The following is a 57671-nucleotide window of genomic DNA, read 5'->3' on the forward strand; positions in this document are numbered from 1 at the left end:
GTCCTGGCGCAAAACACAGCAATTACAGGTAAAGTAACTGATGCCAAGACCAGGGAACCGCTGATCGGCGTATCTGTAGGCGCGGCAGGTGGTATCGGAACATTAACCAGTGTTGATGGTACTTTCAGGCTTTCGGTACCGGCAGGAACTACTGCTTTAACTTTTACCTACATTGGGTATAAAAGCTTAACAGTTCCGCTTAACGGCCAAACATCCTTATCTGTTTCGCTCGAATCTTCAAGCACCTCTTTAAACGAGGTAGTTGTAATAGGTTACGGCAGCCAGCGTGTTAAAGATGCAACCGGTTCTGTAGCCTCGTTAAGCCCTAAAGATTTTAACAAGGGTGTTATCGCTACTCCCGAGCAGTTATTGCAGGGCCGTATAGCCGGCGTGCAGGTAACACCGGCAAGCGGCGAGCCGGGCGCAGGCGCTACCATAAACATACGTGGTGCCAGTTCTATCCGTTCGGGTAGCAGCCCGTTATATGTAGTTGACGGCGTTCCGTTAGACAATGGCGGTACCTCCGGCGGTTTTGATAGTGGTGCAGGTAGCTCATCTGCACGTAACCCGCTGGCGTTTATCAACCCTGCGGATATCGAAAATGTATCAATATTGAAAGATGCGTCGGCTTCTGCTATTTATGGTTCGCGTGGTGCAAACGGCGTTATATTAATTACTACCCGTAAAGGCCGCAAAGGGCAGGGCGTACAGTTTGGCGCAAGCACAAGCATTTCTAATGCCGCAAAAACTTACGATCTGCTTAATCGTCAGCAATTTTTAGCTGGCGTAAAAAGTGTTGGTTCAAACCCCGGCACTGTTGCTAAGGGTGGTGTAGATTATGGTGCCAATACCGATTGGCAAAAAGAAATACTTCGTACCGCAATATCTCAAAACTATAACTTAGCTTTTGGCGGTGCAAGCAATACCGGTAACTATCGCGCTTCAATAGGTTATGATAACCAGCAAGGTATCATAAAAAGAACCGACCTTAAACGTTTAACCGGCCGCTTAAACGCGTCGCAATCATTTTTTGGCGAGCGCTTAAAATTTGATCTGCAATCAACTATCTCTAATGTTAAAGACAGGTTTGCGCCTATCACCAACAACGCAGGCTTTAATGGTAGCTTAATTGGTGCTGCAATTCAAACTAACCCAACCATCCCTGTGTTTGACAGCGAGGGCAGGTACTTCTCATTAAACGGCTACGAAAATGGCTTCCCTAAAGGTAACACCTTCAGAAACCCGGTTTCGTTATTAAACCAGATAGATGATACCGATAACGTTAACCGTTACCTGAATAACCTTACCATGACGATAAGATTATTTGAAGGTTTATCGTACAAAGGCAATGCCGGCGCGGATATAGCGAGGGGACAGCGGGAAACGTATTACGATCCTACAATTGTTGGTTTTACCGATGAATCGAACATAGGCGATTTTAAAGTTCCGTCGGCAACCGGCAACGGCCGCGGCATATTGGTACACAACGAAGTTACCAACTTAACAACTGAGCATACCTTAAACTATGATAAAAAATGGACCGACAACAGCTCAATTACAGCTTTAGTTGGTTATTCATATCAAACCTTTAAAAACTTTAACCGTGGTAACCTGGCCTGGGGCACTGCAACACCCGGCGAATTTGTGAAAGATTTTGACAAGTTTAAAAACCACATGCCATACGATTTTAGTAACAGGAACGGTCTGGACAGCAGCAGCTATAAATTACAATCGTATTTTGCACGTGTAAATTACTCTTATAAAGACCGCTACATTGTAACCGCTACTGTAAGGCGCGATGGGTCGTCTCGTTTTGGTACAAACAATCAATATGCAACTTTCCCGGCCCTGGCAGCTAAATGGCGCATAAGCAATGAAAGCTTTGCTCCAAAAAGCATATTTGATGATCTGAGCCTTCGTTTAAACTACGGTAAAACCGGTAACCAGGACTACCCTTCATATGCTTCAAAAAAATTAAGACAGAGCAATTACCTGGGTACGTCAAGCGCCACAATAGGTGCCGATAACCCCGACCTGAAATGGGAAACCCAAACCGCTTATGGTGCCGGTATCGATTTCAGCGTACTTAAAGGCCGTTTAAACGGTACCGTAGATTATTTCAACAAATCGCAGTCTGACCTTTTATTCTTAGACATACTTGCACAACCGGCTTCTTCTACAACCATCTGGAGAAACTTGGATGGTAATGTTAGAAATACCGGTGTTGAGGTAGGCTTAAACTTTGCCGCAGTACAGGGTAAGGATTTTACCTGGGATATTGCCTATAACATGACGTTTATAAAAAACAGGGTAGAAGATTTTGGTGCACGTAACGTAATAACCGGTAACATTGATGGCCAGGGCTTATCTGGTGCATACGCGCAGTTTATTGGTAACGGTTACCCGCTTTATAGCTTTAACGTTCCAAACTACTCTGGCTTAGGCCCTGATGGTTTCGGTATATACCCTCAAGGTATCGACGTATCGAGCATCCAAGGCAGCCCGCTGCCAACATTTACCGCTGGTTTAACAAACAGTTTCGGATATAAAAACTTTAACTTTAGCTTCTTCATGAACGGAGCTACCGGATTTTATATCTACAATAACACAGCTAACGCTTTCTTTTACAAAGGCAACCTTGTTAGTGGTCGTAACGTAACAAAAGCAGTAGCCATGACAAACGAAAATGCACTTAACTCTGGCGAGGTATCAACCCGTTTCTTAGAAAAAGGTGATTTCTTAAGGTTAAGCAACGCTACTGTTGGCTATACAGTGCCTGTAAATGGTAAGGTATTTAAAACACTCAGGTTCTCATTAACAGGCCAAAACCTGTTCCTGATTACTAACTACAGCGGCCTTGACCCAGAAATTAATACAAATAAAGAAAGAAATGGCGTGCCATCAAGGGGTATAGATTACACTTCTTATCCAAGCGCACGTACATTCACATTAGGTTTAAATGCAGGTTTCTAAAAAAAATATTAGTATGAAAAAAATAACATTAAGAGCGACGATTTGCAGTTTTGTTCTGTTAGCCACTGCAGGTTGCGCAAAATTAGATGAAAAAACATACGGCTCGGTAATTATAGATCCAAACAACGCATCGTCTACAGCGGATCTTAACGGGGTGTATTCTCAATTAAACGGTCAAACAGATCAGGCTAACACATATGCCCTGCAAGAGCACTCAACTGACGAAATGATGGGCCCGACACGTGGAACTGACTGGGGAGATTTTGGTACCTGGCGTAAGTTACACACACACACCTGGACACCGTCGCACAACCAGGTAAGCGATACCTGGGATCAGTTAAACATTGGGGTGTTCCGTGCAAGCCAGGTGATAGCCCGCGCTACTGATAACCAGATAAAAGCCGAAGCAAGCTTTTTACGGGCTTACTTTATGTTCCAGGTAGTAGATTTGTACGGACAGCAACCCTTCCGCGATCCTGATGCTCCGAACTCTGCCATACCGGTTGTATTCAACAGGGCCGACGCTACAGCGTTCATCATCAAAGATCTTGAGTTTGCCGAAGCAAATTTAGGCGCTGCACCAAACATTGGTAAAGCAAGTAAAGCAGCAGCACAGGCATTATTAGCAAAAGTTTACTTGAACAAAGCGGTTTATACTGCAGCAACTGTGGGCGGGCCTTTCACTTTCCCTAAAGAGGATATGGATAAGGTTATAGAATATGCCAATAAAATTACAGCCGCAGGCTACACGTTAGAGCCGGCTGGTAAATACTTCCAGGATTTTGCATGGGATAACTCAGAAAAATCTCACGGCAACATCTTCGGTATCTACAATACCCCATCAAACGTTCCGGGGTCGGCTAAAAACCGTTGGAAAATGGGCTTGCACTATAACCAAACACCCGATGGATGGAATGGCTTTACAACGCTTGCAGAGTTCTACAACTCGTTCCAGTCGTCAGATGAGCGCCGCGGTGTTGCTTATCCGGGCTTAACAGATAAAGTTGGTTTAAGGGCGGGTTTTGCTGTTGGTCAGCAATATGGCCCGGGTGGTAAAAAGTTAACACAACGTAGCGGTACGCCACTGGTGTTCACTCCCGAAGTTAACCTAAACTATTCAACCGAAGCTCAGGGTATCAGGGTGTTTAAATACTTTCCACACCCAAATGCTGACGGAACTGTTACCGATAGCGGAGAAGATAACGACTACGTAATACTGCGTTACGCTGATGTGTTGTTAGAAAAAGCGGAGGCAATCATGCGCGGTGGTACCGATCCTAATGGCCAAACACCGGTGGCTATTGTTAACGCTATACGCACACCTCGCGGTGCCACAGCCTTAGGCAGTGTGACCGAAGCAGACCTGCTTGCAGAACGCGGCCGTGAGCTTTACTGGGAAGGCTGGAGAAGAAATGACCTTATCCGTTTTGGTAAATTTAACGATCCGGTTGATCAGCGCCCGAATGCTTCTGACAAAACACGCACTTTGTACCCTATACCACAACGTGCTGTTGATACCAACCCTAACTTGAAGCAAAACCCAGGTTACTAACAGTTGAAACCAGTTTCCAATTAGTTATATTTGATTTTAAACGTAGCGAAGAGATTCGCTACGTTTGTTTTTTTGTATACTCTGCAATGTTAAAAAAAGCCAGCCTTTACCCCTTTGTCGCTATTTTTATAGTGCTGTCGGCCTGCCACAATAACGATGTAAAAAACCCGCTTTTTACGCTGCAGGATAATGCAGATTTGGGTGTGAATTTTATAAACCAATTAGTCGAAAAAGACCAAACCAACGTGTTCACATTCCGTAATTATTATAATGGCGGCGGTGTAGCCATTGGCGATGTGAATAACGACGGGTTGAATGATATTTACCTTACCTCAAATCAGGGTGGCAATAAGCTATACCTGAACCGGGGAAACTGGAAATTTGACGATGTAACCGATAAGGCCGGGGTTAAAGGCACTAAATACTGGAGCACCGGCGTTACCATGGTTGACATTAACGGCGACGGGTGGCTGGATATATACGTTTGCCATAGCGGTAACGTAATTGATAGAAAAGGGAATGAGCTTTTCATAAATCAGCATAACGGTACGTTCAAAGAAGAAGCTGAAAAATACGGTTTGGTGGATAACGGACTGTCAACCCAGGCAATATTTTTTGATTTGGACAACGACGGCGATCTGGACTGTTTCGTTTTAAATAATTCGTTCAGGCCTATCGGATCGTTTGATTTCAGCCAGGACCTGCGGGCGCGGGTTGATGAACTTGGCGGGGCACATTTGTATCGTAACGATGGCGGGCACTTTACAAACATTACCAAACAGGCCGGTATATTTTCAAGTGATATAGGTTTTGGTTTGGGCGTATCTGTTGCCGATGTTAACCAGGACGGTTACCCCGATATTTACGTTTCAAACGACTTTTTTGAGCGCGATTACCTCTACATTAATCAACACAACGGTACTTTTAAGGAAGATATCCAATCTGAAATGGGGCACTTGAGCCTTGCATCGATGGGGTCTGATATTGCCGATATCAATAACGATGGCCACCCGGATATTTTTACTACCGAGATGTTACCCGAAGGCGACAAGCGCCTGAAACAAATGACCTCCTTCGAATCATTTGATGTAATTAAGCTTAAACAGCACGATGGGTACTACAACCAGTTTATGCAAAACTGTCTGCAATTGAACAATGGCGATGGCACGTTCTCTGAAATTGCGTTCAAGGCAGGGGTTAGTGCTACCGACTGGAGTTGGGGCGCACTTTTTTTTGATATGGATAACGATGGCTGGAAAGACATTTTTGTATCAAACGGGATATTTAAAGACCTTACCGACCAGGATTATATCGAGTTTTTGGGTAATCGCGAAAGCATGGATAAAATTGCCGAAAAGCGGAAGTTTAACTATAAAGACTTCGCTGATAAAATGGTATCAACTCCGCTGGTAAACTACGCCTATGCGAATAACCGCGACCTTACTTTTACCAACAAAGTAAAGGAATACGGGCTGGATAAAGCTGCTTTTAGCAACGGCGCCGCATACGGCGACCTTGATAACGATGGTGATAACGACCTTATAGTAAACAACGTAAACTCGCCGCTTTTTATTTATAAAAATAATGCCGAAAAGCTGCATAATAATTACATACAGCTAAAATTACAGGGAGAGGGGCTTAACCGCTTTGGGGTGGGCGCCACCATAAAGGTGTTTGCCAAAAATGCGTCAGTGATGTATTATCAGCAGCCAACCCGGGGTTTCGAGAGCAGCACATCGCCCAACCTGATTACCATAGGCATAGGTAAAATTACAAAGGCCGATTCAGTACAAGTGATATGGCCGGGCGGTAAGTGCCAGGTTGTAAAAAACATACCGGCAAACAAAGCCTACACGTTTAAAATTGGCGATGCTACACTACAATACAATTTTGAGAAACCGGCTGTAAAAACCTTGTTTACCGAAACTGCCACAACCCTGTTCGATACCGTCCCAAAGCACACCGAAGATAGCTTTATTGATTTTGATAACGAGCGACTGATGCTGCAAATGCTATCAACCGAAAACCCGTATATGGCAAAGGGCGATATCAATAAAGACGGCCTCACCGATTTTTATTTCGGCAGTTCAAAAGATAGTCCGGCTGCTATATATGTTCAGCAAAAGAACGGCAGGTTTAAGCAGTACATTCCGCCTGATCTGGAAAAACAGGTGTATCTTGAAAACGCCGGAGCCGCATTTGGCGATTTCGACGGCGATGGCGATGAAGACCTGATAATTGGAGTGGGTGGCAATGCCGAAGAGGCGGGCACAAATATCTATTTTCCGCGGTTTTACGAAAACGACGGTAAAGGCAACTTGCATCGTAATCCGCAAAAAGCCATTCCTGTGTCGGTGAACGCATCGGTTATAGCAGCCTGCGATTATGATAAGGATGGGCACCCCGATCTGTTTATTGGTGGGCGCAGCGTACCCGGCACCTACGCGGTATCGCCAAACTCCTACGTAATGCACAACGATGGTAAAGGCAACTTTACCGATGTAACCAAACAAGTGTTGGGTGACGTAAAACCCGGGATGGTTACAGCGGCCCAGTGGGCAGATATTGACGGCAACGGCTACCCCGATCTGGTAATTGCAGGCAATTGGATGGGTATTAAAATTTACCGCAATAATAATGGCAAATTTACGCCGGATAATCAGCTCGACGGTTACAAAGGATGGTGGAGCAGCCTTGCAATTGCCGATATCAACAACGATGGGAAATTAGATATTATAGCGGGCAACCTGGGCCTTAACTCCAAATTTAGGGCAACTCAGGCCGAACCTATGAAGATATATATAAAGGATTTTGACGGCAACGGAACCAAGGAGTGCATCACATCAATATATCGCCAGCATAAACCTTATGTGTTTCACATGAAGCCCGACCTTACCGGCCAAATACCCATGTTGAAAAAGAAGTATCTGAAATATGCAGATTACGCAGGGAAGCCCTTTGACGAAGTTTTCACTGACGAGATGTTATCAGGAGCTGAAATGCATGAAATAAATTATCTGGCCTCGGCGGTGTTTATCAACAATGGCAATAACAGATTTATAGATAATCCGCTGCCATACCACGCGCAGCTCTCAAACGTGGGCACTATTTTATGCGATGATATCGACCATAGCGGCACGCCGTCTATTATGCTTGGCGGTAACTTTTATGGCTTTAAGCCCGAGGTGGGCCGCCTTGATGCAAGTTACGGGCAAATTTATAAGTATACTAAAAAGGGATTTGTTTATATTCCGCCTGCAATAAGTGGCGTTAAACTTAACGGTCAGGTAAGGTCATCATTGATGATAAAGAACAGCCGGGGAGATAAGTACTACTTATTTGGGATGAATGATGATAAGCTTAAAGCTTACAAACTACGTTAAGCATATATGCTAAAGGCTAAACTATTCAAAAAACAGATCGTAATAATTTGCTGTGTTGCGCTTGCAGGCGCTATTGTTTGGATTTCGTGCAAAACAAAAAAAAGCGGCAATGGCATTTTTAAGCTCCTTACAGCGGAACAGACCCACGTTGATTTTGTAAACAAAAACACCGTTACCGACTCGGTGAACATACTCGATTACCTGTACTTTTATAACGGTGCCGGGGTAGCAACAGCCGATTTTAACAACGATGGGCTCGAGGATATTTACTTTGTATCAAACCAGGGCCCTAATAAGCTTTATCTGAATAAAGGCGGTCTAAAGTTTGAAGATATAACGGCAAAAGCAGGCGTGGCCGGTACGGGTAACTGGAAAACCGGCGTAACCGTTGTTGATATAAATGGTGATGGTTTAAAAGATATTTATGTTTGCGTAGTGGCCAACTTCAAAGGTTTTAAGGGGCATAACCAGTTATACATAAATAACGGCGACCTTACTTTTACCGAGAGCGCCGCTAAGTACGGGCTCGATTTTTCGGGCTTTTCTACCCAGGCTTCATTTACAGATTACGATAAGGATGGCGATCTGGACATGTTTTTGTTAACATCATCCGTACATAGTAACGATACCTATGGCGACTCTACCCTGCGTTTTAAAACCAGCCATGATGCGGGCGACCACCTGTTTCGTAACGACGGCAACAAGTTTACAGATGTGACCGCAGGGTCGGGCATATACTCCGCACCGATAGGTTACGGGCTTGGCGTTAGCGTGGGCGACCTGAACAACGATGGATGGGATGATATTTATGTAAGTAACGATTTTTTTGAGCAGGATTATTACTATATCAACCAAAAAAACGGCACGTTTAAAGAGGAAATGAAAAATGCCTTTGGGCATACCAGCTTATTTTCAATGGGCAACACCTTAAGTGATGTTAATAAGGACGGCCACCTTGATGTGATTAGCACCGATATGCTGCCCGAGGAAATGAGGGCGCTAAAATCAACCATAAACGATGAGCCTCTTGATATTTATAACCAGGAGGTTAACGCGGGGTATTACTATCAGTATTCTAAAAACAGCTTACAGTTGAATGTGGGCAACGGTAAAAAATTTGTTGACCTGGCCCTGTACTCGGGCGTGTCGGCAACCGACTGGACATGGTCGCCGCTGGTGCAGGACTTTGACATGGACGGCCGTAAGGACATGTTTTTTTCGAACGGAATAAAAAAACGGTTGAACGATATGGACTACCTGAAGTATCTGGGCGACCCTAACGTTATTAAAGACTTTAAAACCAGCCGGTTTTTTGATAAGGAGAAAATAAATTTAATGCCTGATGGTGATGTGCACAACTACCTGTACCATGGCGAGGATAAGCTGAAATTTGAGGATGTATCTGCAGGCAACGATATGAAGGACCCGTCTATATCTGCAGGCGCGGTAGCGGTTGACCTGGATAACGACGGCGACCTTGAACTGGTAACCAATAATATGGACGCTCCGGCTTACATTTATCAAAACATGACGATGGAAAACAGCAAGGATACCAAACCATCGTTTATGAAATTAAGCGTTAAATACACCAAAGCCAACCCCGATGGTATTGGCGCCAAGCTATTTATGCGGTCGGTAAAACAGGTAGACCACCAAGAGATACAAACCAGTACCGCTTACGAAAGTACACAGGGCAATAACCTGCTCTTCACCTTTTTGCCCGGCGACAAACCGGTAGAACTGATGGTGCTTTGGCCTGATAACTCGTATCAGCTGATCAGGGATTTTGCCCTAAACAAAAAAACCGTTATAACTTACGTAAAAGAAAAAACGCAGACCGTGGCGGATGTAGGGCAATTTATTACCGGCTACATACAAGGCCATAGTGAGTTTACCTACACGGATGTAAAGGCAAATGTTTTAGCTACGTTACAACCGTTTGAAACGCCCGACTTTAATTACTATAATCTTTTACCACACACCTATTTGCCACATACGCCGGCCATAGCGGTTGCCGATGCCAATAACGATGGTATGGATGATATTTATGTTGGCGGAATAGCGGGAGAAGAAAAATATATTTTAGCGGGCAACAAGGGCGGTACATTTAAAAAGATAACTGTTGAAGCATTTAACCAGTTTAAAGGTCATGGTGATACCGAAGCCCAGTGGGCCGATATAAATAACGACGGCTTGCCCGACCTGATAGTGCTGACTGCCAATCACCCGTTTATCGAGTTTGAAAAAACGACACCTCCGCGGCTTTTCATCAACAAGGGTAATTTTAAATTTGAATACCAGGCTTTGCCCAAAGTAAATGCGCTGGTATCAAAAATACTGGTTTACGATTTTGACGGTAACGGGCAAAAAGATCTGTTTTTTAGCAGCACCATACCTTTTCGCGACTATACCATGGCCGCAACATCGGTAGTGTTATTAAATAAGGGGGGGGGCGATTTCAGTGTAGCTCCTGCAAAGCAATTCGCTGATTTAACCGGTATACGCTTTATAAGCAATATTTCTACCGCTGATATCGATCATAATGGCGCCGACGATATTATCATCAGTTCGGAATGGCAGCCTGTGCAGATATTCCTGAACAAGAATAAAAAGTTGGTCAAGTTCTCTTCGGCACTGCTTGACGGCCAAACCGGCTGGTGGCAATCGGCAATTGTGACCGATATAGACGGAGATGGTAAGGCCGATCTGTTGGCTGGTAACTGGGGGGCCAATAACAAATATAACGTAAACCCCGATCAGCCGTTATACGCCTACAATAATGATGTAGATAAGGATGGTAAGAATGACCTGATACTATCCTACTTTTATAAAGGTGAGTATTACCCTTTCCGCCCGAAGAATGATTTGGAGCAGGAACTCCCCTACCTGAAAAAAGAATTTCTGAGCTATCAGAAAATGGCGGATAAAACTACTTCCGAGATTTTTAAAGATAACCTTACCGATAGCGGCCGATTAACTGCTAATCAGTTCAGTACTATTTTTATAAGCGATGTTTTAAACGCTAAAGAAATTACTGCGCTCCCTTATTTGTACCAGCAGGCGCCTGTACGGTCAATTCTTCCGATAAATAACAAGCAAGGCGACGTTTTGCTGAGTGGTAACTTTTGGGGAGTTGTGCCATACGAAGGGAAGTATGACGCTTTGGGGTTGGTAACCGCCCATTATGACAGGCGCGCAAAACAGTTTGCAATGCCCGAATATTGGTTGAATGATATGTTCAACTCGCAGGAAATAACACACCTGTACCCTTACAAAAACAACAACGGCAGCAGCTACATTATTACTACCTACGATGGCAAGTTAATGCTCATAACTAAATAAGCGCATTTAAAAAATAGGCCAGTAAATTCTGGTTGTCCATTTAGTGGTATCTTTTTCGGCAAGCCTGTTGGTTATCAATAATTCATATGGCATTGCCGGCGATATTAGCCCGTGGTCTTTTTGATAGCGCTTAACCTGTCTAAAAGCATTGGCAACCGTATTTTTACCGCCTGTAACCTCGGCTTCCAAAACGTTTCCACCTTTAACCAACCTGTTTATTACGGTATTAGTCCCCGGTGTTATTTGCCTGTTAATAGGGATAGCCACCATCACCGCGAACCCATTTTTTTCGTCCTTATGAACGTTCATCATGGGCGAATCTACGGCGAGGGCGCCCTGTGTTATTATTTGCTTTTTAAGGTCGCTTACCAAACTGTAAATAATCGTAGGGGTAGGGTAACTTGCGGTGTGCGTGGTCGACGCCAGTACAATAGGGTTTTTGATTTTGGCGAGTTTTATGTTCATGCCATAAACGTTCTTTTCTGTTTGCATGAATCTTTTAAAAGCAGTTAATAAAGTGTCGATGTTTTTTGTCACGCGTTTAATTTTTATGTATTGGGCAATACGTAAAAAAGGATTAGTGCTGCTCTGCATCTCGGTAAACCAGGTAACCTCGCACATGCCTTCGCCTGTTGTAGCGTAAATAACCTGGCTGTTAAGTTCAATATTGCCGCGCCTGATGGTTAGCCTCATCTCGCTGTTGGTGCTTTCAAGCAAGTGATAGCTGGCGCCCTGGTACATAAACATACTGCTGTCGCTTGTATTATGCTGGCCCGGCCACCACTTACTCCACGGCTTTTTATTAACCAGGAACCTTGCCACATTTATGTCGGTAGCATCTATTTCAATAACACGCGCCGTTTTTATTTTTTGAGGGATGATGTAGTAAACGCTTATAAAGGCTAAAAGCAGTAAGCCTATTGTTATCAGGGCTGGTTTTTTCATATAAAATACACAAACAATAAAACGGCGCCAAAAGCCGTGTCGGGTGGCTAATTTGCGCCGTAAAAGTAATTATTTAAGCGGGTTAATATCAAACAATTTATGTGCTTATCAATTGGCGAAAAAACTCTATATTAGCCTGTAATCCAAGAAAACCGATGTGTTTTGATGGGTGGCACCATCATTTTTTTAAACTAAGATTTTATATGAACCGTTTCCTGTTTTTGATTGCGGGTGTGATTTTAATATTCGCATCCTGTAAGAGGCCCGACTACCAAAAGGTTACCCACGATCCCGAACTTTACCGCGTTACCGTAAAAAAATTAAATGATATAGTGCTCGAAAATAATTTCCCGCCGGTTATCGCATCCCGCAATTATGTGTATGCCAATATTGCCGCTTACGAGGTTATTGCCGCCGGCGACCCGCAGCATTACCGGTCGCTGGCCGGGCAAATAAAACATTTACCGGCCGTTCCGCAGCCCGAAAAGGGTAAGGAAATAGACTTCCAGTTTGCATCACTGTTAGCGTTTTGTTTTGTAGGCAATGCTGTAACCTTCCCTGAGGGCAGCATGTTTGTTTATATTGATGAACTAAAGCAGAAAGTTAAGAATGCCGGCATGCCATCGGACGTGTTTGAAAATTCTGTGGCCTATTCAGACGTTGTTGCAAAACATATCATGGCGTGGAGTAAAAATGATAATTACGCGCAAACCCGGTCGGCAAGTAAATACACCGTTACACGTAAAGATGGCCGCTGGGTGCCTACGCCGCCCATGTATGCGCAGGCGCTTGAACCGCACTGGGGCGAAATACGCACCATGGTTTTAGATTCGGCATCGCAGATACCCGCGCCCGAGCCACCGCCTTATAATATGACCGATAAAAACAGCCCCTTTTATAAAGCTGTAATGGAAGTGAAAACCTTAGGCGACAGCTTAACAACTGATCAAAAACACATGGCTGATTTTTGGGATGATAACGCCTTTAAAATGAATGTTGTAGGCCACGCCATGTTCGCTACAAAAAAGTTTGGGCCGGCGGGGCATTGGATGAATATTGCCGGTATCGGTTCACAAATAAAGAACTCTGATTTCGGGACGACTGTTGCGGCATACACGCAATCGTCTATAGCGTTGTTTGATGCCTTTATAAACTGCTGGTATGTAAAATTTAAAGCCAATAGTGTTCGCCCCGAAACGGTGATTAATAAATTGATTGACCCCGACTGGAAACCGCATATTCAAACCCCGCCATTTCCGGAATACATAAGTGGGCACGCCGTAATATCTGCCGCCGCCGCTGAAGTGCTGACACATTGCTTTGGCGACAACCTGGCCTATACCGACGCTTCAGAATCGGAGTTTGGCATACCCGCGCGTACCTTTACATCGTTCAGGGCCGCGGCGCAGGAAGCCTCTATGTCGCGGGTGTATGGCGGTATCCATTACAAGAATGCCTGTATCATCGGCAATATGTCAGGTCGTAAAATAGGCGAACTGGTGAACCAAAAACTGCACCTGAAGATAAAATAAAACGGATGAGAAGAATATTTGCCTTGCTGGCCGCGCTGTTTTTAACATGGTCGTTATCGGCACAAAATATAAGCCCATGGGTTATTACGGCTAATAAAATAGACCCGAACAACTATTACGGCATAACGGTAGCCAATGGCATGATCGGCATAGTATCGTCGCCCGAGCCATTTAAGGTAAAGAACGTGGTGCTTGCCGGCGCTTACGATCTATATGGCCGGGGCCGTGTAAGCAATTTTTTAAACAGCTTTAACCTGTTGAACATGTACCTGGAGATTGATGGCAGGCGCCTGGACGCTAAAATGGTAAGCAACATGACGCAGGAACTGGATATGCAGCATGCGGCTATGACCACCACCTTTGATTATGGCGATAAGGCAAGTATTAAATACACATATTACTCGTTAAGGCAATTACCATTTACAGTGTTGATGGATGTTGCCATTACCGCAAAAAAGGCCATTAATATTACCGCTGCCAGCGTTATGGAAGCGCCCGATGCATTAAAGGATGTACAGAATTATTATAACGAGATCGATCGTCCGCATGTAACTATCAGCCTGTTAACCTCAACGGCAAAAAGCCCCACGGGTAAGCTGCAGTTATGTGCCTCTACTTCCTTTTTATTTAACGAGGAGCATGGTAAAGAACCGCGCGTTATCCACGAGATGTGGGACAATAACATGCATCTGATGAAGTTTAGCCGTGCAATAGCCGCCGGGAAAACCTATAAATACGGTGTTACGGGTTCATCAATAACATCGGCCCACCATGCCGATCCGCTAAATGAGGCCGAACGCCTAACCATTTTTGCCAAACTGGAAGGCCGCGACAGGCTGATACAATTTCATAATAAAGCGTGGGACGAACTTTGGAAAAGCGATATACAGATAGAAGGTGATGCACAGGCTCAGCAGGATGTGCATAGTATGCTGTATCACCTTTATTCGTTCTCGCGTGCAGGTACTGCTTTGTCGCCATCGCCAATGGGCTTATCAGGCCTGGGATATAATGGCCATGTATTTTGGGATACCGACCTGTGGATGTTCCCGGCCATGCTGGTGATGCACCCGGAAATAGCAAGATCAATGGTAGAATACCGCTTTGAACGTTTAGAGAACGCACGCAAGAATGCCTTTTCGCATGGCTATAAAGGCGCCATGTACCCCTGGGAAAGTGCCGATAGCGGCGTAGAGGAAACGCCCGTTTGGGCCTTAAGCGGCCCGTTCGAGCACCATATAAGTGCTGATGTAGCCAATGCCGCATGGGCCTATTATTACGTAACACAGGATAGGCAATGGCTGCACGATAAGGGCTGGCCGATATTGCAGGCAACCGCCGATTTTTGGGCAAGCCGGGTAGAGCGTAACGGCCCCGGGCATTATGATATCAAAAATGTAGTTGCTGCGGACGAGTGGGCCGAAAATATTGATAATAACGCCTTTACCAATGCTGCCGCGCAGGCTAACCTGATGAACGCTGCAGCCGCCGCAAAAATTTTGGGTATGCAGGCCGATACCGATTGGGTACACGTTGCCAATAATATCCCCATTTTAAAGATGGCTAACGGCGTAACGCAGGAACACGCCCAATACAAAGGCGAGGGCATCAAACAAGCGGACGTGAACCTGCTGGCCTATCCACTTAAAACCATAACCGACCCGGCGCAGATCAGGAAAGACCTTGAGTATTATGAGACACGCGTACCTAACGAAGGTACCCCTGCCATGACACAGGGCGTGTTCGCGCTGCTTTATGCCCGTTTAGGTGATGGCCAAAAGGCCTACAAATGGTTTAAGGAGGCATACGAGCCTAACCTTAACCCGCCGTTTAGGGTAATTGCCGAAACCAAGGGTGGTACCAACCCTTATTTCGCCACAGGCGCGGGCGGTATTATTCAGGCTATGCTGATGGGCTTTGGCGGTTTGGATATTACACCAACAGGAATAATTCAGTTAAAGAGCACGCTGCCGCCTAACTGGAGATCCTTAAAAATTACCGGCGTTGGTGTTAATAAGGCAACTTATACCGTAAAGTAAATAATGTAGGGGCGCGGTACTTCGTATCTCTACCGGTTATCCCACACGTGTCCCTTTCTCCACGCGTCATGGCGAGGTACGAAGCAATCTCCAGATTTCGCATCCCGCTTTGTATGTGAAGAGATTGCTTCGTACCTCGCACTGACGTTTAGGCAGTTATTTGTAACAATATCAACTCACTTATCCTGTACAAAACTCATTTTTATAAATTGCTTTATGAAACGTATCAGCCTGTTCATCATCTCCCTTATCACCATTTCGGCTTCGGCGCAAACCACGATAAGGCAGGATCCTGCTATCAAACAAATGGTCGACGAGGTATCCTCCAAAAACATTGAATCCATTGTACGCAAACTGGTGAGCTTTAAAACACGCCACACCTTAAGCGATACGGTTAGCAAAACCGAAGGCGTTGGCGCTGCCCGCAACTGGATAAAGGCCGAATACGAACGTTACGCGGCAGCATCAAACGGCCGGATGAAAGTGCAGTTTGACGAATTTGTACAGCCCAAAGGCAACCGCATAGATAAGCCAACGCCCATGAAAAATGTGCTGGCGATATTAAAGGGCACTGATACGGCCGACAAGCGTATTTACATTGTATCCGGTCATTACGATTCGCGGGTAAGCGATGTAATGGATGTAAAATCGTTTGCGCCGGGCGCGGTAGACGATGCATCGGGTACAGCTGTTTCCATGGAACTGGCCAGGGTAATGGCTAAGCGGCGTTTCCCGGCTACCATTATATTTATGGCGGTAGTGGGCGAGGAGCAGGGGCTTTACGGCTCAACTAACGTGGCCAAACGCGCTAAGGCCGAAGGCTGGCAGATAGATGCCATGCTGAACAACGATATTGTGGGCAATACTTATGGCATGGAAACCGGCTTGAAGGACAACCGCAGCGTGCGTGTGTTCAGCGAGGGGGTACCGGCTGTTGAAACCGAAAAACAGGCAGCGGTACGCAACTCCGTAGGCGGTGAAAATGACAGTCCTGCCCGCGAACTGGCCCGTTATACCAAAGAGATTGCCGAACGTTATGTAGAGCAGCTGGATGTAAAGCTGATCTACCGGCGCGACCGTTACCTGCGCGGCGGCGACCACATCCCGTTTTCGCAGCAAGGTTTCGCGGCCATACGTATAACCGAAATGAACGAGGATTTTAATCGCCAGCACCAGGATATCCGCCAGGAAAACGGTGTAGATTACGGCGACCTGCCCGATTTTGCCGATTACGATTATATACAAAAAGTTGCCCGCATGAACCTGTCAACGCTTGCTAACCTCGCGCTTGCCCCGTCCTCGCCGCAAAACGTGGGTGTTATAACCAGCGGCCTTACCAATAAAACACAGCTTAAGTGGGATGCCCCCAAAGGCAAAGCCCCCGCAGGCTACTACGTGCTGATGCGCGAAACCATTAGCCCCTATTGGGAAAAGAAATTTTTTGTAACCGGCACCACCGCTAACATAGGCTACTCAAAAGATAACTACCTGTTTGCCGTACAGGCAGTTGATGCCGAGGGGCACGAAAGTTTGCCGGTATTCCCAAAACCGGTGCGGTAACAAACGTTTTTATCCCTCAGATCTTTTCTTTCTTTTCCGCCGCTTCTTCTACGTCAGATGAGTCGGCGTGCAAAGGCTGTTGTTCGTTGTAAGCCTCATCCTCTAATTGGACATTCAAGAAAATGGGAAAGTGGTCTGACTTGCAGTTATTAAGCCGTTTTATTTTAATAAGCTTAAAATGCCTGGACACAAAAGCATGATCTAAAGGGAAACGAATAAAAAAGTAATGGGCGTGGAAAGAATTAAAAAAGCCGCGGCCCCTGCGCGGGTCTAATAAACCACTCATTTTTAAAAACAGCTCGGTAGTGTGGCTCCATGCTACGTCGTTCAGGTCGCCTGCCACTATTACCGGCAGCTCACTGGCTTTAGCCAGGTCGGCGATCAGCAATAGTTCTTTGTCCCGCTCGGTCGATCTTATATTTTCGGCAGGTATCGGCGGCGTAGGGTGTACCGCATAAAATTGCACCAATTGCCCGCCCCTTAATTTTATTTTGGTGTGGATGGATGGTATATCCTTTTCAACAAGGTATTTTACCGTTGTATCTGTCAACTCGAGTTTAGAATATAACAGCAAGCCGTAAGTGTTCTCTAACGGTACCCGTTTAAAATGGGGGTAAGTGCTTTCAAGGCTGCGTGTCTGAATATCCCAGCGCTCGTTGGTCTCCAGTAATAAAACCACGTCTGGGTTGGCTCTGGCAATTTCCTTTAAACAACCCGCTGAATTGGTATTATCCTGAAAAACGTTGGCTATCATTATACTTAAACCCATGTTGCCATTATGTGGGCCTGCCCTTAATACTTGTTTTTTTGCCAGCCTGGTAAAAGGTAAAATAAGCGACAATAGGTATGCTATATTAAGCGCCAGCAGCAAAAGAAAGATATACAGTGTTAATGCCGGGCCTGTATACATCAGCAACATCAGCACAAATGCCGCGCAATTTAAAACCAGCTTTTGCAGGCGGGGGTAATCAAATATCCTGAAGATCCAATACTCATTTCTGACCAATGGCAACAGCGTAAAACAAAACAGTAGACAAGAAAAAATAATTATGGTCAGGTTCATTAAAGTAAGTATGGCGCAATTTAACAAATACCATTTACCAATCAGGCATTTGTGGGGGCTGAGGTTTTAATCCTCGTGATTTTTTAGCTTATCCAGTTTCAGCAAACGGCGTGTTAAAACAAATATCATGTACACAATAACCGGGGCGGCCACAACATCAATGGTGTAATGTATGTGCTGCACCAGTAAAAGCGCCATTACCGCAACTATTGATATAAAACCCAGTATTTTGTCCGTACGTTTTTCCAGGCATAAAAATATCAGCACAAGGGTTGAAGTATGCCCCGAAAAAAACAGATCGCGGGTAATTACATTATTACCATAAAACACGCCTGTTAAGGGGTCAACCAGGTGTATTAAGCCTTTCGGCGGGTCGAGCGCTACCAGGTAAATGGTCAACATGCGGGCGATATTAATAAATATAAGCGTCCAAACGTAGTTGATATAAATAACTGGGTTATAAAGCGCCCTTATAAGTATCAGCAGGGCCATCCCCCAAATGATAGTGAATATAACTACCGATACATCATAAGCCGGTATGTGTGCCAGTACCCAATCGTTCAGCACTGTGCCCTTCCGTTTTTGTATGAAACTAAAGAATAGCGGCAACGAGGAAAGTATAATGGCGACGATGAAAGACCCTATCAGTAACTTATCTCGTTTTTTGGGCGATTGAAGGGCTGCAGTCCAGGCTTGCTTTATAGATGGTGTACCTAATTCCGTCACTATTACAAATCAATTAAGGACTGCAAATTTACTAAAACCGCCAATATTAAATAAGGGTTAGTTAATTATTACACTTTTGTTAGAATCAACGCCAGCGCCTACCATCCCCTGTTTGAAATTATCGTGCTATCAATCAGTTGCTTAAACCTTGCCCAGGTAAACATTTCGCATTGAAGCAACCATCAATCAAATGTGCCCGTAACCTTATTAAACACTAAAACTATTTAACATGAAAAAGTACCTTTTAGGCATATCGTTTATGATAGCTGTTACGATCATCGCAGTTGCTGCCTGTTCAAAATCAGATAGCGGCAATACACCTACGCGCCCGGGTAACAACCAGCAAAATCCTCCCCCAACAACGGCCGATGCCACCGTCACCATAAAAGACTTTGCCTTTGGTTCTGGCTCGGTAACGATAAAGCCGGGGCAAACGGTTCAATGGAAAAATTCAGATGCCACGCCGCATACCGTAACTGATAACAACGGTGGTTTTGATAGCGGCACCATAAATGCCGGCGGCAAATTTTCGCATACATTTGCTACCGCCGGCACTTATACTTACCACTGCACTTTTCATAGTACTATGGCAACTGCAACGGTCATAGTTGCACCTTAACCGGCTAAACATAGCTATCGGGCGGGGTTCTGTTAAACAGAGCTCCGCTTTTTTTTTAAAACTATGGGGAATAACCGGAAATTTTTGGAATAATTTTTACTAATTACACACCAATAACGTAATTAGTACCGATCTAAATTTATCTATGCAGAAGCAACCTATTCCCAAAAACGAAATGGAGAGGGTCATCAGCCTTGCCGATTATGACCTTGATTACACCAGTTTCCAGGAAAATTTTAAGGACCTGGCTAAATTAGCCGCAAAAGTTGCGGGTACCGAAATATCACTTATTAACCTTATAGATTCGTACACCCAGTGGACCATTACCAATCACGGGTTGGATATTGAGCAAATGCCGCGCGAAGACTCGGTTTGCCAGTACACTATAGCAGGAAATGGCGGGCACTTTGAGGTGCCGGACCTTAGAGCCGACGACCGGTTTAAAGACAAGTTTTACGTGGCGGATGATCCAAGCCTGCGTTATTATTATGGTATACCATTAACAACCGACGATGGGCATAACCTGGGCGCGCTTTGCATGCTTGATAAAAGCGTTAAAACACTCTCGCCCGAAAAGGAGGAGCTACTGAAAATTATTGCCGGCGAAATTGTAAACCGCTTGAACGTACACCGGGTAATTACGGGTTTAAAAACCAAGTTGCACGAAGCCAACGAAACAAAAAAGAAAGTAGCGCACGATATACGCGGCCCTTTAGGGGGCATTATCGGCCTGGCGCAGGTGATCAGCGAACAGGGGAAAGAGAATGAAATTGACGAGGTGCTTGAATTTATTGAGCTGATACAGCGCAGCGGCCGGTCGTTACTTGAACTTGCCGATGAGATATTAACTTCAGATAAACCCGCGCCAGACCTTAAAGCCGACGAGTTCAACCTAATTGTGTTTAAAGACAAACTGCAAAAGTTGTATACTCCGCAGGCTATCAATAAAAAGATAATGTTTATCGTAAACACCTCGGCAAATTCTGCAACCGTACCATTCTCAAAAAATAAGCTGTTGCAGATAACAGGTAACCTGATATCAAACGCCATGAAATTTACCCCGGTTAACGGTAAGGTATTGGTTGATCTAAGCCTGGAGATTGAGGAAAGCCACAACCTGTTGAAAATAAGGGTAACCGACACAGGTATTGGCCTTAACCAGGATGCAATAGATACGATACTGCAAGGTAGGGCCGGGTCTACAAGCGGCACACTTGGCGAGCAGGGTTATGGCTTTGGCCTTGCTTTGGTTAAACACCTGGTAGATACCTTGCATGGCAGCATGTATATTCATTCGCAGCCGGGCCATGGTGCCAGCTTTGAGGTGATATTGCCGCAGGTGTGGAATTAAGCAACCGGTGAGAATTTTTAAACCGGCAGTGCAAACTGCCCGACAACAAGTAAAACTTTTTTAAAACAACGTTTGATGCATGTGATAATTTGATAACTTTACTATCAACCAACACATCAAACCGGTTACCATGAAAAAGCAAACCATTAGCAGGCGCCAGTTTATTGGCACCGGAGCCTTAGCGGCAACAAGTATACTTTTCCTTTCAAAAGCCTCATTGGCAAAAGCGGCCGTAAGCGGCGCAGTAAAACCGAATTCTGTAATAAATGGGGTGCAGATAGGGGTGATCACCTACTCGTTCCGCAGCATGCCGGGTACTGCTGAGGACCTGCTAAAGTATTGTATAGATTGTAACATTAACGCGATTGAGCTGATGGGCGATGCCGCCGAGGCTTATGCAGGTGCGCCAAAACGCGGGCAAGGCCAAAGCTGGACAGATTTTGCCCCCCAAATGGCCGAATGGCGAGCAGGCGTAACTATGGATAAGTTTAAAGAGTTACGTAAGATGTATAACGATGCCGGGGTTGCTATTTACGCGTGGAAACCAAACGCGCTTGGCGCTAAAAATACCGATGCCGAAATTGAGTACGCTTTTAATGCCGGCAAGGCGCTTGGCTGCAACCACGTTACCGTTGAGCTGCCCGACGAGGCGCAGACCAAACGCCTGGGCGACCTGGCCGCTAAACATAAAATGCTGGTAGGCTACCATGCCCATACACAGGCTACGCCAACTCTTTGGGATGCCGCGCTCGCGCAATCAAAATACAATGCTATAAACCTGGATATTGGCCATTATACTGCGGGTACCAGCAGCAGCCCTATACCTTTTATTGAAAAGTATCATGATCGTATCACCAGCATGCACATTAAAGACCGCAAGTTTAACAATGGCCCGAACGCGCCGTGGGGCCAGGGCGATACACCCATTAACGAGGTGCTGCAGCTGATGAAAAAAAACAAGTATAAGTTCCCGGCCACTATCGAGTTGGAGTATAATATACCTGCCGGCTCTGATGCAGTAGCAGAGGTAAAAAAATGCCGTGCGTATGCAGCCGATGCATTAAAATAATTGACATTTTTTGACACCTTTTAACGGATCGGTTCGTCTTGTACACGGATACATCGATCCGTTTAATAATGAAGCGCTAATTATATATGAAAAAACACCTGTACCTTTTTGTTATTGCTATACTGGCTGCCAGCTGTAGTTACAATGTATATGACATGAATCGAGGAGAGCTTAACCTCGCTAAAAAAGACACTTACCAGGTTGAGTACATGACCGATATTCCCCAGGGAACTACTGCAACCATTAGCTATACCGATAAGGATAACACCCAGCATATCGAAAAACTTTATACCGGCAGGTTAGATTACACGGTAGAGCTGCCATCGGGCAAAAGCTGTTATTTTACCGTGGATGTTGAGTTGCCCAAAACAACGCCGACAAGCAGTTTACATACCTTTGTAAAGGTAAACGGCGAAACCATTACCGACCAAACCCAAACCAATAGAAATGCGAAGTTCAGGTTTGCTTTTAAACTGCCATAAACCGTAATTAAATGTTATGCCGCGGTAATACCGGTAATAAATAAACCCAAATTATTATTTTAGCGGGATGTATCCGCAACTGCTTGCCCATGTAAAGCGCCAGGTGCAGCTAACCCCTGCCGAAGAACACCTGCTGTGCGAGACGATGGAATTGCTGAAATTTAATAAAAAGCAAATTATCCTGGAGTCCGGCCGCCATTGTAAAGGGGAATATTTTGTACTGAGCGGTTTGCTAAGGCAATACTATGTAAATGCTAAACTGAACGAGCAAATAGTGCAGTTTGCGTTAGAGAACTGGTGGATTGCCGATCATGATAGCATTGTTAACCATGTGCCTGCCGGTACTTATATCCAAACCATCGAAGCATCAGAGGTACTGCTGCTGCATAATAAAGACAAAGGCCCCTTGCTTGAAAAGATACCTAAACTGGAAACTTACTTCAGGCTAACAATGCAGCGGGCATTTATAGCGTCGCAAAGGCGTATCGGTTTTTTGTTTAACCAAACCGACGAAGAGCGGTACCGGTATTTCATTGGGCTCTTTCCTGATTTTGTGCAGCGCGTGCCTCAATACATGCTGGCATCATACCTGGGTTTTACCCCGCAGTTTTTAAGCCGGATAAGGGCTAAGCGATAGTGATTAAGTAATTAGAGATTGGGGCCTCACCAGATATACCAATCACTGATCTTTCATCACTGATCTCTAACCTCTATTTCTTAACCTCAGTTCATTTTTTGACGGGTCGTTTGTCTGCAACTTTGTGTTAACAAAAAACAAAAGACAATGAAAAGGACAAATTTATTACAGACCCTGCCTGACGCTTACAAAGCCATGAGCGCTTTAGAAAATTACGTTAACGGCACCGAACTTGACCCCATACATAAAGAATTGATAAAATTGCGCGCATCGCAGATAAATGGCTGCGCTTATTGCCTTGATATGCATAGCCGGGACGCACGCAAAATGGGCGAGACCGAGCAACGCATTTATACGCTGCGTGCATGGCGCGACACCCCATTTTTTAATGAAAAGGAGCAAGCTATACTTGCTTTAACAGAAGAGGTAACTTTGATAAACAAAGGCGGCGTATCTGATGATACGTATAACAAAGCCGCAGAGGTTTTAGGCGACAAGTATGTAAACCAGGTAATAATGGCCGCGATAACCATAAACGCGTGGAACCGCATCGCCATCAGCACGCACCTGCAGCCTGCTTTGCAAAAATAAGCCTGCAGTTATGTAAAAAAGCCATCAGCTAAATAGTTGATGGCTTTTTATTGGGATAATACGGCCTATTTAAATGCTGATATGTGTGTGGTTTTTATGCTTAATACAAACGATTTACCTACGCTTATTTTAAGATTTTTATCCCGCATCATCTCGTTGATGGCGTCGTCGGCTTTTAAGGCTTCGTACAGATCGCGCGCCACAGCCGAGCCGCTGATGTTGTTAGTTACCTTACCGTTTTCTATAGCGAGGCTAAAGGTATAACCAGATTTCCCCCTGTCGCCCGCCGATTCAAAATCGGTGATGTTCAGCTTAAAACTTTGATCTTCGTTGAGGCTTCTTTTCAGGTGCAGGCGTATAACCGGGATGTATTTTCTCCAGGTTGTCAGATATTTTCGTTCTTCCATGTGTACGGGTAAAGGTAGAACATTAAATCGGTTACCCTAATGTATCTACCTTTTCTCGATAAGCGGGAACTGCGAAATGCGTAAGCGTGTGCAGCCGTAGGGTATCAGCGTTAGCTCTTCTTCCTCTTTTGCGGTCTCAAAGTTCCAGATGGTGCTAAAAGGCAGCGGCCCGGCCATATTATTATATAATTGCCACGACGGTATACGCCTGCCCTTGGTTTTAAGCTGAATTGGGGCGTTTGCCTGGCTCCAGGGATAAGTGCTAACTGCTTTTACATCTACAATCTTATAGTTCTCATCCAATTTATTATCGGCAATTTTGATCAGGCCATAGTTCCAGGGGGTAGTAGGGCGTATTTCGGTATAGCTATCGCCATATACATCGGCATCAACGGTGTTTTTTACCTGTTTTACCTCTTCGCCAATTTTTAAGGCATAAACAATGGGCCCCCGCTGTATCGAAACAGAGTTTTCATATCCGGTGTTTTTAAATACATGCATGGGCAAGGTAAGTTCAACCACATCGCCGGGTTTCCACTCGCGGCTAAGTTTTATAATCTGGCCGGCACTGGCCAGCTGCTGTACTTTACCGTTTATTTTTACCGTAGCCTTGGTGCACCATGCCGGTACCCGCATGCTAAGCGGGAACGCCACCGCTTTTTTACTGCCAAAGGTGAATTTAATAGTTTCATCAAAAGGATAATTTGTTTCCTCTTTAAAGGTTACCGGGGTGTTATCAGCTACAAAAGCCTTTACTTCGCTGGCCGAGTAAACCAGCGCGGCCAAACCTTTGTCAGGTGTAGCATACCAAAGGTTCTGGGCGAATTTTGGCCAGCCCTGGTGCATGTTTGATGTACAGCAGGCATAACCCGTAAGTATGCCGTAACAAAGGTCGGTGCCATCGTGGTTAATGTCGAAATTACGGACACCTCTTGTGATCATCACCTGGTTAGCTTGCTGGAAATACTGGCGGCCAATAAAATTTTCGTCTATTTGTGTGGGCAATACGTTAAAGGCAACTTTTTCGAGATGGTCGGCATAATTTACATCGCCGGTGATGGATAGCGTATTTTCAAGCGTGTACATCATTTCTACCGCGCTGCACAGTTCCGAGCCCTGGGTAGGGTTATTGCCATGCAGCGATTCATCTCCGCCAAACATGCCCGGCACCGATTCGTTGTATTTACGCATATCGGCAAATCCTTTCATCATAGCGTCGGCATATTTCGCTGCCGGGTGTCGCTGATAATAAATTATAGGCTCTTTCATGCCTTCGGCAAGGTTAACGCCGTGGATGCTTCCATCGGTCAGCATCATTTCGGTGTTCAGGAAGGCATTTGTATAGTCAAATGTCTGTTTATGCAGCAGTTCGCCCAGGTCGAGCAGGAATTTATCACCGGTTTTGTTGTACAACCAGTAAACCATGGCCAGGTTATCCCCGCCGCGGTAACGTGCCCAAAACGTCCAGTGGTCCAGATGATTTTTTGGCAGTTCCTGTAACTGGTACTTAAAATATTTGGTCATGAACGGGATGATCCGCTTATCGCCCGTAGCCGAGTAATATTGCTGCATTACTTTCAGCATCACCATTTTGGGCCACCAATCCTGCGCGTTATCGCGCTGTATGCCGGCCTCCGGCCCCAGGTCTTTCGATGGGCCGAAGTATCCATCTGCCCGTTGGCTTTTCAGGCTCCATTCTATCCATGGTTGCACCTTGGCTATCAGTTCTTTATCTTGTAAAAGGTAAGCCAGCGGAACTAAACCGTCAATCCAGTAGGGGCCGCGTTCCCAAAGGTCGCCGTCGCCGCCAAGCCAGCCGTTACGTTTACCCATTACCAGCGGGTAAAGTTTATCCAGGTTACCTGTGGCGCCGGTCTTTTGGCGTACCAGCATTTCTCTTAGCCATCCCTGGGGTTTTATCGCGCCAAGGGGCAGTTCAATGTAAGGGTTTTGGCGCAAAGGTGCTTTAGCCTGCGTGTAGGCGGCGATCGAAGTATTGTTATTTTGTGCTATTGCATTTATACTAAAGGCTATCAACACGGCAAGGGCAGATCTGGTCTTCATAAAGAGTTTAGCGTTTGGTTAACTGAATTCGACTTTACAATAATAGTCAGTAATACAGTTAAAACAAAAATCGCTTCTCATATCATTTTAAATCAGGTAGTTGGTAAGCATAATAGAGGATTTTGAGTTTACGACAATAAAGTATCAGCATTATCGTTCAATATGTTCAACCCCGGCACGCATGAAGCCCGCACAATTGGCATCGCATATATCAAAAGCTGTTCCTGCAATTATTTTGCAGACAAGCAATGCCATGCCCGCTGCTGTACTCACCGGCTTTAAGCTCAGTTACGCTTTCTTAAAAACAAGTAAGGACTTTATTAAGTAAGCCCCAGCCATTTTTGGTTTTGGGGCCGTTTGTCAAAGCGAACGTTTTTATTTCCTTTTTAAAACTTACTTATGAATTTTGCTGCACCCCGTACCTGGGCAGGTATAGGTTTTATCCTGCTTTTTTTAATAAATGTCGGCCTTGTTATCGCAGGCCTTATTTTCGATAATCTTTGGTGTACCCTTTCGGGTATGTTGATGGCAATTACCCAGTTTTGGCTGCACGAGCGGTTGCTTCAAAAGCAAAACGCTTTAGCCTGCTATCCCCTTTTTTCTGATGCTGACCTGCGCATGGTTATCGGGCGGTCGCAAACACGTGTGCCGTTAAGTAATACCGGCGGCGAGGAAAGCGTTTTTGATTTCGGCTATCGATCCGTGCAATGCGGCGAAACTACCCTGCAGATAGCCGGCAATATGCTTTTTACCGAGATAGGCATGGGCAATTGCCGCATGCCCTATCGTATGAACCTGTTAAACATTGGCTTATCGAACGTTGATGTGCCCAACAAAGGCTCATTGCTGGCGCTGTCGCGCAGCGCAAAAACGAACGATTGTGCCATAAATACAGGTGTTGTGGGTATTGTGCCCGAATTGCTCAGGGGCGGGAGCGACCTGGTATGGCGGATAGACCGCCTGGAAGCGCTTTACAGAAACCCCGACGGATCGTTCAATGAAGCAGTATTCGGGAAGGCGGCAACCCGGCCATATATCAAAATGATAGAGGTTAAGTTAAAAGCGGCGCACTTTTCAGCCGATATTTCAGAAAGCTCTTTGAACTGCCTTATCACTTTCCTGGAGCGGATCAAAGTGCTGTCGGGTGGTAAGCCTACAGGGGTATGCCTGGCCGTGGCAGATCATGAGTTGGTTGCAAGGCTTTGCCATGTAATGGCATCAAACGTGGTTTACCTTGATTTTGTGACCATAGAAAGCACCCCTGGTGATGGTGATGTAGACGCGTTATTCGCCGCTATAAACGCCGCACGGCTTGCAATTGATGCGCAAGCCTTACCAACCAAGGTTATTGCCTCGGGCGATCTGGCAAAAGAACGGGATATATTGCGGGCAATTGGGTATGGCGCCCATGCCTGCTATAGCGTACGTCCTTTTCAGGTGTCGCTTGCTGCTGCCCGCGGGCTTATCAGGTCAACAACAAACAGTAAGGTGGCTTCGGTAACAGCTTTTCACCAAAATACGCTGGCGGCTACTATGCAGTTGATAACAGCCTGCGCAACACAACCGCAACAGGCGGTTGAGCAGGAGCCGATAAGCGCCGCCAACTAACTACTAATCACTAATCCATCCAGATATGAAAGCGCAATATTTAATCATGCCTGCAAAAGAGCATGAACTGTTAAAGAAGCATTGTAATCATGGCAACCTTTCTGATTACAATCTAAAAAAGCTTACGGACGAACTTGCCTCGGCCAGTATAATACCCAAGGATCAGTTACCCGAGGATGTGGTATGCCTTAGCGCGGCCATTCAATTTAAAGAAGTGCTTAGCGGTAAGCATTATGCTTTCAGTATTGTAGAGCCGCATGAGGCAGATATCAGGCAGCATAAAATGTCGGCGCTGGCGCCCTTGTCAATCGCTTTGCTGGGCTATCGTAAGGGAGCATTGGTTGACTGGCAGATGCCCGGTGGCATCATGACGTTTGAAATACTGGACGTGGTACAAAATGCCTGAATATTAAAATGAATTGTACACTTAATTTTTAACGTATGAAACAAATCATAGAAAACAGCCTGGTAGTAAGCGCCTTATTAGCACTAACGGTATTGCCGTTTATCGCTATCAACAGGCGAATAAAGAAGAAAAAGGAAGCCGAAATGATAGACAGGCTAAAAGAAGCTGCCCGTATACATGGCCGCAACTTGTCACGCTACGGAATGATAAACAGTATTTTGCTGGGTTGGGACGAAGAAAACCGGGTGCTTTTAGTTGCTGCGGAGGAGGATACGCCCGTACAAATAAGCCTCGACGAGGTTTCGCGGTGCTATACGCTAAAAAAAATGAATGGCCGCGATGTGCGTTCCGTAAGCCTTGAATTACTGGATGGCAGGGGCAGGGCGATTTACAGTATCCCTTTTTACAGGCAATTTGCTGATAGCGAAATCACCCTGAACAAAGCGCTTAAATATTCCGGTGAATGGGAATCGCTTATCACCGGCAGTATCAAACGCCAGGTTAAAAATGCTTTTAAAAGGCAGGAGTTGGAATGCTTGTAAAATGAGTAACTGATTCCTGCCTTGTAATCAGATAAAAAAACCGCCTTAAATAATTAAGGCGGTTTTTGTGTTCTCGATGAGATTCGAACTCATATCGACGGCTTCGGAGGCCATAATTCTATCCATTGAACTACGAGAACAATATTTGCGCAAATATAGAATATTTTGATGCTACTGTTTCCCAATTCCTAAAATTTGTAGGGTTTTGTAGTCTTTTAAGCCATTGAAAAGTTTGCAGCATCGCTTCATTTAAGTAAGTCGTGTACGATAAAATTCCTTTTCACAGTTAAAGCAAATATCAAAGCGGTATGATTTACAAATTGGAACGACGTTTGCATATAACTATACAGATAAAACATCAAACAATGGATAGCGTGAACACAACAAAGACAATAGAGCGATTGAAGGAACAAACATTCCGCTATCAAATAATCTTAAATGCTTTTAAGGCCAATTGTATTATCATGCAAAATAATTTGCAAAGGCTGGAGGCCGCGATAATTCGTTCTAAAGAAAAAGCTGCAGCTTTAGCCGACAAAAAACTTACCGAACAGTCTGTATTAAATTAAATCCACCAGTTTAAAAGCCAGACATCCTAATTTAAAAAATCTGTGTTACCATTTTATCCGGTGCATCAAGGCGGGTGCTTTTGCGGGTGCCGTTAACCGTCATGTGCACAATGTTCAGCTGATCGGCATACAGGCTCTGCAGCAGGGTTACCTGCGCGTCAATTTTTTTAGGAGTAGCGATCTTGCCCGATTCCAGGTATACGTTTACTGCCTCCCGGTTTATCTCGAACCCAAGGTATGACAGGGGTAACGCCGCGGGGCTTGTTTTTAATTGCAGGTGGCTGTTAATGTAATTTTTCACCAGGGCATCCATCGCGGCGTGCATATCGGGTTTGGACAGGTCGGCTTTGGTGTGGAATTGCTTTTCGAGCGCCAGCTCAAAATCGTCTGTAAAAATGGTGCATATCACTTCCAGCTGACTGTCTTTAGCGTTAAAGTTCACATCGGTAGTGCTTACATGCAGCGGGTGAAATTTGGCGCCGGCAGGCGTTTTAGTAAAAAACAATCCCGTTAAAATGTAACAATATAATAGAGGTTTACCTAAAAAAGCCGTCATAACGCCAGTGAAATTCATTTATGTTTAAAAGCTGTAAATTTACGCTTTCGTTAAAGAAATATTATGTCTGATCTTGGTTTTTATTTCGGGCTTGGATGGAAACACATTATCAGTACCGATGCGCTTGATCACCAACTGTTTATATTGGCGCTGGCATCGGTTTACACCTTTAAAAATATAAAACAGGTACTGATACTGGTTACTGCCTTTACCATAGGCCACTCGTTAACCCTGGCGTTGAGCGTGCTCGATGTGATCCGTTTCCCGGGCAAGTGGGTGGAGTTTTTGATACCTTGTACCATTTTTATTACCGCAATAAACAACCTGTGGCGGGTAAATAAAAAAAATGGCAGCGTTAACGTAAATTATTGGCTGGCCTTGTTCTTCGGGCTGATACACGGAATGGGGTTCGCAAACACCATTCGTATTATGCTGGCGCGCGACCAAACCATAGGTTGGGGGCTTTTTGGCTTTAACCTGGGGTTAGAAGCCGGGCAGATAGTGGTGGTTGCCGTAATATTGGTACTGGCCTTGCTTTGCATCAATTTTATGAAGGTAACCCGGCGCGACTGGGTGTTTTTTATATCAGCAGGTGTTTTTGCGCTATCGGTACAGATGGCGTTTGAAAGATTGCCATTTTAATTTAAATTTGATTTTTAAACGATAAACTATGAAGCGAATTTTTACGAGCTTTTTTCTTTCGGTAACTATTGCGGGTGCGGCCCTTGCCCAGGATATACAAAACAACCCCGGCAGCAACCACGGCAATAAGTTTGAGCAGTTAGGCACTATTTTAAGCACGCCTAATGAACAACGGACGGCCAGCGGCGCACCCGGCGCAAAGTACTGGCAGCAGCGTGCCGATTATAACATTAAGTGTGAACTTGATGAGAAAAACTTAAAGCTAACCGGCAGCGAAACGGTTACTTATTACAATAACTCGCCGGATCCGCTTACTTATATCTGGCTGCAGTTAGATGAAAACGAACACAATAGCCTCAGAAACGCCGGCTATCAAAACAGCTCGGGCATGCCAAGGGCCACCACTACCCAAAACGTAGATAAAAACGACGCCCGCAACAGCGATGCCGATAACGGCCTTGGTGATATGATCACCAAATTAACCGATGCCACAGGCAAAAACTTAAAATACACCATCAATAAAACCATGATGCGCATTGACCTGCCAACACCTTTAAAACCGGGAACGCAGTTTATTTTTAACGTTGACTGGACTTACAAAATTACCGACCGTATGACTGTTGGCGGACGCGGAGGCTACGAATACTTTCCCGAAGATGGCAACTACTTGTTTACCATGACACAGTGGTACCCGCGCCTTTGCGTTTACAGCGATTTTCAGGGCTGGCAAAACCACCAGTTTACCGGCCGTGGCGAGTTCGCGCTTACCTTTGGTAACTTTCGTGTACAAATGACTGTACCTGCCGACCATGTAGTTGGCGGTACCGGCGAATGTATCAATTACAGCGCTGTATTAAGTCCTGCAAGGCTGGCACGCTATAATAAAGCAAAAACATCGGCAACACCGGTTGAAATAGTGAACCTGGCAGAAGCAAAGGCAGCAGAAAAAGCGCCTTCGACCGCGAAAAAAACATGGGTATTTGTTGCCAATAACGTTCGCGATTTTGCCTGGGGATCGTCGCGGAAGTTTATATGGGATGGTATGGGTGCAAAAGTTGGTGGTAAAAATGTAATGTGCATGAGCTATTATGGCAAAGAGGCTTACAACCTGTACAGCAAATACTCCACCCGTTTGGTAGCTCATACGGTTAAAACCTATTCTGATTTTACCATCCCGTACCCATATCCGGTAGCGCAATCTGTTGAAGCTTCAAACGGTATGGAGTACCCCATGATATGCTTTAACTATGGCCGTACCGAAAAAGACGGCACCTACAGCGAAAGTACCAAAAATGGCATGATCGGCGTTATCATTCACGAGGTTGGGCACAACTTTTTCCCGATGATCGTGAATAGCGATGAGCGCCAGTGGACCTGGATGGACGAGGGCTTGAACTCCTTTGTAGAATATCTTACCGAGGAGCTTTGGGATAACAAGTTCCCGAGTAAAAAGGGTGCTGCGTACACCATTGTTGATTACATGAAGTTACCAAAGAACGAACTGGAGCCGGTTATGACCAACTCTGAGAATATTGTTCGTTTTGGCCCTAACGCATATTCTAAACCTGCTACCGCGCTAAACATCCTGCGCGAAACCATAATGGGGCGTAAGCTTTTTGATTACGCGTTTAAAGAATACGCGCGCCGCTGGGCGTTTAAACACCCAACGCCAGCCGATTTGTTCCGCACCATGGAAGATGCCAGCGGCGAAGACCTGGATTGGTTTTGGAGAGGATGGTTTTACGGTACCGAGCCGGTTGATATCTCTTTAGATTCGGTTAAATACGCCAAAGCCGACCTGGATGCCAAGCTGCCTGCCATGAGGCAGCGTGGTGGTTCGCCAAGGGTTGCTGCACCGGCGGTAAATACCTTCGAAGATATTTCCAAGGTGCGTAACCGTACTGATAAGAATATCAGGTTTCAAACAGACCGGGATACTGCTACGCAGGATTTTTACTGGAAATATGATAGAGGTATGGTAACCGTTGATACGGTTAAGTTTGCTGCTATGGTTAAAGCACAGCCTGCGCCGCAGCCCTTTGCTATTGATCAGTTAACTGATGCTGATAAAGCTAAATACAACAGCAAATACTTTTATGAACTAAACTTTAGTAATAAAGGTGGATTGGTAATGCCTATTATAGTTGAGTTTACCTTTAAGGATGGTACTAAATGGACCGACCGTATCCCCGTACAAATTTGGAGGCTTAACGAAAAGACAGCATCTAAATTTTACATCCATGATAAAGAGGTTGCCTCTATAAAGCTTGACCCTATGCGCGAAACCGCTGATATTGATGAAAGCAATAACTATTGGGGTAAAATGCCGGAACCATCAAAGTTTCAGTTGTTTAAACAAAAAGTAGGTGGGCCGGTGCGCGGCCAGTCTGTGGGTACCAACCCAATGCAGGTATCATCATCAAAATAATCAGATAAAACATAAATAAGAAAGCGCCCGTTAGCTAACAGGCGATTTTCTTGTTTATAATATCGAACAACGAATGTTTAATGTCGAATGATGAAGGTAAAATTCGGAGTGGATATCCGACGTTCATAATTCGACATTGATTTTCTCTGCTTTATCCGTTGCCAACCCGTTCCATTTCATCTGTCGCGCTGCTGGCGGCCCGCTTGGTGGTTTTATATGATTTGCCAAAACGGTAAGTAAACGACAGGGTAACCACCCGCGTATCTCTATGCAATAAAAAGTATTCAGTTGCATTAGGGAACGAAGTGAATCCTTCCATAGCGTTGGTAAAAAACAGGTCTCGGGCGTTGAGTCTTAACGTGCCCTTTTTACCAAGTATTGGCCGCGATAAACCCACAGATACCTGCCCGGTAGGATAAAGAAGTTCCTGCACATCATTACGCGCTTTGGTAGTATAAAAGCCTGTCAGTTCTGCGGTGTATTTGCCTATGGTAAATTGGTTGTTTACGTTTACGTTCAGCTGGTCTATCTCGGTTGTAAAGCTATTACCATTAAAACCGCGCAGCTGCTTATGGTTATAAAGCGCCTGCGCAGTAACCGACCACCATTTAACCGGCGAAGTAACCACCGTAGCCGATAGGCCGAGATTATATGTACTGCCTACGTTGCCCTGCGTGTATAAAAGTATGGCATCGTCATTTGGCGCTGATAAGAATATCTGCGAAAAATAATTGGTGATGCGACTGTACGATACGGTGGTTGTAAGCAATTCTTTGTACTGGTGGCTCAGTTCAAGGTTCCAGCTTAATTGGGGTAACAGGTAAGGATTTCCCGTACTGTAGGTGTACTTGTTTATGATGGCGTAAAAAGGGTTAAGCAATTGAAACGGCGGGCGGTCTATCCTGCGGCTGGCGGTAAGGGTGAAGCTGTTAACAGAATCGGCCTGGTAGGTTAAATAACCACTGGGAAATAGCTGGCTGTATTTACGCGAAAACGACGAATCGGGCTGAACGGCATTGCCCAGTTGATGAGCATTATAACCGGTATGCTCGTACCTTAAACCGAGCTGGCCGGATACCTTGCCCATTTTTTTATCTAATGTACCGTACAGGGCGTGTATGTTTTCTTTATAAATAAAATGGTTTGTTTTGGTGTTGTCAACCTCCCACACCGATCCGTTCAGATTTTCATAAGCTGCCAGGTTATCCGTATTTGTTAAAGATGATTTCCACCCCAGGGCAAGCGCGTCGGTTTTGTTTAGCTTCAGGGTGTAATCAGCCTTGGCTGACCCTATCCTGATACTTGTAGGGATATTGCCCCTTGATAATTCGTGGTAACCGTTTGCAGCTACCAGTTGGTTCTCAAATGTTTGGTCGGCCTTTATATCGTAGTGCAGATAGTCGGCATTCACCTCCAGATCCTGCGAAGCAGAAAAGCTATGCCTAAGGTTTAGGTTTATGGTGCCGTTTTTGAAACGGTTCCGGCTCTCGTTTGTGGTGTTAATAGCCGAGTCGGGCACACCCTGCGGGCTCAGCCAGTTGGCGTTTGCGCGGTTACTGCTGTTTCGCTTAACAGTGGTGCCGCTTATCGCGAAACCGATAGTGGTTTTGGGCGATATAAAGTAATCCATGCCGGTTTTTAGCGTATTGTTAAAGCTGTTGCCGGGCAGGTACGAGTATTGATCGAGCATGGCGGTTAACGCGCCGTTAGGGTCATAGTACTTGCGTAAGGCGTAAATATCCATCATGTATTCCACGTAATTAACGTTATAATTCAGGAAAGTGTTGATCTTGCCCACGCGGTAGTTAAGTACCAGGCTATTGGTGTTTTTTGGGTAAATGCCCTGCCCAAATGCTGTAGTTAACGAGCCGTTGAACCCTTTTATATTGTTCTTTTTTGTTTTGATGTTGATGATACCTGCATTGCCGTTAGCATCGTACCGCGCTGTTGGATTAGCAATGAGCTCTATTTGTGCAACCTGGGTCGAGCTCATACTCGTTAACAGGTTGTTCAAATCAGCGCCCGAAAGGTAGGTGGGTTTGCTGTCAATCATCACCAGCACGCCGGGCTTGCCGTTTAAGGATATGCCGCCGTTCTTATCAACCATAACCCCGGGCGATTTTTCAAGCACCTCCAGCACAGTTAAGCCCGTATTGGTAACCGATGCCCCAACATCCAGTATCACTTTACCTTGCTGATGCTGTATAGTCGGCGTACGGGCAACAACACTTACTTCGTTTAAAGAAGTGCTGGCCGGCTGCAGGGTAACTGTTGCCGAGGTTATTTTTCCGGGGATCAGGTACGTTGGTGTGGTTTGCTGCTGATAACCGGTATAGGTAACCACAAAGGTATATGTGCCGGGTTGTATGGCTTTAAAGTGTGCCAAACCCTTGTTATCGGTAACTGCGGTTAATACTGTTGCGTCGTTTTTTTGAAGTTTTACGGTTGCGGCTTCGGCAGGTTGGGAGTTTTCATTTAAAACAGCTATAAAAAAATCATGAGCATTGTTTTGCTGGCAAAACGTGTTAAGGGCACACAGGCATAATAAAATACAACAAGCAGCTGCTTTAAATGACATCATAGATCAGTTTTTCCACGTAAGACATCCAAGCCGGAAAATAGTTACAAGAAAGGCCGCTTGTCGGCGGCCTTTCTTGAGTTTCTATGTATTTTGGTGATAATCACACATTAAAGCGGAAGTGCATGATATCTCCGTCCTCAACCACGTAGCTTTTACCTTCAACGCCCATTTTGCCGTTCTCTTTGATCGCAGTTTCCGAACCATTGAATTTTACAAAGTCATCATACTTGATAACCTCGGCACGGATAAACCCTTTCTCAAAATCGGTATGGATAACACCTGCGGCTTGCGGGGCCGTAAAGCCTTGTGTAATGGTCCATGCGCGCACTTCCTGCACACCCGCGGTAAAGTAGGTGGCCAGGTTAAGCAAGCGGTAAGCTGCCTTAATAAGTTTATTCACACCGGATTCGGTCAGTCCCAGGTCGTTCAGGAACTCCTGGCGCTCTTCATATGATTCCAGTTCGGCAATCTCGGCTTCTATCTGAGCCGATATCACAAGTACCTCGGCGCCTTCTTCTTTTGCTACGGCTTTTACCTTTTCTACATAGGCGTTACCGTTAACCACTGAACTTTCGTCGACGTTGCAAACGTATAATACAGGTTTGGCGGTAAGCAGCCAGATATCTTCGATGTATTCCTTATCCTCTTCGGCAACAGGCGCGGTGCGGGCCGATTTGCCTGATAGCAGGTGGTTTCGGTAGATAGTTAAAACATCATATGTTTTTTTAGCCTCTTTGTCGCCACCGGTTTTGGCCATCTTCTCAACCTTCTGTATCTTTTTCTCTATCGAATCAAGATCTTTCAGCTGCAGTTCGGTATCAATGATCTCCTTGTCGCGTATAGGGTCAACCGAGCCGTCTACGTGTATCACATTATCATTATCAAAACAACGCAATACATGTATAATAGCGTTTGTAGCACGTATATTAGCTAAAAACTGGTTGCCCAAACCTTCGCCCTTGCTGGCGCCTTTAACAAGGCCCGCAATGTCAACAATCTCAATGGTGTTGGGCACCACATTTTTGGGGTTAACAATCTCAGTAAGTTTTGTAAGGCGCTCGTCGGGCACGGTAATTACACCCACGTTTGGCTCTATGGTGCAAAACGGAAAGTTTGCCGCCTGTGCCTTGGCATTTGATAAACAGTTAAAAAGTGTCGACTTACCCACGTTTGGCAAACCCACTATACCACATTGTAAACCCATTATTTAATTTTTTTGTTGTCCATGGTCAATAGTTCATAGACCATGGTGCATTTATATTTTGCTATCGACTACAGTCTATGGACCATCGACAGATTTGCCGCAAAGATAACAGAAAAAACTACCTTGTAATTTGAAAAAATAAACGACTTTTGCCTGCGTTACAAAAGGAAATAAGTAAAAACATGTAAAACGGGCACTGTATGGAAGAGATGGTTGAGCAAATAGAACTACTACTGGAGCAGGAAGATAACATGCAGCTGCAGGAATATTTGAACAACCTGAATATATCTGACGTAGAGCAACTTATTGACGAACTGCCGGAGCATGGCCCCAAATTCATCGAAACGCTTTCTATCAACAGGGCGGTAAATGTTTTCAGGATATTAGATTTCCCTACCCAAGAGCGCATCATTAAAAAGCTTTCGGGCAAAAAGGTAAGTGAGATCATCAATGAGCTGCCGCCTGATGACCGTACCGCTTTTTTTAGCGAGCTGCATGGCGATGCGGTAACCAAACTGATCCTTCATCTTTCACCTGCCGACCGCAAAGAGGCGCTTTCCTTATTGGGTTATAAAGAAGACAGCGTTGGCCGTTTGATGACACCCGATTATATTGCCGTTAAAAAAAGCTGGGATGTGAACCGGGTGCTGTCGCATATACGCCGCTACGGCAAAAACTCCGAAACTATTGATGTGATATATGTAATTGGCGAGAACGGCATTTTGCTGGATGATATCCGTATCCGCGAGATATTGCTGGTAGCGCCCGAAACCAAAATAAGCCAGCTGATGGATGGGCGACTGATCTCCCTTAGCGCCAATGACCCGCAGGAAGATGCTATTAACGTTTTCCGGATGAATAACCGCACGGCGCTGCCGGTAGTTGATGAAGAAAACATATTGCTTGGTATTGTTACGGTAGATGATATTTTGTGGATAGCGAACGAAGAATATACCGAGGATATACAAAAAATTGGTGGTACCGAAGCTTTGGATGAGCCTTACCTGGATATCAATATATTCCGCCTGGTAAAAAAGCGTGTGGGCTGGCTGATCATTTTGTTTATCGGCGAAATGTTCACAGCCACTGCAATGGGCTTTTTTGAGGGCTCTATAAAAAAAATGGTAGTGCTGGCGTTGTTTATACCGTTGATCATATCGAGCGGTGGCAATAGCGGCTCGCAGGCATCAACGCTTATCATACAGGCCATGGCGCTGGGCGAGGTTACCGTTGCCGAGTGGTGGCGCGTTATGCGCCGCGAACTGCTCTCGGGCTTAATGCTTGGCCTAACCCTGGGCATAATAGGCTTCTTAAGAATTTTCACCTGGACTTTTTTTACCGATATATACGGCCCGCACTGGCTTCTGGTAGGCTTAACCGTTGGCATTGCGCTGGTAGGGGTGGTGCTGTGGGGGTCGTTGGCGGGCTCTATGCTGCCGCTGCTTTTAAAGCGCCTGGGCGCCGACCCTGCAACTTCATCCGCGCCGTTTGTGGCCACTTTGGTTGATGTTACCGGCCTTATTATTTATTTTAGCGTGGCTGTGTTATTTATGCAAGGTGTATTACTTTAAAAATTGTGCGGATATAGGTAATTTTCTATATTTAAAAGAAATTTAAACCTTTATTAAACACAATGGAAATCGACGAAAGACCAGTGCAGCCGGCCGCACCAGAGCCGGAATCAAAACTAATTTTAACGGACGAAGCACAGTACTACCTACAAAAAGCCGGGCAATGGGCTTACTTTTTAGGCATAGTGGGCTTTGTAGGTACAGCATTTATAACAATAATGGCGCTTTTTGCCGGCACATTATTTTCAACCATGGCATCCATGAACCCCATGATGGCAGGTGCTGCAGGCATGGGCGGCGTAGTCACATTTTTTTACTTGCTTATTGCAGTGTTTAGCTTTTTCTTCGCATTGTACAATTACCAATTTGGCGACCGTATTAAAAAAGCTATAGCTTATCAAAATACACAAGAACTAACGCTGGCATTAGGTAAACTTAAGTCCTTTTTTAAGCTTTGGGGTATTTCAACTATTGTTATCATATCCCTGTATATCTTAATGTTTATCGGTATTATAATTGCCGGTATAGGCGCCGCATCAATGATGGGCAGGTAATAAAATCTAAGATACACTAACACAAAATACCCGTTAATACAAATACCCGCCTTTCGGGCGGGTATTTTTGTATAATTTAGGTTTGTTTAGTTCGCTTTTTAAAAGGAGAAATCCTCGTCAGCTTTGGCCACTTCGGTATTTTCGCTAAACTCGTAGCGTTTTTCAACAACCTCCTGGTGGTCTTTTATGTAGTCTACGGTGTCTTTTAACCCCTCGGCAAATTTTTCAAAGTCCTCTTTGTATAAAAAGATCTTATGCTTAATAAAAACCCCATCCTCTAAACGTTTTTTACTTTCTGTGATGGTCACATAATAGTCGTTAGACCTGGTAGCTTTTACATCAAAAAAATAAGTTCTCTTCCCGGCCCTTACCTTCTTCGAGTAAACCTCTTCACGCTCTCTGTTGTCAAAATCTCCCATATATTTTTTTTATTGTAATAGTTTTGGTGGCCTAAATATATATAAAAATTCAATTGCAAGTATATTTGCACAATAATTAAACTTTATTGGATCTTTTACGCCGAAAGCGGTAAATGGTTACCTATTAGGCCTGTTCTTCTTCCTCAAGCAATTGCTTTTCGTACAACTCAAAGTAAGCGCCTTTCAAATCCATCAGTTGGTTGTGGGTACCTTGTTCAACTATTCTGCCGCCATCAAGCACCAGTATGTTGTCGGCATTTTTGATGGTTGATATACGATGCGATATGATCATGCTGGTTTTATCCTGCATAATACGCCCAAGGTTATTTAATATTTCCTCCTCGGTGCGGGTATCAACTGCCGACAGGCAATCGTCGAATATAAGCACCTGCGGATGCTTAACTATAGCGCGCGCAATGCTTACGCGTTGTTTTTGCCCGCCCGATAACGTTACACCACGCTCACCTATCAGGGTTTCAAAGCCTTTTTCAAGCTCCATTATATTGTTGTAAACGGCGGCATCTTTGGCGGCCTGCTCAACGCGCGGCATATCCAGCACATCGGCGCTAAAGGCAATATTATGCGATATGATATCCGAGAACAGGAAAACCTCCTGGGGCACAAACCCTATCTGTGAGCGGTAGTTATCCAGGTTTAAGCGGGTGAGCGGGGTATCGTCTATCAATATTTCGCCGCCGGTGGTATCGTACATGCGCATTATTAAATTGCCTATCGTCGATTTACCGGCCCCGGTGCGCCCAATTATTGCTACCATTTCGCCGGGATTTACCGTAAACGATACGTTATTTAACGCGGTGATACCTGTATCTGGATACCTGAAAGATACATTTCTGAACTCTATTTTTCCTTTAAGTGTGTGCGGCGCGGTAAGGGGCGATATGATCTCGGGCTGCTCATGCAAAAACTCGTTTATCCGTTTTTGCGAAGCTGCCGCGCGCTGTATCAGCGAGGTTACCCAGCCCAGCGATATTACCGGGAAGGCCAGCATATTCAAATACACTATAAACTCCGCGATATTACCCGGGGTGATGTTGCCCTTCATTACCTCAACGCCCCCGATATACATGGTGATTACATTACTTAAACCTATCAGCAGCAGCATAGAAGGAAAAAACAGTGCCTGCACTTTAGCCAGCGCCATGCTTTGCGTTTTGTAATCTTCGCTTTCTTCGGCAAATTTTTGGCGCACAAAACCCTCGCGTACATAGGATTTGATTACCCTGATACCCGAAAAATTTTCCTGTACAAAGCTGGATAAGGCCGAAAGCCGTTGCTGTATCTTTTCGCTGCGAAACTCAATGATCGTGTTTACATAAAATATGATGACTGCCAGGATAGGCAGGGGGAGTACCGAAAATATAGCCAGCCTTACATTTACGGTTAGCATGGCATATATCACCAGTATAAACAATATAACCGTGTTAATGGTGTACATAATACCCGGCCCAAGGTACATGCGCACACGGCTTACATCCTCTGTAACGCGGTTCATCAGGTCGCCGGTGTTGTGGCGGCGGTAAAATGCCAGTGATAACACCTGGTAATGGGCATAGATCTCGTTCTTGAGGTCGTATTCGATATGCCGCGACATTAGAATGATGGTTTGCCGCATAAAAAACAGGAACAATCCCCTTAGTAAGGCCAGCATTAACACCAATGCGCCGAAAAGCAACAGGCTGGAGCCAAAAATATCATAAATAATGTGCTGCCGGTTAAACCCGTCGAAAAGCTGGTACACACCAATGTTTTCGGTAACAAGGTCAAACGCAACGCGGATAACCTGCGCAGGTAACACCGCAAAGATGTTTGATATGATAACAAACAGCACACCCGGCACCAGCCGCCAGCGGTATTTATAAAAGAATTTATTGAGGTATGCGAGTTCTTTCATGTGTTTTGAAGTCCGGAAAGTCGGCATGTCCGAAAGTCCCAAAGATAGCTTTCAAAAGTAAGGTAATGGAAGTTATAATTCAAGTCGGTGAAATGGCAATTCGCGATTTACTCACCCCGCGACACTACGTGCGCGACCCTCTCTTTGCCTTCGGCGGAAAGAGGGTGAGCTTCATTTTTCTTTTCCACCCTCTTTGCGCAGCAGAGAGGTCGACCAGCGCAGCGTAGTCGGGGTGAGTTAACTAACAAAGCGGCGAGTTTACTCACCCCGCGACACTACGTGCGCGACCCTCTCTTCGCCTTCGGCGGAAAGAGGGTGAGCTTCCTTCCTTGTCTTTTCACCCTGTCTCCCGAGCAAAGAGGGTAAGAAAGAATGGCGTGGCCGGGGTGAGAGCCGCGTTAGGGATAGTAGCGGATACCGGCCTGTGGCTAAGGCCTGTGCAGTATGAGCGGATAGCCCGGGCCGCAGGCAACGCTAAAGAATTAAAATGTAGCTCAGGTCCTACTTTTAAACCTCAATAATTAATCTAACTGTACCCACCGTCAATGTTGCATTTAAGCTGTATAAAAATTCGCTATTAACTTCATTCGATAGATCCACATTAAAACCCTGTGAAACGCCTATTAAATAACCGTCTTCTACCTATCATCCCCTACAACTTTGTTTAACACATCCACATCCGCTACCACTTCATTATCTACCATTTTCACCACACAGCCAACTAAACTTTGCCACAATAAAAAAAACCTTTAGTTTTGCACTGCTAACAAACAATTACATTTGCCGCTACCACAAATGCCTGCTCAACAACCAACCACAAGTATCTTTAACCAGCTCGATGTTTTCGGACACAAGAAAGTTGTGTTTTGCAGCGACCCGGATACCGGTTTAAGGGCCATTATAGCCATACACGATACAACGCTTGGCCCGGCATTTGGCAGCACACGCATGTGGGCCTATAAAACCGAAGGCGACGCTTTGAACGACGTTTTGCGCCTTTCTAAAAGCATGACCTATAAATGTGCCATAGCAGGGCTTAACATGGGCGGTGGCTACTCGGTTATTATAGGCGACTCGCGCAAGGATAAAACCGAAGCGCTGATGCGTAAGTTTGGCCGGTATATCAAAAACCTTAACGGCGAGTTTATCACATCGGAGGATGTGGGCACCAACCCGCGCGACATGGAGTACATACGTATGGAAACCCAGCACGTAACCGGGATACCCGAAAGTCTGGGCGGCAGTGGCGACCCCGCCCCAATTGCTGCAAAAGGCGTGTTTATGGGGATAAAAGCGTGTGTAAAAGAGCAGTTTGGCAGCGATAGCCTTACCGGTAAATCGGTAATTGTACAGGGGATAGGCCACGTGGGCGAGAGCCTGGTTAAACTGCTGCGCGACGAGAACGCCAAGGTTTACATAAGCGACATTAATGACGAGCGCACACGCCAGGTATCAAAAAAATATGGCGCCGAGGCGGTATCAAACAATTCAATTTTTGATATCGATGCCGATATTTATTCGCCATGTGCGTTAGGGGCTACCATTAATACCGAAACCATTAAGAAAATTAAATGCGGCATTATCGCGGGCTCGGCCAATAACCAGTTGCAGGACGAACAGGAGCATGGCAAAATGCTGCTTGATAAAGGCATCCTTTTTGCGCCCGATTACGTTATAAATGCGGGAGGTATTATTAACTGCTATTCGGAGTTAATGGGTTTTAGTAAAAAGCGCACCATGCAGCTTACCGAAAATATTTACGAAGCGACCCGCAATGTTTTAAAACTTTCTAAGCTCGAAAGCATTTCTACAACTGACGCGGCAAACAAAATTGCCGAAATACGTATTGCTGATATTAAAAAAGTAAAATCAACCTATTAAAAATTTATCATAGGCGTGCATCAGGCACGGCCATAATCGTTCTTACAACATGTTAAACAGAAGGCACCTCAGGGTAAAAGTGTTACAATCGCTGTACGCGTTCCACCAATCGGATACTAAAGAAATCAAGGCACATGAAAAACATCTGCTGCACAGTATCGACCAGGTTTTTGAAATGTATATATGGATGCTATCGCTGATAAGCGAGGTTATTGAATATGCAGAAATCGATGCTGCGGAGAGGGCTAACAAACATTTACCCACAGCCGAGGATCTGAACGCGAGTGTAAAAATATTAAGCAATCGATTTATCCTCTCGTTAAAAGAAAACAAGGATTACCTTGCCGCCCTTAAAAAGTATAAGGTGGAGTGGTCGTTCGATCCTGAACTGGCAAAATCTTTATTCACCACCCTGAAAAAATCAACGGAATACGCCGAATATATAGCTAAAACCGACGACACCATACAAACTGATAAGGATATCATCAAATTCATTTTCAAGAAGGTGATCTTGAAATCGTCGTTAGCCGAACAGGTGTTCGAGGATAAATTTATTTACTGGCCGGTTGACCGCGAAGTGCTGCAGGCGCTGATCGCCAAAACGTTCAAGAATTTCTCGTCTGACAATTATGCCGAAAATAAACTGGCCGAAATTAGCGGTAATTGGGTAGAGGACAGGGAATTTGTGATCAATCTGTTTGAGCAAAGCATCCGTCACGATGCCGCTTACCAGGAGCTTATTGCGCAAAAGACACAAAACTGGGAACCCGACCGTATTGCCATGATGGATACCTTATTAATGAAAATGGCTATTGTGGAATTTATTAACTTTACATCTATCCCGGTTAAAGTTACCATTAACGAATACCTGGAGATATCAAAAGAGTTTAGTACGCCTAAAAGTAATTCGTTTATAAACGGTATATTAGACAAGATTTTGTTTGAGCTTAAGGCCGACAACAAAATAAAAAAGATAGGCAGGGGTTTGATAGAGTAAGTACAAATGTGCAGATGAGCCCATCTTAAACGATATAAAGAATTCATTAAAATCAATAAAAAAGTTCAGATGAAAAAGCTGTTTTTATGTGCAATTGCTGCCGGTTTGTTAATTACAACGGCCTGCAACCAATCAAGCCACAGTGCTAATGCGGCCGTTGCCGCTACCGGCAATGTTGCCGCAACTAACGCGCCTGTAATGAAGTTTGAAAAAGAAACGCATGATTTTGGCAAAATAAAAGAAGGCGAAAAAGTTACTTACGAATTTAAATTTACCAATTCGGGTAAATCGCCATTGATCATTAAAGATGCTGTTGCCACATGCGGCTGTACCAAGCCCGAGTGGCCTAAAGCACCCATACAGCCCGGCCAGGCCGGTGCAATAAAGGTTACCTTTAACAGCGCCGCCAAAATGGGCCTGCAGGATAAACAGATAACTATTACAGCTAATACCAACCCGGCCCAGAATATGGTGCATTTAATTGGCGAGGTTACTACTGCATCAACTACTACTAAATAATTATATAATGATAGCAACAGTTTTATTACAAGCCGCCGGCGGGGGAATGGGTTACCAGCAATTGATAATGTTTGGCTTAATTGCCATTGTGTTTTACTTTTTTATGATACGCCCCCAGGTTAAGAAACAAAAAGATCAGAAAAAGTACGTAGAAGAGCTAAAAAAAGGGGATAAAATAATTACAACTGCCGGTATACACGGTAAAATATACGAAGTAGCTGATACCACCTTCCTGATAGAGGTTGAAGGTGGTACGCGCATCCGGTTTGATAAATCGGCTGTATCGTTAGATGCCTCTAAGGCGTTGAATACACCGGTGGTTACTAAGTAAGGTTCGAAGGTAAGAGGTTAAAGGCGAAAGGTTTTCCTTTCGCTTTTTTGTTTAAAGCCATTTACCTTTTACCTTTACCCTTTCACCTCAACAACATGGCAATAATCAAATTATCTGCAATTGAGCGCCGGCGCTTATCAGCCTTTGTTACCTGCCTGGTGCTTGCCATATTTGCATGGTTGTTCACTTCATTATCAAACCCGTATAAATATACGGTTAGGCAGGCGGTGCATTTCAGGAATGCTCCCCAAAAGCGCGCGTTTCATCCGTTACAGGCCGATACGGTTAATGCTATTGTGCAAGGCACCGGCTGGCAAATGTTGTTTTCGAAAATCAACGAGGATAAAAAAGTAATTGACGTTGACCTGCGCACGCTTGATACCCGGAACTATGTGGTGTTAAGCGCTCAGTTACGGCAAATTAACGCAAAACGGGAGGTAGGCCGCGAAATTATAGCGATCACTCCGGATACGCTTTTTTTTGATTTTAGCAGCCGTACGGTAAAAAGGGTGCCTGTAGAACCGGTAATTGCCATCAATTATCAAAAGCAGTTTGCGCAGTCGGGTGATGTTAGTATTAAACCCCGATACGTAACCATAAGCGGCCCCGCCGAGGCGTTGAGCAGGATAAGAACATGGAAAACTGATTCGATTAAAATAAATGACGCCAACGAAGACTTTAACGGTCGGATTAACTTACAGGGCGCCAAAGAGGGTAATTTGAATATTGTGCCCAAAAACGTAAGTGTGAACATCCCCATTGATGAATACACCGAAAAAACGATCGAGGTACCTGTTAAACTGATCAATAATCATAATTATTACGATGTAAGGGTTTTCCCGCAAAAAGTTAAGGTAACCCTAACCACATCGTTAGGTAATTTCCCCGATCTTAATGAAGATGATTTTGAGGCCGTGGCCGACCTTGAACTGTGGCGGCACAGCGGTTATAGCATGCTGCCGGTAAAGGTGACCCGTTTGCCATCGTACAGTAAAGTGGTTAAGATAGAACCCCGGAATATAGATTTCATTATCAAAAAATAATGTTGAAGATAGGCATCACCGGCAATATAGGCAGCGGCAAAACAACAGTCTGCAAAATATTTGAAGTATTGGGTATCCCTGTTTTTTATGCCGATGAAGCGGCAAAAGAGGTAATGATAACCGATGCAGCATTAATCACCGGCATAAAACAAGCTTTCGGCGCTGAGGCTTATTTCGATGACGGCACCCTTAACCGCAAGCATATTGCAGGGATAGTGTTTAACGATAATGAGCAGTTGAATAAACTGAATGCGCTGGTGCATCCCGCAGTTTTCAGGGCGTTTGACAACTGGGTGCTGCGTCAAAAAGATGCACCTTACGTGCTAAAAGAGGCCGCAATTTTATTTGAAAGCGGTTCGTATAAAATGTGCGACAGGACCATAATGGTTTCCGCGCCGTTAGAGCTGCGCATGAAACGCGTTGCCCGCCGCGATGGAATAAGCGCCGGCGATGTCAAGGCCCGCGACGATCGCCAGTTTACCGAAGAACAAAAGCTGAAAATGGCCGATGATGTTATTTTTAACGACTATACCCAACCAGTAATTCCGCAAGTGCTGAAACTGCATCAGCTGTACTTGTCCCTTGCCCCGCAATATCAATGATCCTGGATGATTTTATCGCCTTTAATGCAAACGGCCTTTACTGCCGTTACGCCGATTTTTACCTGGACCCGCAGGCGCCTGTAAGCAATGCCGTGATATCCCACGCTCATGCCGACCATGCTGTAAGTGGTAATACCAACGTTTATGCTACCGCTGCTACCAATGCCTTTATGCAGCTGCGTTATGGCAAAAGCGCAGCAAAGGTGAGCTATACAGCGGCATATAACGCGCCCTTTACCATTGGCGATGTGCAGCTAACCCTTATACCTGCGGGGCACATGCCAGGCTCGGCACAGGTGCTGATGGAATATAAAGGCACCCGATATTTATACACCGGCGATTACAAGTTACAGCCCGACAGTACCTGCGAGCCATTCGAATTTGTAAAAGCCGACGTGTTGATCACTGAAAGTACTTTTGCCGACCCCAACACCGCGCACCCCGATCCGGTTGAAGAGATCAAAAAACTGAATGACATAAAAATAAACATCCTGCTTGGGGCTTATAGCCTGGGTAAAAGCCAGCGCCTGATCAGGATGATAAACGATTATGCGCCGCAAAAAAAGATACTGGTGCATCACCGGGTAATGCCTGTTAATGCCGTATACCAAAAAATGGGTTTTGACCTGGGCCCTCACCAGATATATGGCCGTAAATTAATGAAAGAGCAGTTGGAATACGTGTATATAGTGCCGCCGTTCACCTTTGATAGTTACCTTAGGGCAACGGGTGTAAAACGCTTGTTTGCCTCCGGGTGGAAAAACCTGCAGGTGAACACGCAGGATACCCTTTTTATATCAGACCACGCCGACTGGAATGATATTATCAAAACCATTGAGCAAACACAGCCCGGGCAAATATGGACACTTCATGGCAACGGCACACACCTTAAAAATTATTTTAATAATAATATTTTTGTGAAATTGCTTAGCTGATGCTGCAGGAGAACGTTGACTATTATATAAACGAGGATGGTAATTTCGTTTTTACCAAAGAGTACCATTTAAAGCGCGGGTACTGCTGTAAAAACCGCTGCCTGCACTGCCCCTGGAACTACGGGCGGGAGGATAACAAGCAGAGAGAGTCAGGACGTTTGGATACAAGAATCAAGAAAGAAATATAATAAAACAATGGGTTAAGATCATTTTGCTTTTTTACTCCTTGTCTTGATTCTTGATTCTCGGCTCTTGATTCGTTATAAATAGGTTATATTTGAAGGATATTTTTATCATGGGAATAGAGGAAGATATAAAAAGCACCAATTTTGAAGATAATTATCATAAAGCGGTAATTAACCTTTCATATACATCGGGCTGGATAAACAACCATATGCGCCCTCATTTCGAGCGTTTTAACCTTACGCAGCAGCAATTTAACATACTGCGTATCTTACGCGGGCAGTACCCAAAGCCAGCCACGGTAAACCTGCTTAAAGAGCGCATGATAGATAAAATGTCTGATGCGTCGCGTATTGTCGATCGCCTGGTTCAGAAAGGCCTGGTATCGCGCTGTACCAACTCCCGCGATCGCCGCGCTGTTGATATACGCATCAGCGATGAAGGGCTGGCTATCCTTAAAAAAATGGATGCCGATTTTAAAACCAAAGATTTTTTCAAACAAAACCTTACGGAAGAAGAAGCCGGCCAGCTAAGCGACCTGCTGGATAAGATGAGGGGATAGTAAGATCTACGATTTTAGAATGACGATTTCGGATTTATGATATTGGGCGCTTAAGGGCGCCTTTTTTGTGCATCGGAAATCCCTCCTTGGGGAGGCTAGGGAGGGGTTAATAACTTTGTCTGCATTGTATTCAACTCACCCGGTCGTTGCTTCGCTCGACCACCCGCTCTTCATTGCGCGCAAAGAGGGCGTTGTTTAAATTTTTCACCCTCTTTGCGTAGCAGAGAGGGTCGCGCACGAAGTGCTGCGGGGTGAGTAAACCACAAATTACGCCCTAAACGCCGGCACCACCTTCCTAAATCCAACCGCGAACAATATCCCTACCAAACTGCCGTAAATAGCGCCGCCGGTAACGTCGAGCGGGAAATGTACACCTACATAAACCTGCGCAAAACAAATAATGGCCGCCCATAACAATGTTGCGGGTAACACCCATCGCCGTTGCTTGTAAAACAACCAGCTTAAAAACACGGCAATGGCAAAATGGTCGGTGGCATGGGTGGATGGGAAACTATACCCTGTACCACACGGCACGCGGCGAACCACCGCTGCCGAGGTAACCGGGTCGCGGCAGGGGCGCAGGCGATGGGCGTATGGTTTGATCAGGCTGGCGCTGGTATAATCGGCAAATCCCACAGCCAGGGCCAGGAAAACTATCAGTATAGCGCCCTGCTTTTTATACTGCCAAATGCAAAAACCTATAATGAACAGGTATAGTGGTATCCAAAACTTGGGGTTGCGCATCAGGGGCATCAGCCAGTCGAAAAAAGTATTAGACAGGTCGTGATTGATCAGGTAGAATATATGCCGGTCAAAGTGTAGCAGGTGGTCGGCCATTGGCTTTTATAAGGTGATACTTAGTGTTCTCAATAGCGGGTAAATATAGCTAATAAAATCTCGCTTAAAACTACATCAATTTTACACTGCTATCACTTAAATATTTCTATTTTTGCAGCTTAACATCACATACGTTTTGACACTCATAAAATCAATTTCGGGCATCAGGGGTACCATAGGCGGTGCAGCCGGCGACGGGCTAACCCCATTAGACATTGTTAAATTTACATCTGCATACGGTAGCTGGGCTGTAAAACGCACCGGCATAAAAAAGATAGTTGTCGGCCGCGATGCCCGCCTTTCGGGCAGTATGGTAAACAACCTGGTGATAGGTACACTGCAGGGTTTGGGTATTGATGTGATAGATTTGGGCTTGTCTACCACGCCAACTGTTGAGGTTGCCGTGCCCGACGAAAAAGCCGCCGGTGGTATCATCCTTACCGCCAGCCATAACCCAAAGCAATGGAACGCCCTGAAATTATTGAACGAAAAGGGCGAATTTATAAGTGATGTTGATGGTAAGGAAGTTTTAGAGATCGCTGAGAACAGCGATTTTATCTATGCCGACGTAAATGACCTTGGTAAGCTAATCAATGATGATAGCTACCTGCAAAAACATATTGATAAAGTTTTGGCTTTGCCGCTGGTTGATGTAGCTGCTATTAAAAAGGCTGATTTTAAAATAGCTATCGACTGCGTGAATTCAACCGGTGGTATATTTATCCCTGCCTTGCTAAAGGCGCTGGGAGTAGAGGTTGTACACGAGCTTTATTGCGAGCCCGACGGGCACTTTCCGCACAACCCGGAGCCGCTGCCCGAAAACCTGGTTGCACTGTCGCAGGAGGTTTTAAAAACAAAAGCTGACCTTGGGATAGCTGTTGACCCTGATGTTGACCGCCTTTGCTTTGTATGCGAAGATGGCAGCATGTTCGGCGAAGAATATACGCTGGTAGCCGTTGCCGATTATGTGCTTAAAAACACAAAGGGCAACACGGTGTCAAACCTTTCGTCAACCCGTGCCCTGCGCGATGTTACCGAAAGTGCGGGCGGCGAATACCATGCTGCCGCCGTAGGCGAGGTAAACGTGGTGAACAAAATGAAAGAAGTTAACGCCGTTATTGGCGGCGAAGGTAATGGCGGGGTTATTTATCCCGAACTGCATTACGGCCGCGATGCCCTGGTGGGTATAGCCTTATTCCTTACGCATTTGGCTAATTACGGTAAGCCGGTGTCTGTTTTAAGGGCATCGTACCCCGGTTACTTTATATCAAAAAATAAGATAACATTGACACCCGAGATGGATATTGACGCCTTGCTGTTGAAGGTTGAAGAAAAATACAAGCAACAGCCGCACTCTACCATTGACGGGTTAAAAATAGAGTTTGATAAGGAGTGGGTGCACCTGCGCAAATCAAATACCGAGCCTATTATCCGTATATACTCTGAGGGCAATTCAGAAACCGTTGCAGACAACCTGGCCAACAAGATAATTACCGATATAAAAGAAATTTTGAATTTAAACGAGTAACAAGTAGCGCCTTTGGGGTTGGGGAATCCTGTTTGGCCGGCTGTTATTTTACTGACTTATTATAATTAAAGAAACGATGCGAGTTTATTTTGACAACGCCGCTACTACCGCGCTTGATCCAGAGGTTATCAAAGAAATGTATAAGGTTATGGAAGGCCAGTTTGGCAACCCATCATCTATACACGCCCACGGGCGCGAGGTGCGTACTTTAATTGAGCGATCACGTAAAACCATTGCCGGTTTGCTGCATACCTCGCCTGCCGAAATATTTTTTACCAGCGGCGGCACCGAGGCCGACAATACCGCTATACGCTGCGGCATTGTAGACCATAAGATAACACACGCCATAACCACCAAACTGGAGCATCATGCAGTGGTACATACCCTGCAGGCAATGGAAAAGGCCGGTGTTATCAAATTAAGTTTTGTAGATGTTGACTGTAAAGGCAACGTTGATTACGACCACCTGGAAACTTTACTGAAAAATAACGACCGTAGTTTTGTATCGCTGATGCATGCCAATAACGAATTGGGCACCCTTACTGATATTGAACGCGTAGGCAACATTTGCGAGGCGTATAACGCGCTTTACCATAGCGATACGGTACAAACTGTTGGCCATTACAAACACGATCTGAGCAAGCTTAAATTGCATTTTATGGTTTGCGCGGCGCATAAGCTGCACGGGCCAAAAGGGGTAGGCTTTCTGCATATCAATAATAAGGTTAAAATAAACCCCATGATTTACGGCGGCGCGCAGGAACGCAACATGCGCGGCGGCACCGAAAACGTTTATGGTATTGCCGGGCTTGCCAAAGCGCTCGAGATGGCCTACGCTGATATGGATGCACATCAACAACAGATACAGGCCCTGAAAAGCTATATGAAGGCGCAACTGGAGCAAAACATTCCGGGCGTTCAGTTCAACGGGGAAACCGACCCGGCTAAAAGCCTGTATACTGTACTAAATGTATCATTCCCGGAAATGGAAATGGCCGATATGTTACTATTTAACCTGGACATTGCAGGCATATCGGCATCGGGCGGCAGTGCATGCAGCTCGGGTACGGATATTGGCTCGCATGTGCTAACCGCTATCGACGCAAACCCCAACAGGCCTTCTGTAAGGTTCTCATTCTCTAAATACAACACCCGGGATGAAGTAGACTATACGGTAGCTAAGTTACGTGAATTGTGCGCAGTTGTAATTTAAGTTAAATTATTTTCATTTATTGAAATAATTAGCAAACAATCAGTTTGCTTCATAGGTTAGTTATGTACAATTAAAAACAAACCTATGATGACTACAGAAGAAAACACCTGGAACAACGATTCAACTGATCAAGGCCAGGGCGGAAGCTCAAATTCTTTCGGTAACGGCGGTAATGCCGATACCACAAATCAAAACAGCGACAATGCCGGTACAGGTAGCGGCACAACCCAAAACAATCTGGATGATACCGAAGGTGGCGGCAACACTACCGGCGGTTACGCATCGAGCCAGGGCACCGATAGCGGCCAGGACTCTGGTGGCAGCACAACGGGTGGTTACGCAAGCCAGGGCGACGGCATGGGTAACAATGCCGGTGGCAATACCACGGGCGGTTACTCAAACCAGGGTATGGGCGGCGTTGACAGCACCGGCGGCGAAGACCTGGGCGGCGGATCTGATCTGTCGGGCGATGGTATATCTGACGATGAAATGGAAGGTGACGACGAGCTTGATACAGACTCGGAAGATATCGGCCTGGATGAAGCAGAAGATTCGGACACTACGGGCGGCGGCAGCAGCCAGGGTTCTTTTTAAGTAAGTGCTTTATTTTGTTTTAGAAGTACGGGTTGCTGCCTGATTCTCTCGTATTTCTAAAACAAAATGCTGTTTTTGCCAAAACTGGCCTCGTTTTTGATTATTTATCAGTGAACAATTAAAAACTACTATTATGGAAAACGACGAAAGAAATCCGGAATATACTCCAGATATTAACCCAAATGAAAACCCTGAAGAAAGCCAGTCGGATAACGAGGGTACAGGATACAGCCAGCAAACAGAGCGCGACCAGCCACGCGAAGGCGCCGATACATCGTTTAGCGAACAAAATGATGTAACGCCACCCGAAAGGCACGAGTTCCCGTCAACCGGTGCTGCAACAAAAACAGATTTTTCCAGCCGTAACCAGGGCCGTACAACGGGCCGTATGTTAGGGCACGAGCCAGGCACAGAGGGGATATAAGAAGCCCTCTCCTTGTCATGCTGAACGCATGTGAAGCATTTATTAGCCGCTATGCATCCCTGCGATTGCAAAGTTCATTAATAGATCCTTCGCTGTCGCTCAGGATGACAAAAAAGAAAAAGGCCATTCGTAAAACTAACGAATGGCCTTTTTATATAGATTGCTTTTTTATCTTAGCATAATGAATCCGATAATAGCAATTGGATATGTAATCATATTTACCCTCATCCATCAATTTACCAAAAAGTGGATGGCCAATGGATTGCCAGCTTCAGTGTATTATAGTTTGTTTGTTTTGTTTGCCGCGGTTTTTGTTATTTTAACCCTTATTTTGTTAATGATATTTAGCGGTGTACACTGTTAATTTAGCTTAATGATGAAAAGAAAAAGGCCACCTTATTCAGATAGCCTTTATTATATTTTTAATATACTGGCATTAAGCCTGAGGCGCGGCTTTTTCTTCTTTAGCAGCAACCGGGGCAAGCATTTTTAAAAATGATGCCAGCTTTTCTTTCATCTCCCTGCGGTCAACAATAAAATCAAGGAATCCGTGTTCCTGTACAAACTCCGCGGTTTGGAAACCTTTCGGCAGGTCTTTTTTAATCGTTTCTTTAATAACCCTTGGGCCTGCAAAACCAATTAATGCACCCGGCTCGGCAATATTGATATCGCCCAGCATGGCGTACGATGCGGTAACACCGCCTGTGGTAGGGTCGGTTAACAACGATATATACGGAACCTTTGCCTGGCTTAATAATGCAAGTTTAGCCGATGTTTTGGCCATTTGCATTAACGAGAACGCGGCCTCCATCATCCTTGCGCCACCAGATTTTGATATCATCAGGAAGGGGATCTTATTGGCTATACTGTGGTCGATAGAGCGGGCTATCTTTTCGCCCACTACCGAACCCATAGAGCCGCCTATAAAATTAAAATCCATACAGGCGATAACCAGTTCCTGTCCGTTCATTTTACCATGCGCGGCGCGTATGGCATCGGTTAAACCGGTTTTATTTTTGGTTTCTTTAAGTCTGTCGGTATATTTTTTGGTATCGGTAAAGTGCAGGGGGTCGCCCGAATGCAGGTTTGTAAACAGTTCGGTAAACTGGTTATCGTCAAACAATACCGAAAAATATTCTTTCGAGCCAATACGTAAATGATAGCCACAGTAATGGCAAACATATTGGTTTTCAACCTGTTCGGAGTAGTGAAGGGGTTTTTTACAGTTTGGGCATTTGTTCCAGATGCCGTCGGGGGCTTCTTTCTTTTCCTCAGTAGTCGTAATTATCCCTTTAATTTCTCGCTTAAACCACGCCATGTTTATATCTAAGTCTTTCAAGTACTGCAAAGAAACAAAAAATATCACAACAAGTTTGTAAATGTTAGCATAAGTTAAGTTGTGATGAGCCTGGCCGCGCAAGTAAGTGTAAAAATAACACAGCTGATATTGCCCTGTGCGCGTTTTAACGTCTATTAGGTGTTTTTACAGGGCATTTATACCTAAAACTTTTGTAATTATATAGGTAAAACCCATATTTTTTATAACTTCGAGGCCCAAACATAAGCTCATGGATTTAAAAAATATAAAAGGTGTTCTGCACGGCGATCAGGTGCAGGAACTATTTGAAGCAGCTAAAAAACATCAGTTTGCTTTGCCTGCCGTTAACGTTATCGGCACAAACACTATTAACGCGGTAATGGAAACAGCTGCGGCTGTTAAATCACCTGTTATTATTCAGCTATCCAACGGTGGCGCGCAGTTTTACGCGGGTAAATCGTTAGATAACTCAAAGCTGCAAGCCTGCATTTTAGGTGGTGTATCTGCTGCAAAGCATGTGCATTTATTGGCCGAACATTACGGTGTTGCTGTAATTTTGCATACCGACCACGCTGCGAAGAAATTATTACCCTGGATAGATGGTTTGTTAGAGCACGGCGAGAAATTCTTTGCCGAAACAGGCAAGCCGTTGTTCTCGTCGCACATGCTCGACCTTTCTGAGGAGCCTATTGAGGAAAACATTGAAATATCCGCCAAATACTTAGAACGCATGGCCAAAATGGGCATGACCGTTGAAATTGAATTAGGTGTTACCGGTGGCGAGGAAGACGGCGTTGATAACTCTGATGTGGATAGCTCGCGCTTGTATACCCAGCCCGAAGAGGTTGCGTACGCCTACGAAGAACTATCAAAAGTTAGTCACCGCTTTACTATTGCAGCTGCATTTGGCAACGTGCATGGTGTATACAAGCCCGGTAACGTTAAGCTTCAGCCGGTTATTTTGCATAACTCACAAGAGTTTTTAAAGAAGAAACACAACCTTACTGCCGAAAAGCCCATCAATTTTGTGTTCCACGGCGGTTCGGGTTCAAGCCAGGAGGAGATCCGCGAAGCTATATCATACGGCGCTATAAAAATGAACATTGATACCGACATGCAATTCGCATTTTGGGAGGGTATAAGAGATTACTACCAATCAAAAGAAGGGTACCTGCAAACACAGATAGGTAACCCTGAAGGTGAAGATTCGCCAAACAAAAAGTATTACGACCCGCGCGTTTGGCTGCGTAAGGCCGAAGAAAGCTTTGTAAAAAGGCTCACTGTTGCTTTTGCTGATCTTAATTGTATAGATGTGAACAGCAAATTGTAGTCAGGTACAACGTATAAGCATAATAGCGCCGGTGTTGGTAAACATTTGGCGCTTTTTTTTAGTTGTAGGTTTATTAAATGTACATGCCATGACCATTCATCGTAAAAAGAAAAATTTATTTGAAAGATTTGCCAATTGGGCTACCATAGCAACCGGCAGTTCCGGCGCGTTTATTACTGCCATTACGGTAATTTTGATTTGGATAGTTACCGGGCCTATCTTTCAATATTCAGATACCTGGCAGCTTATTATCAATACAGGTACAACCATTGTGACTTTTCTGATGGTGTTCCTGATCCAGAAATCGCAGAATAAAGATTCGAAAGCGGTACACCTTAAGCTGAACGAATTACTGGCATCGCACGCGGGTGCAAGTAACCGCATGGTAAATATTGAAGACCTTACAGAGCAGGAACTTGATCATTTGTATAAATTTTACATCAGATTATCTAAATTAGCCGAGGAAGAAGATGATATCACCTGCACGCACTCGATAGATGCTGCCGATGAAAATCACAGTATAAAGTTATCGGGCTATAAATCTAAAAAGCATTACCAGGATGCCATCCAAAACAGAAGTAAGAAAAGTAAGTGACCCTGCCGACCTTGAAAAAGTATTTGCCATACGCCGGGAAGTATTTGTGGGCGAGCAAAATTGCCCTCCCGAACTGGAGTGGGAATTTGAAGATGAATCGACCCACTTTTTGGCTACTGTTGATGGTGAACCTGCCGGGGCATCGCGCTGGCGCAAAACCGATAAGGGTTACAAGCTGGAACGCTTTGCCGTACTGTCTAAGTTTCGTGGCTATGGTGTAGGGCAGGAGCTTGTAAAAGCCGTTTTAGCGGATCTGCCTGCTGAGGCCGGCTATGTTTACCTGCATGCACAGATACATGCCGTAACCCTTTACGAACGTTTCGGCTTTGAAAAAACCGGCCCTGAGTTTGAAGAGGCGGGTATAAGGCATTATAAGATGGTGAAAGGGAAGTGATTTCGGATTTCGGATTTTCGATTTCGGATTATTTACCTTGTTCGGCGTACTTGTCAGGTACCAAACAATCGAGAGCTACCGCGAATTTTAAGCCCGTGGTTTGCATAAGGTTGGCTTTCAGCTTGCTCAAGCTGAAGTTGTAAATGCCACACCGCCAGTTACGCTGCGCTAATCTCGCGGAAGCAAAAGGCACTTAAAATAAGGTTAACACGTTTTTTTGTTAAGTGCCTTTTAATCAAGTAGTTAATTTAAAAATCAGTTTAATTGTGTTAACCATGTTAACCATGATTTGTGTTGTGAAGGAAACGATAAAGCGAACCTATACAAACACTTTCCCTGAGTAATCCATCGCTTCGCTTAGTTTATCTAAATTAAGCCCCAGGTCGAGGTTTTGGTGCAGCAGGTATGCTATCAGGTTCTCGGTAGCGATGTTGCCTGTAAGGTCATCTTTGGCCATCGGGCAGCCACCATACCCCTTCAGGGCTGAATCAAATTTATTACAGCCACTTTGGTAAGCGGCGGCTATTTTTTCCTGCCAGGTATCAGGGGTAGAGTGCAGATGCACACCAAACGCTGTTATTTCTGATAACTTCGTGAGCGCAGGGTACAAAGCGGTGATCTGTTCGGGTGTGGCAACACCTATGGTATCCGACAGCGCAATATAGCCAATACCCTCGTCTATCATTTTTTGCGCCCAATGCTGAACTATTTCCGTGTTCCACTCATCCCCGTAAGGGTTACCAAAACCCATAGACAGGTATATCAGCAAGCTTTTGTTGTTGGCGCCGCACAACTCGTTTATCCGTTTCACGTTATCAAATGCCTGCGCAATGGTGGTATTGGTGTTTCGTAGCTGGAAGGTTTCGGATATGGAAAAAGGGTAGCCCAGGTAATGGATCTCGGGGTATACGATCGCCTCTTCTGCTCCCCGGTAATTAGCTATAATAGCCAGTAATCTCGACCTTGTGCTACCCAGGTCAAGCCTGCTTAAAACCTCTGCGGTATCACTCATTTGCGGTATGGCCTTTGGCGATACAAAGCTTCCGAAATCTATAGTG

At 45.1% G+C, this 57671-nt stretch carries 51 protein-coding genes and 1 tRNA gene (2 of these 52 running past the window's edge); 38 read left to right on the top strand and 14 right to left on the bottom strand.

Annotated features, from left to right (window positions below):
* From HDC91_RS17915 to HDC91_RS17930, 4 genes are all read left to right on the top strand, one after another.
* On the top strand, window positions 1-2973 hold the 3' portion of the coding sequence (locus HDC91_RS17915) for a SusC/RagA family TonB-linked outer membrane protein (protein ID WP_183554520.1). It extends 63 nt beyond the left edge of the window; the window shows 2973 of its 3036 coding nt (coding positions 64-3036); its start codon lies beyond the left edge, outside the window; its stop codon occupies window positions 2971-2973.
* Between the two features lie 13 nt (window positions 2974-2986).
* A complete protein-coding gene (locus tag HDC91_RS17920) occupies window positions 2987-4525 on the top strand; it encodes a RagB/SusD family nutrient uptake outer membrane protein (protein ID WP_183554522.1) in 1539 nt (512 codons plus the stop codon).
* An 86-nt stretch (window positions 4526-4611) separates the two neighbouring features.
* Window positions 4612-7908, top strand: a complete 3297-nt coding sequence (locus tag HDC91_RS17925; RefSeq protein ID WP_183554524.1) for a VCBS repeat-containing protein — start codon at window positions 4612-4614, stop codon at window positions 7906-7908.
* 6 nt (window positions 7909-7914) lie between these two features.
* The gene (locus tag HDC91_RS17930) at window positions 7915-11250 is read left to right on the top strand and encodes a VCBS repeat-containing protein (RefSeq protein ID WP_183554526.1); all 3336 of its coding nucleotides are present in this window, start codon (window positions 7915-7917) and stop codon (window positions 11248-11250) included.
* 6 nt (window positions 11251-11256) lie between these two features.
* Here the strand turns inward: HDC91_RS17930 and HDC91_RS17935 are convergent, their stop codons facing one another.
* The gene (locus tag HDC91_RS17935) at window positions 11257-12195 is read right to left on the bottom strand and encodes a hypothetical protein (RefSeq protein WP_183554528.1); all 939 of its coding nucleotides are present in this window, start codon (window positions 12193-12195) and stop codon (window positions 11257-11259) included.
* A gap of 203 nt (window positions 12196-12398) precedes the next feature.
* On the opposite strand from HDC91_RS17935, the gene HDC91_RS17940 reads away from it, so the two are divergent.
* The 3 genes from HDC91_RS17940 (at window position 12399) to HDC91_RS17950 (ending at window position 17326) form a co-directional block, all read left to right on the top strand.
* Window positions 12399-13727: a vanadium-dependent haloperoxidase gene (locus tag HDC91_RS17940; protein WP_183554530.1), complete on the top strand. Its 1329-nt coding sequence runs from the start codon at window positions 12399-12401 to the stop codon at window positions 13725-13727.
* A gap of 5 nt (window positions 13728-13732) precedes the next feature.
* Window positions 13733-15766: a glycoside hydrolase family 65 protein gene (locus HDC91_RS17945; protein WP_183554532.1), complete on the top strand. Its 2034-nt coding sequence runs from the start codon at window positions 13733-13735 to the stop codon at window positions 15764-15766.
* Between the two features lie 216 nt (window positions 15767-15982).
* Window positions 15983-17326: a M20/M25/M40 family metallo-hydrolase gene (locus tag HDC91_RS17950; RefSeq protein ID WP_183554534.1), complete on the top strand. Its 1344-nt coding sequence runs from the start codon at window positions 15983-15985 to the stop codon at window positions 17324-17326.
* A gap of 16 nt (window positions 17327-17342) precedes the next feature.
* Here HDC91_RS17950 and HDC91_RS17955 read toward each other — a convergent pair whose 3' ends face one another.
* Entirely contained in the window at window positions 17343-18389 is a 1047-nt protein-coding gene (locus HDC91_RS17955) for an endonuclease/exonuclease/phosphatase family protein (RefSeq protein ID WP_183554536.1), read from the bottom strand.
* Between the two features lie 66 nt (window positions 18390-18455).
* Window positions 18456-19115, bottom strand: a complete 660-nt coding sequence (locus tag HDC91_RS20215; protein WP_221262266.1) for a sphingomyelin synthase family protein — start codon at window positions 19113-19115, stop codon at window positions 18456-18458.
* Between the two features lie 229 nt (window positions 19116-19344).
* Between HDC91_RS20215 and HDC91_RS17965 the strand changes: the two genes are divergently transcribed.
* From HDC91_RS17965 to HDC91_RS17990, 6 genes are all read left to right on the top strand, one after another.
* Window positions 19345-19734, top strand: a complete 390-nt coding sequence (locus HDC91_RS17965; RefSeq protein ID WP_183554538.1) for a plastocyanin/azurin family copper-binding protein — start codon at window positions 19345-19347, stop codon at window positions 19732-19734.
* A 145-nt stretch (window positions 19735-19879) separates the two neighbouring features.
* The gene (locus tag HDC91_RS17970; RefSeq protein WP_183554540.1) at window positions 19880-21085 is read left to right on the top strand and encodes a GAF domain-containing sensor histidine kinase; all 1206 of its coding nucleotides are present in this window, start codon (window positions 19880-19882) and stop codon (window positions 21083-21085) included.
* Window positions 21086-21215: 130 nt separating this feature from the next.
* Window positions 21216-22154, top strand: a complete 939-nt coding sequence (locus HDC91_RS17975; protein WP_183554542.1) for a sugar phosphate isomerase/epimerase — start codon at window positions 21216-21218, stop codon at window positions 22152-22154.
* An 86-nt stretch (window positions 22155-22240) separates the two neighbouring features.
* Window positions 22241-22636: a hypothetical protein gene (locus HDC91_RS17980; protein ID WP_183554544.1), complete on the top strand. Its 396-nt coding sequence runs from the start codon at window positions 22241-22243 to the stop codon at window positions 22634-22636.
* 67 nt (window positions 22637-22703) lie between these two features.
* Complete coding sequence (locus HDC91_RS17985; RefSeq protein ID WP_183554546.1) at window positions 22704-23273, top strand: Crp/Fnr family transcriptional regulator; 570 nt, start codon at window positions 22704-22706, stop codon at window positions 23271-23273.
* 147 nt (window positions 23274-23420) lie between these two features.
* Window positions 23421-23864 carry a carboxymuconolactone decarboxylase family protein gene (locus HDC91_RS17990; RefSeq protein WP_183554548.1) on the top strand — a complete coding sequence of 148 codons (444 nt, stop codon included), beginning with the start codon at window positions 23421-23423 and terminating at the stop codon, window positions 23862-23864.
* Between the two features lie 65 nt (window positions 23865-23929).
* On the opposite strand, the gene HDC91_RS17995 is transcribed toward HDC91_RS17990, so the two are convergent.
* A complete protein-coding gene (locus HDC91_RS17995; protein ID WP_183554550.1) occupies window positions 23930-24271 on the bottom strand; it encodes a hypothetical protein in 342 nt (113 codons plus the stop codon).
* Between the two features lie 45 nt (window positions 24272-24316).
* Window positions 24317-26335 (bottom strand): beta-L-arabinofuranosidase domain-containing protein, encoded by a 2019-nt coding sequence (locus HDC91_RS18000; RefSeq protein ID WP_183554552.1) that lies wholly within the window; start codon window positions 26333-26335, stop codon window positions 24317-24319.
* 181 nt (window positions 26336-26516) lie between these two features.
* Between HDC91_RS18000 and HDC91_RS18005 the strand changes: the two genes are divergently transcribed.
* The 4 genes from HDC91_RS18005 (at window position 26517) to HDC91_RS18020 (ending at window position 28891) form a co-directional block, all read left to right on the top strand.
* Window positions 26517-26663: a hypothetical protein gene (locus tag HDC91_RS18005; protein ID WP_183554554.1), complete on the top strand. Its 147-nt coding sequence runs from the start codon at window positions 26517-26519 to the stop codon at window positions 26661-26663.
* Between the two features lie 71 nt (window positions 26664-26734).
* Window positions 26735-27943, top strand: coding sequence for a hypothetical protein (locus HDC91_RS18010; RefSeq protein ID WP_183554556.1), 1209 nt, complete (start codon window positions 26735-26737; stop codon window positions 27941-27943).
* 25 nt (window positions 27944-27968) lie between these two features.
* Complete coding sequence (locus HDC91_RS18015) at window positions 27969-28349, top strand: GreA/GreB family elongation factor (protein ID WP_183554558.1); 381 nt, start codon at window positions 27969-27971, stop codon at window positions 28347-28349.
* 35 nt (window positions 28350-28384) lie between these two features.
* Window positions 28385-28891, top strand: a complete 507-nt coding sequence (locus tag HDC91_RS18020; protein WP_183554560.1) for a hypothetical protein — start codon at window positions 28385-28387, stop codon at window positions 28889-28891.
* Window positions 28892-28959: 68 nt separating this feature from the next.
* Here HDC91_RS18020 and HDC91_RS18025 read toward each other — a convergent pair.
* Window positions 28960-29031 (bottom strand) — tRNA-Arg (locus HDC91_RS18025).
* A gap of 225 nt (window positions 29032-29256) precedes the next feature.
* On the opposite strand from HDC91_RS18025, the gene HDC91_RS18030 reads away from it, so the two are divergent.
* Window positions 29257-29460 carry a hypothetical protein gene (locus HDC91_RS18030; RefSeq protein WP_183554561.1) on the top strand — a complete coding sequence of 68 codons (204 nt, stop codon included), beginning with the start codon at window positions 29257-29259 and terminating at the stop codon, window positions 29458-29460.
* A 31-nt stretch (window positions 29461-29491) separates the two neighbouring features.
* Here the strand turns inward: HDC91_RS18030 and HDC91_RS18035 are convergent, their stop codons facing one another.
* The gene (locus HDC91_RS18035) at window positions 29492-29965 is read right to left on the bottom strand and encodes a DUF6702 family protein (RefSeq protein WP_183554563.1); all 474 of its coding nucleotides are present in this window, start codon (window positions 29963-29965) and stop codon (window positions 29492-29494) included.
* Window positions 29966-30079: 114 nt separating this feature from the next.
* Here HDC91_RS18035 and HDC91_RS18040 point away from each other — a divergent pair, with 114 nt between their 5' ends.
* Together HDC91_RS18040 and HDC91_RS18045 are read left to right on the top strand one after the other, a co-directional pair.
* The gene (locus HDC91_RS18040; RefSeq protein WP_183554565.1) at window positions 30080-30658 is read left to right on the top strand and encodes a HupE/UreJ family protein; all 579 of its coding nucleotides are present in this window, start codon (window positions 30080-30082) and stop codon (window positions 30656-30658) included.
* A 28-nt stretch (window positions 30659-30686) separates the two neighbouring features.
* The gene (locus HDC91_RS18045; RefSeq protein ID WP_183554566.1) at window positions 30687-33086 is read left to right on the top strand and encodes a M1 family metallopeptidase; all 2400 of its coding nucleotides are present in this window, start codon (window positions 30687-30689) and stop codon (window positions 33084-33086) included.
* Between the two features lie 151 nt (window positions 33087-33237).
* Here HDC91_RS18045 and HDC91_RS18050 read toward each other — a convergent pair whose 3' ends face one another.
* Both HDC91_RS18050 and ychF read right to left on the bottom strand, forming a co-directional pair.
* Entirely contained in the window at window positions 33238-35667 is a 2430-nt protein-coding gene (locus tag HDC91_RS18050) for an outer membrane beta-barrel family protein (RefSeq protein ID WP_183554568.1), read from the bottom strand.
* A 100-nt stretch (window positions 35668-35767) separates the two neighbouring features.
* Window positions 35768-36871 carry a redox-regulated ATPase YchF gene (ychF, locus tag HDC91_RS18055; RefSeq protein ID WP_183554570.1) on the bottom strand — a complete coding sequence of 368 codons (1104 nt, stop codon included), beginning with the start codon at window positions 36869-36871 and terminating at the stop codon, window positions 35768-35770.
* 200 nt (window positions 36872-37071) lie between these two features.
* On the opposite strand from ychF, the gene mgtE reads away from it, so the two are divergent.
* Both mgtE and HDC91_RS18065 read left to right on the top strand, forming a co-directional pair.
* Window positions 37072-38442: a magnesium transporter gene (gene mgtE, locus HDC91_RS18060; RefSeq protein WP_183554572.1), complete on the top strand. Its 1371-nt coding sequence runs from the start codon at window positions 37072-37074 to the stop codon at window positions 38440-38442.
* Between the two features lie 62 nt (window positions 38443-38504).
* The gene (locus HDC91_RS18065) at window positions 38505-38996 is read left to right on the top strand and encodes a DUF5362 family protein (RefSeq protein WP_183554574.1); all 492 of its coding nucleotides are present in this window, start codon (window positions 38505-38507) and stop codon (window positions 38994-38996) included.
* Window positions 38997-39094: 98 nt separating this feature from the next.
* Here HDC91_RS18065 and HDC91_RS18070 read toward each other — a convergent pair whose 3' ends face one another.
* Window positions 39095-39415 (bottom strand): DUF3276 family protein, encoded by a 321-nt coding sequence (locus HDC91_RS18070; RefSeq protein WP_067052999.1) that lies wholly within the window; start codon window positions 39413-39415, stop codon window positions 39095-39097.
* A 124-nt stretch (window positions 39416-39539) separates the two neighbouring features.
* A complete protein-coding gene (locus HDC91_RS18075; RefSeq protein WP_183554576.1) occupies window positions 39540-41327 on the bottom strand; it encodes an ABC transporter ATP-binding protein in 1788 nt (595 codons plus the stop codon).
* 795 nt (window positions 41328-42122) lie between these two features.
* On the opposite strand from HDC91_RS18075, the gene HDC91_RS18080 reads away from it, so the two are divergent.
* The 9 genes from HDC91_RS18080 to HDC91_RS18120 all read left to right on the top strand — a co-directional run bounded on the left by HDC91_RS18080 (window position 42123) and on the right by HDC91_RS18120 (window position 48380).
* On the top strand, window positions 42123-43208 hold the full coding sequence (locus HDC91_RS18080; RefSeq protein ID WP_183554578.1) for a Glu/Leu/Phe/Val dehydrogenase: 1086 nt from the start codon (window positions 42123-42125) through the stop codon (window positions 43206-43208).
* A 49-nt stretch (window positions 43209-43257) separates the two neighbouring features.
* Entirely contained in the window at window positions 43258-44205 is a 948-nt protein-coding gene (gene nusB / locus HDC91_RS18085; RefSeq protein ID WP_162432983.1) for a transcription antitermination factor NusB, read from the top strand.
* Between the two features lie 69 nt (window positions 44206-44274).
* Window positions 44275-44724 (top strand): DUF1573 domain-containing protein, encoded by a 450-nt coding sequence (locus HDC91_RS18090; protein ID WP_162432982.1) that lies wholly within the window; start codon window positions 44275-44277, stop codon window positions 44722-44724.
* Window positions 44725-44731: 7 nt separating this feature from the next.
* Window positions 44732-45055 (top strand): preprotein translocase subunit YajC, encoded by a 324-nt coding sequence (yajC, locus tag HDC91_RS18095; RefSeq protein WP_183554580.1) that lies wholly within the window; start codon window positions 44732-44734, stop codon window positions 45053-45055.
* Between the two features lie 95 nt (window positions 45056-45150).
* A complete protein-coding gene (locus HDC91_RS18100) occupies window positions 45151-46098 on the top strand; it encodes a YbbR-like domain-containing protein (RefSeq protein ID WP_183554582.1) in 948 nt (315 codons plus the stop codon).
* Window positions 46098-46700, top strand: a complete 603-nt coding sequence (gene coaE / locus HDC91_RS18105; protein WP_183554584.1) for a dephospho-CoA kinase — start codon at window positions 46098-46100, stop codon at window positions 46698-46700. Before HDC91_RS18100 ends, coaE begins: the two co-directional genes overlap by 1 nt.
* Window positions 46697-47635 (top strand): MBL fold metallo-hydrolase, encoded by a 939-nt coding sequence (locus HDC91_RS18110; protein WP_183554586.1) that lies wholly within the window; start codon window positions 46697-46699, stop codon window positions 47633-47635. Before coaE ends, HDC91_RS18110 begins: the two co-directional genes overlap by 4 nt.
* Complete coding sequence (locus HDC91_RS18115) at window positions 47635-47823, top strand: DUF5522 domain-containing protein (RefSeq protein ID WP_183554588.1); 189 nt, start codon at window positions 47635-47637, stop codon at window positions 47821-47823. The genes HDC91_RS18110 and HDC91_RS18115 overlap by 1 nt, the downstream gene beginning before the upstream one ends.
* Before the next feature lie 107 nt (window positions 47824-47930).
* On the top strand, window positions 47931-48380 hold the full coding sequence (locus tag HDC91_RS18120) for a MarR family winged helix-turn-helix transcriptional regulator (protein ID WP_162432976.1): 450 nt from the start codon (window positions 47931-47933) through the stop codon (window positions 48378-48380).
* A 267-nt stretch (window positions 48381-48647) separates the two neighbouring features.
* Here the strand turns inward: HDC91_RS18120 and HDC91_RS18125 are convergent, their stop codons facing one another.
* Entirely contained in the window at window positions 48648-49217 is a 570-nt protein-coding gene (locus HDC91_RS18125) for a phosphatase PAP2 family protein (protein WP_183554590.1), read from the bottom strand.
* 136 nt (window positions 49218-49353) lie between these two features.
* Between HDC91_RS18125 and glmM the strand changes: the two genes are divergently transcribed.
* From glmM to HDC91_RS18145, 4 genes are all read left to right on the top strand, one after another.
* A complete protein-coding gene (glmM, locus tag HDC91_RS18130) occupies window positions 49354-50745 on the top strand; it encodes a phosphoglucosamine mutase (protein WP_183554592.1) in 1392 nt (463 codons plus the stop codon).
* A 76-nt stretch (window positions 50746-50821) separates the two neighbouring features.
* A complete protein-coding gene (locus HDC91_RS18135) occupies window positions 50822-51958 on the top strand; it encodes a cysteine desulfurase family protein (RefSeq protein WP_183554594.1) in 1137 nt (378 codons plus the stop codon).
* An 84-nt stretch (window positions 51959-52042) separates the two neighbouring features.
* A complete protein-coding gene (locus HDC91_RS18140; protein ID WP_183554596.1) occupies window positions 52043-52552 on the top strand; it encodes a hypothetical protein in 510 nt (169 codons plus the stop codon).
* A gap of 133 nt (window positions 52553-52685) precedes the next feature.
* Window positions 52686-52976: a hypothetical protein gene (locus HDC91_RS18145; RefSeq protein WP_162432971.1), complete on the top strand. Its 291-nt coding sequence runs from the start codon at window positions 52686-52688 to the stop codon at window positions 52974-52976.
* A 436-nt stretch (window positions 52977-53412) separates the two neighbouring features.
* Here HDC91_RS18145 and accD read toward each other — a convergent pair whose 3' ends face one another.
* A complete protein-coding gene (gene accD, locus HDC91_RS18150) occupies window positions 53413-54294 on the bottom strand; it encodes an acetyl-CoA carboxylase, carboxyltransferase subunit beta (protein ID WP_183554743.1) in 882 nt (293 codons plus the stop codon).
* A 250-nt stretch (window positions 54295-54544) separates the two neighbouring features.
* Between accD and fbaA the strand changes: the two genes are divergently transcribed.
* The 3 genes from fbaA (at window position 54545) to HDC91_RS18165 (ending at window position 56613) form a co-directional block, all read left to right on the top strand.
* Complete coding sequence (gene fbaA / locus HDC91_RS18155) at window positions 54545-55624, top strand: class II fructose-bisphosphate aldolase (protein ID WP_162432970.1); 1080 nt, start codon at window positions 54545-54547, stop codon at window positions 55622-55624.
* 88 nt (window positions 55625-55712) lie between these two features.
* On the top strand, window positions 55713-56219 hold the full coding sequence (locus HDC91_RS18160) for a low affinity iron permease family protein (RefSeq protein ID WP_183554598.1): 507 nt from the start codon (window positions 55713-55715) through the stop codon (window positions 56217-56219).
* Window positions 56185-56613, top strand: coding sequence for a GNAT family N-acetyltransferase (locus HDC91_RS18165; protein WP_183554600.1), 429 nt, complete (start codon window positions 56185-56187; stop codon window positions 56611-56613). Before HDC91_RS18160 ends, HDC91_RS18165 begins: the two co-directional genes overlap by 35 nt.
* 319 nt (window positions 56614-56932) lie before the next feature.
* On the opposite strand, the gene HDC91_RS18170 is transcribed toward HDC91_RS18165, so the two are convergent.
* Window positions 56933-57671, bottom strand: the 3' portion of a protein-coding gene (locus HDC91_RS18170) for a hydroxymethylglutaryl-CoA lyase (RefSeq protein ID WP_183554602.1). Its footprint extends 119 nt past the window's final position; 739 of the gene's 858 nt are visible here — the last part of the coding sequence; the start codon falls outside the window, past its right edge — the gene reads right to left on this strand; it ends in the stop codon at window positions 56933-56935.

The sequence above is a fragment of the Mucilaginibacter sp. AK015 genome (genome assembly GCF_014200785.1).
Taxonomy (GTDB): domain Bacteria; phylum Bacteroidota; class Bacteroidia; order Sphingobacteriales; family Sphingobacteriaceae; genus Mucilaginibacter.

Bases quoted from the DNA above. Each gene is read 5' to 3' on its own strand.
- HDC91_RS18020 (WP_183554560.1), top strand. From the start codon at position 28,385: ATGAAACAAATCATAGAAAACAGCCTGGTAGTAAGCGCCTTATTAGCA.
- HDC91_RS18100 (WP_183554582.1), top strand. From the start codon at position 45,151: ATGGCAATAATCAAATTATCTGCAATTGAGCGCCGGCGCTTATCAGCC.
- HDC91_RS17920 (WP_183554522.1), top strand. From the start codon at position 2,987: ATGAAAAAAATAACATTAAGAGCGACGATTTGCAGTTTTGTTCTGTTA.
- HDC91_RS18080 (WP_183554578.1), top strand. From the start codon at position 42,123: ATGCCTGCTCAACAACCAACCACAAGTATCTTTAACCAGCTCGATGTT.
- HDC91_RS18040 (WP_183554565.1), top strand. From the start codon at position 30,080: ATGTCTGATCTTGGTTTTTATTTCGGGCTTGGATGGAAACACATTATC.
- HDC91_RS18000 (WP_183554552.1), bottom strand. From the start codon at position 26,335: ATGAAGACCAGATCTGCCCTTGCCGTGTTGATAGCCTTTAGTATAAAT.
- HDC91_RS18005 (WP_183554554.1), top strand. From the start codon at position 26,517: ATGAAGCCCGCACAATTGGCATCGCATATATCAAAAGCTGTTCCTGCA.
- fbaA (WP_162432970.1), top strand. From the start codon at position 54,545: ATGGATTTAAAAAATATAAAAGGTGTTCTGCACGGCGATCAGGTGCAG.
- HDC91_RS18115 (WP_183554588.1), top strand. From the start codon at position 47,635: ATGCTGCAGGAGAACGTTGACTATTATATAAACGAGGATGGTAATTTC.
- HDC91_RS17935 (WP_183554528.1), bottom strand. From the start codon at position 12,195: ATGAAAAAACCAGCCCTGATAACAATAGGCTTACTGCTTTTAGCCTTT.
- HDC91_RS18125 (WP_183554590.1), bottom strand. From the start codon at position 49,217: ATGGCCGACCACCTGCTACACTTTGACCGGCATATATTCTACCTGATC.
- HDC91_RS17965 (WP_183554538.1), top strand. From the start codon at position 19,345: ATGAAAAAGTACCTTTTAGGCATATCGTTTATGATAGCTGTTACGATC.
- HDC91_RS18030 (WP_183554561.1), top strand. From the start codon at position 29,257: ATGGATAGCGTGAACACAACAAAGACAATAGAGCGATTGAAGGAACAA.
- HDC91_RS17925 (WP_183554524.1), top strand. From the start codon at position 4,612: ATGTTAAAAAAAGCCAGCCTTTACCCCTTTGTCGCTATTTTTATAGTG.
- HDC91_RS17980 (WP_183554544.1), top strand. From the start codon at position 22,241: ATGAAAAAACACCTGTACCTTTTTGTTATTGCTATACTGGCTGCCAGC.
- HDC91_RS18110 (WP_183554586.1), top strand. From the start codon at position 46,697: ATGATCCTGGATGATTTTATCGCCTTTAATGCAAACGGCCTTTACTGC.
- ychF (WP_183554570.1), bottom strand. From the start codon at position 36,871: ATGGGTTTACAATGTGGTATAGTGGGTTTGCCAAACGTGGGTAAGTCG.
- nusB (WP_162432983.1), top strand. From the start codon at position 43,258: ATGTTAAACAGAAGGCACCTCAGGGTAAAAGTGTTACAATCGCTGTAC.
- HDC91_RS17990 (WP_183554548.1), top strand. From the start codon at position 23,421: ATGAAAAGGACAAATTTATTACAGACCCTGCCTGACGCTTACAAAGCC.
- coaE (WP_183554584.1), top strand. From the start codon at position 46,098: ATGTTGAAGATAGGCATCACCGGCAATATAGGCAGCGGCAAAACAACA.
- HDC91_RS18010 (WP_183554556.1), top strand. From the start codon at position 26,735: ATGAATTTTGCTGCACCCCGTACCTGGGCAGGTATAGGTTTTATCCTG.
- HDC91_RS17975 (WP_183554542.1), top strand. From the start codon at position 21,216: ATGAAAAAGCAAACCATTAGCAGGCGCCAGTTTATTGGCACCGGAGCC.
- HDC91_RS18070 (WP_067052999.1), bottom strand. From the start codon at position 39,415: ATGGGAGATTTTGACAACAGAGAGCGTGAAGAGGTTTACTCGAAGAAG.
- HDC91_RS17930 (WP_183554526.1), top strand. From the start codon at position 7,915: ATGCTAAAGGCTAAACTATTCAAAAAACAGATCGTAATAATTTGCTGT.
- HDC91_RS18165 (WP_183554600.1), top strand. From the start codon at position 56,185: ATGCCATCCAAAACAGAAGTAAGAAAAGTAAGTGACCCTGCCGACCTT.
- HDC91_RS18160 (WP_183554598.1), top strand. From the start codon at position 55,713: ATGACCATTCATCGTAAAAAGAAAAATTTATTTGAAAGATTTGCCAAT.
- mgtE (WP_183554572.1), top strand. From the start codon at position 37,072: ATGGAAGAGATGGTTGAGCAAATAGAACTACTACTGGAGCAGGAAGAT.
- HDC91_RS18140 (WP_183554596.1), top strand. From the start codon at position 52,043: ATGATGACTACAGAAGAAAACACCTGGAACAACGATTCAACTGATCAA.
- HDC91_RS18135 (WP_183554594.1), top strand. From the start codon at position 50,822: ATGCGAGTTTATTTTGACAACGCCGCTACTACCGCGCTTGATCCAGAG.
- yajC (WP_183554580.1), top strand. From the start codon at position 44,732: ATGATAGCAACAGTTTTATTACAAGCCGCCGGCGGGGGAATGGGTTAC.
- HDC91_RS17985 (WP_183554546.1), top strand. From the start codon at position 22,704: ATGTATCCGCAACTGCTTGCCCATGTAAAGCGCCAGGTGCAGCTAACC.
- HDC91_RS17940 (WP_183554530.1), top strand. From the start codon at position 12,399: ATGAACCGTTTCCTGTTTTTGATTGCGGGTGTGATTTTAATATTCGCA.
- HDC91_RS18015 (WP_183554558.1), top strand. From the start codon at position 27,969: ATGAAAGCGCAATATTTAATCATGCCTGCAAAAGAGCATGAACTGTTA.
- HDC91_RS18145 (WP_162432971.1), top strand. From the start codon at position 52,686: ATGGAAAACGACGAAAGAAATCCGGAATATACTCCAGATATTAACCCA.
- HDC91_RS18050 (WP_183554568.1), bottom strand. From the start codon at position 35,667: ATGATGTCATTTAAAGCAGCTGCTTGTTGTATTTTATTATGCCTGTGT.
- HDC91_RS18075 (WP_183554576.1), bottom strand. From the start codon at position 41,327: ATGAAAGAACTCGCATACCTCAATAAATTCTTTTATAAATACCGCTGG.
- HDC91_RS17970 (WP_183554540.1), top strand. From the start codon at position 19,880: ATGCAGAAGCAACCTATTCCCAAAAACGAAATGGAGAGGGTCATCAGC.
- accD (WP_183554743.1), bottom strand. From the start codon at position 54,294: ATGGCGTGGTTTAAGCGAGAAATTAAAGGGATAATTACGACTACTGAG.
- HDC91_RS17995 (WP_183554550.1), bottom strand. From the start codon at position 24,271: ATGGAAGAACGAAAATATCTGACAACCTGGAGAAAATACATCCCGGTT.
- HDC91_RS18045 (WP_183554566.1), top strand. From the start codon at position 30,687: ATGAAGCGAATTTTTACGAGCTTTTTTCTTTCGGTAACTATTGCGGGT.
- HDC91_RS17955 (WP_183554536.1), bottom strand. From the start codon at position 18,389: ATGAACCTGACCATAATTATTTTTTCTTGTCTACTGTTTTGTTTTACG.
- HDC91_RS18120 (WP_162432976.1), top strand. From the start codon at position 47,931: ATGGGAATAGAGGAAGATATAAAAAGCACCAATTTTGAAGATAATTAT.
- HDC91_RS18065 (WP_183554574.1), top strand. From the start codon at position 38,505: ATGGAAATCGACGAAAGACCAGTGCAGCCGGCCGCACCAGAGCCGGAA.
- HDC91_RS17945 (WP_183554532.1), top strand. From the start codon at position 13,733: ATGAGAAGAATATTTGCCTTGCTGGCCGCGCTGTTTTTAACATGGTCG.
- HDC91_RS17950 (WP_183554534.1), top strand. From the start codon at position 15,983: ATGAAACGTATCAGCCTGTTCATCATCTCCCTTATCACCATTTCGGCT.
- HDC91_RS18090 (WP_162432982.1), top strand. From the start codon at position 44,275: ATGAAAAAGCTGTTTTTATGTGCAATTGCTGCCGGTTTGTTAATTACA.